This window comes from Pseudonocardia sp. 73-21 (assembly GCF_001899645.1).
GTDB lineage: Bacteria > Actinomycetota > Actinomycetes > Mycobacteriales > Pseudonocardiaceae > Pseudonocardia.
In genome coordinates, this window is sequence record NZ_MKVV01000045.1 from 1 (window position 1) to 56928 (window position 56928).

The 56928-nt window shown below is 72.9% G+C and carries 54 protein-coding genes and 3 pseudogenes (1 of these 57 only partly in view); 23 read left to right on the plus strand and 34 right to left on the minus strand.

Annotated elements, in window-relative coordinates; genetic code table 11:
* Positions 1 to 355 precede the first annotated feature (355 nt).
* Genes BGP03_RS13800 through BGP03_RS13815 form a run of 4 tightly spaced genes read left to right on the plus strand, consistent with a single transcriptional unit; the run spans position 356 to position 5801 of the window.
* Positions 356 to 1603: a glycosyltransferase family 2 protein gene (locus BGP03_RS13800; RefSeq protein WP_298797264.1), complete on the plus strand. Its 1248-nt coding sequence runs from the start codon at positions 356 to 358 to the stop codon at positions 1601 to 1603.
* Complete coding sequence (locus BGP03_RS13805) at positions 1590 to 3476, plus strand: right-handed parallel beta-helix repeat-containing protein (RefSeq protein ID WP_296375118.1); 1887 nt, start codon at positions 1590 to 1592, stop codon at positions 3474 to 3476. Before BGP03_RS13800 ends, BGP03_RS13805 begins: the two co-directional genes overlap by 14 nt.
* Positions 3473 to 4480, plus strand: coding sequence for a NosD domain-containing protein (locus BGP03_RS13810; RefSeq protein ID WP_296375120.1), 1008 nt, complete (start codon positions 3473 to 3475; stop codon positions 4478 to 4480). The genes BGP03_RS13805 and BGP03_RS13810 overlap by 4 nt, the downstream gene beginning before the upstream one ends.
* A 19-nt stretch (positions 4481 to 4499) precedes the next feature.
* A complete protein-coding gene (locus tag BGP03_RS13815; RefSeq protein ID WP_298797262.1) occupies positions 4500 to 5801 on the plus strand; it encodes a UDP-glucose/GDP-mannose dehydrogenase family protein in 1302 nt (433 codons plus the stop codon).
* A gap of 54 nt (positions 5802 to 5855) precedes the next feature.
* Here the strand turns inward: BGP03_RS13815 and BGP03_RS13820 are convergent, their stop codons facing one another.
* From BGP03_RS13820 to BGP03_RS13830, 3 genes are all read right to left on the minus strand, one after another.
* Complete coding sequence (locus tag BGP03_RS13820) at positions 5856 to 6272, minus strand: GtrA family protein (RefSeq protein WP_296375123.1); 417 nt, start codon at positions 6270 to 6272, stop codon at positions 5856 to 5858.
* A 77-nt stretch (positions 6273 to 6349) separates the two neighbouring features.
* On the minus strand, positions 6350 to 6628 hold the full coding sequence (locus tag BGP03_RS13825; RefSeq protein ID WP_296375125.1) for a hypothetical protein: 279 nt from the start codon (positions 6626 to 6628) through the stop codon (positions 6350 to 6352).
* 147 nt (positions 6629 to 6775) lie between these two features.
* Positions 6776 to 7372, minus strand: a complete 597-nt coding sequence (locus BGP03_RS13830) for a DUF1707 domain-containing protein (protein ID WP_298797259.1) — start codon at positions 7370 to 7372, stop codon at positions 6776 to 6778.
* A gap of 72 nt (positions 7373 to 7444) precedes the next feature.
* Between BGP03_RS13830 and BGP03_RS13835 the strand changes: the two genes are divergently transcribed.
* Genes BGP03_RS13835 through BGP03_RS13845 form a run of 3 tightly spaced genes read left to right on the plus strand, consistent with a single transcriptional unit; the run spans position 7445 to position 10043 of the window.
* On the plus strand, positions 7445 to 8797 hold the full coding sequence (locus tag BGP03_RS13835) for an FAD-binding oxidoreductase (protein ID WP_296375129.1): 1353 nt from the start codon (positions 7445 to 7447) through the stop codon (positions 8795 to 8797).
* A 58-nt stretch (positions 8798 to 8855) separates the two neighbouring features.
* Entirely contained in the window at positions 8856 to 9611 is a 756-nt protein-coding gene (locus BGP03_RS13840) for a decaprenylphospho-beta-D-erythro-pentofuranosid-2-ulose 2-reductase (protein ID WP_296375131.1), read from the plus strand.
* Between the two features lie 3 nt (positions 9612 to 9614).
* Positions 9615 to 10043 carry a VOC family protein gene (locus BGP03_RS13845; RefSeq protein ID WP_296375133.1) on the plus strand — a complete coding sequence of 143 codons (429 nt, stop codon included), beginning with the start codon at positions 9615 to 9617 and terminating at the stop codon, positions 10041 to 10043.
* On the opposite strand, the pseudogene BGP03_RS13850 reads toward BGP03_RS13845, so the two are convergent.
* A pseudogene (locus BGP03_RS13850) lies at positions 10033 to 11248 on the minus strand (cytochrome P450). The gene BGP03_RS13845 and the pseudogene BGP03_RS13850 overlap by 11 nt on opposite strands.
* Before the next feature lie 111 nt (positions 11249 to 11359).
* Between BGP03_RS13850 and BGP03_RS13855 the strand changes: the two are divergent.
* On the plus strand, positions 11360 to 12301 hold the full coding sequence (locus tag BGP03_RS13855) for an NADP-dependent oxidoreductase (RefSeq protein WP_296375136.1): 942 nt from the start codon (positions 11360 to 11362) through the stop codon (positions 12299 to 12301).
* A 6-nt stretch (positions 12302 to 12307) separates the two neighbouring features.
* On the opposite strand, the pseudogene BGP03_RS13860 reads toward BGP03_RS13855, so the two are convergent.
* Positions 12308 to 13401 (minus strand): annotated as a pseudogene (locus BGP03_RS13860) (cytochrome P450).
* 64 nt (positions 13402 to 13465) lie between these two features.
* On the opposite strand from BGP03_RS13860, the gene BGP03_RS13865 reads away from it, so the two are divergent.
* Entirely contained in the window at positions 13466 to 14050 is a 585-nt protein-coding gene (locus BGP03_RS13865; RefSeq protein ID WP_296375138.1) for a TetR family transcriptional regulator, read from the plus strand.
* On the opposite strand, the gene BGP03_RS13870 is transcribed toward BGP03_RS13865, so the two are convergent.
* From BGP03_RS13870 to BGP03_RS13885, 4 genes are all read right to left on the minus strand, one after another.
* Positions 14043 to 14171: a hypothetical protein gene (locus BGP03_RS13870; protein WP_298797255.1), complete on the minus strand. Its 129-nt coding sequence runs from the start codon at positions 14169 to 14171 to the stop codon at positions 14043 to 14045. The genes BGP03_RS13865 and BGP03_RS13870 overlap by 8 nt on opposite strands.
* A complete protein-coding gene (locus tag BGP03_RS13875; protein ID WP_298797253.1) occupies positions 14150 to 14386 on the minus strand; it encodes an alpha/beta fold hydrolase in 237 nt (78 codons plus the stop codon). Before BGP03_RS13875 ends, BGP03_RS13870 begins: the two co-directional genes overlap by 22 nt.
* Before the next feature lie 87 nt (positions 14387 to 14473).
* Positions 14474 to 15844 carry an acyltransferase gene (locus tag BGP03_RS13880; RefSeq protein WP_298797252.1) on the minus strand — a complete coding sequence of 457 codons (1371 nt, stop codon included), beginning with the start codon at positions 15842 to 15844 and terminating at the stop codon, positions 14474 to 14476.
* A 229-nt stretch (positions 15845 to 16073) separates the two neighbouring features.
* Entirely contained in the window at positions 16074 to 16718 is a 645-nt protein-coding gene (locus BGP03_RS13885; protein ID WP_296375143.1) for a nitroreductase family protein, read from the minus strand.
* A gap of 154 nt (positions 16719 to 16872) precedes the next feature.
* Between BGP03_RS13885 and BGP03_RS13890 the strand changes: the two genes are divergently transcribed.
* The 5 genes and pseudogenes from BGP03_RS13890 (at position 16873) to BGP03_RS13910 (ending at position 24919) form a co-directional block, all read left to right on the plus strand.
* Positions 16873 to 18330, plus strand: coding sequence for an ankyrin repeat domain-containing protein (locus tag BGP03_RS13890; RefSeq protein WP_298797249.1), 1458 nt, complete (start codon positions 16873 to 16875; stop codon positions 18328 to 18330).
* 138 nt (positions 18331 to 18468) lie between these two features.
* Positions 18469 to 21438: an arabinosyltransferase domain-containing protein gene (locus tag BGP03_RS13895; RefSeq protein ID WP_298797248.1), complete on the plus strand. Its 2970-nt coding sequence runs from the start codon at positions 18469 to 18471 to the stop codon at positions 21436 to 21438.
* Positions 21439 to 21507: 69 nt separating this feature from the next.
* The gene (locus BGP03_RS13900; RefSeq protein ID WP_298797246.1) at positions 21508 to 23415 is read left to right on the plus strand and encodes a glycosyltransferase; all 1908 of its coding nucleotides are present in this window, start codon (positions 21508 to 21510) and stop codon (positions 23413 to 23415) included.
* Positions 23416 to 23459: 44 nt separating this feature from the next.
* Positions 23460 to 24272 carry an SDR family NAD(P)-dependent oxidoreductase gene (locus BGP03_RS13905; RefSeq protein ID WP_296375152.1) on the plus strand — a complete coding sequence of 271 codons (813 nt, stop codon included), beginning with the start codon at positions 23460 to 23462 and terminating at the stop codon, positions 24270 to 24272.
* A gap of 12 nt (positions 24273 to 24284) precedes the next feature.
* Positions 24285 to 24919 (plus strand): annotated as a pseudogene (locus BGP03_RS13910) (histidine phosphatase family protein).
* Here BGP03_RS13910 and BGP03_RS13915 read toward each other — a convergent pair.
* The 5 genes from BGP03_RS13915 to glf form a co-directional block, all read right to left on the minus strand.
* Positions 24898 to 26928 carry a DUF6541 family protein gene (locus BGP03_RS13915; RefSeq protein WP_296375156.1) on the minus strand — a complete coding sequence of 677 codons (2031 nt, stop codon included), beginning with the start codon at positions 26926 to 26928 and terminating at the stop codon, positions 24898 to 24900. The pseudogene BGP03_RS13910 and the gene BGP03_RS13915 overlap by 22 nt on opposite strands.
* A 104-nt stretch (positions 26929 to 27032) precedes the next feature.
* Complete coding sequence (locus BGP03_RS13920) at positions 27033 to 29060, minus strand: glycosyltransferase (RefSeq protein WP_298797244.1); 2028 nt, start codon at positions 29058 to 29060, stop codon at positions 27033 to 27035.
* Between the two features lie 61 nt (positions 29061 to 29121).
* Positions 29122 to 30825 (minus strand): glycosyltransferase family 39 protein, encoded by a 1704-nt coding sequence (locus tag BGP03_RS13925; protein ID WP_298797243.1) that lies wholly within the window; start codon positions 30823 to 30825, stop codon positions 29122 to 29124.
* Positions 30797 to 32242, minus strand: a complete 1446-nt coding sequence (locus BGP03_RS13930) for a hypothetical protein (RefSeq protein WP_298797241.1) — start codon at positions 32240 to 32242, stop codon at positions 30797 to 30799. The genes BGP03_RS13925 and BGP03_RS13930 overlap by 29 nt, the downstream gene beginning before the upstream one ends.
* Positions 32243 to 32333: 91 nt before the next feature.
* Complete coding sequence (gene glf, locus BGP03_RS13935) at positions 32334 to 33530, minus strand: UDP-galactopyranose mutase (RefSeq protein ID WP_298797239.1); 1197 nt, start codon at positions 33528 to 33530, stop codon at positions 32334 to 32336.
* A 156-nt stretch (positions 33531 to 33686) separates the two neighbouring features.
* Between glf and BGP03_RS13940 the strand changes: the two genes are divergently transcribed.
* From BGP03_RS13940 to BGP03_RS13950, 3 genes are read left to right on the plus strand one after another with little or no spacing between them, the layout of a single operon-like run.
* On the plus strand, positions 33687 to 35675 hold the full coding sequence (locus tag BGP03_RS13940; RefSeq protein WP_296375165.1) for a DUF6541 family protein: 1989 nt from the start codon (positions 33687 to 33689) through the stop codon (positions 35673 to 35675).
* On the plus strand, positions 35672 to 36940 hold the full coding sequence (locus BGP03_RS13945; protein WP_296375167.1) for a hypothetical protein: 1269 nt from the start codon (positions 35672 to 35674) through the stop codon (positions 36938 to 36940). The genes BGP03_RS13940 and BGP03_RS13945 overlap by 4 nt, the downstream gene beginning before the upstream one ends.
* Positions 36937 to 37956: a glycosyltransferase family 2 protein gene (locus BGP03_RS13950; RefSeq protein WP_296375169.1), complete on the plus strand. Its 1020-nt coding sequence runs from the start codon at positions 36937 to 36939 to the stop codon at positions 37954 to 37956. The genes BGP03_RS13945 and BGP03_RS13950 overlap by 4 nt, the downstream gene beginning before the upstream one ends.
* 12 nt (positions 37957 to 37968) lie before the next feature.
* On the opposite strand, the gene BGP03_RS13955 is transcribed toward BGP03_RS13950, so the two are convergent.
* Genes BGP03_RS13955 through BGP03_RS13965 form a run of 3 tightly spaced genes read right to left on the minus strand, consistent with a single transcriptional unit; the run spans position 37969 to position 39733 of the window.
* Complete coding sequence (locus tag BGP03_RS13955; RefSeq protein WP_298797237.1) at positions 37969 to 38364, minus strand: DUF2304 domain-containing protein; 396 nt, start codon at positions 38362 to 38364, stop codon at positions 37969 to 37971.
* Positions 38364 to 39134 (minus strand): glycosyltransferase family 2 protein, encoded by a 771-nt coding sequence (locus tag BGP03_RS13960; RefSeq protein WP_298797235.1) that lies wholly within the window; start codon positions 39132 to 39134, stop codon positions 38364 to 38366. The genes BGP03_RS13955 and BGP03_RS13960 overlap by 1 nt, the downstream gene beginning before the upstream one ends.
* The gene (locus BGP03_RS13965; RefSeq protein ID WP_298797234.1) at positions 39131 to 39733 is read right to left on the minus strand and encodes a class I SAM-dependent methyltransferase; all 603 of its coding nucleotides are present in this window, start codon (positions 39731 to 39733) and stop codon (positions 39131 to 39133) included. The genes BGP03_RS13960 and BGP03_RS13965 overlap by 4 nt, the downstream gene beginning before the upstream one ends.
* A 51-nt stretch (positions 39734 to 39784) precedes the next feature.
* Between BGP03_RS13965 and rfbC the strand changes: the two genes are divergently transcribed.
* Positions 39785 to 40327: a dTDP-4-dehydrorhamnose 3,5-epimerase gene (rfbC, locus tag BGP03_RS13970; protein ID WP_298797232.1), complete on the plus strand. Its 543-nt coding sequence runs from the start codon at positions 39785 to 39787 to the stop codon at positions 40325 to 40327.
* Positions 40315 to 41157 (plus strand): NAD(P)-dependent oxidoreductase, encoded by an 843-nt coding sequence (locus BGP03_RS13975; protein ID WP_298797230.1) that lies wholly within the window; start codon positions 40315 to 40317, stop codon positions 41155 to 41157. Before rfbC ends, BGP03_RS13975 begins: the two co-directional genes overlap by 13 nt.
* A 57-nt stretch (positions 41158 to 41214) precedes the next feature.
* Here the strand turns inward: BGP03_RS13975 and rfbB are convergent, their stop codons facing one another.
* From rfbB to BGP03_RS14030, 11 genes are all read right to left on the minus strand, one after another.
* A complete protein-coding gene (rfbB, locus tag BGP03_RS13980; protein ID WP_296375183.1) occupies positions 41215 to 42177 on the minus strand; it encodes a dTDP-glucose 4,6-dehydratase in 963 nt (320 codons plus the stop codon).
* A 3-nt stretch (positions 42178 to 42180) separates the two neighbouring features.
* Complete coding sequence (gene rfbA / locus BGP03_RS13985; RefSeq protein ID WP_298797228.1) at positions 42181 to 43071, minus strand: glucose-1-phosphate thymidylyltransferase RfbA; 891 nt, start codon at positions 43069 to 43071, stop codon at positions 42181 to 42183.
* A gap of 1 nt (position 43072) precedes the next feature.
* Complete coding sequence (locus BGP03_RS13990) at positions 43073 to 43999, minus strand: decaprenyl-phosphate phosphoribosyltransferase (protein ID WP_296375187.1); 927 nt, start codon at positions 43997 to 43999, stop codon at positions 43073 to 43075.
* The gene (locus tag BGP03_RS13995) at positions 43996 to 44481 is read right to left on the minus strand and encodes a phosphatase PAP2 family protein (RefSeq protein ID WP_298797273.1); all 486 of its coding nucleotides are present in this window, start codon (positions 44479 to 44481) and stop codon (positions 43996 to 43998) included. The genes BGP03_RS13990 and BGP03_RS13995 overlap by 4 nt, the downstream gene beginning before the upstream one ends.
* Positions 44482 to 44700: 219 nt before the next feature.
* On the minus strand, positions 44701 to 45504 hold the full coding sequence (locus tag BGP03_RS14000; RefSeq protein WP_298797226.1) for an HAD family hydrolase: 804 nt from the start codon (positions 45502 to 45504) through the stop codon (positions 44701 to 44703).
* A gap of 96 nt (positions 45505 to 45600) precedes the next feature.
* The gene (locus tag BGP03_RS14005) at positions 45601 to 46656 is read right to left on the minus strand and encodes a MerR family transcriptional regulator (RefSeq protein ID WP_298797271.1); all 1056 of its coding nucleotides are present in this window, start codon (positions 46654 to 46656) and stop codon (positions 45601 to 45603) included.
* A gap of 51 nt (positions 46657 to 46707) precedes the next feature.
* Positions 46708 to 47112, minus strand: coding sequence for a type II toxin-antitoxin system VapC family toxin (locus BGP03_RS14010; protein WP_298797224.1), 405 nt, complete (start codon positions 47110 to 47112; stop codon positions 46708 to 46710).
* On the minus strand, positions 47109 to 47372 hold the full coding sequence (locus tag BGP03_RS14015; RefSeq protein WP_296375193.1) for a type II toxin-antitoxin system prevent-host-death family antitoxin: 264 nt from the start codon (positions 47370 to 47372) through the stop codon (positions 47109 to 47111). The genes BGP03_RS14010 and BGP03_RS14015 overlap by 4 nt, the downstream gene beginning before the upstream one ends.
* Positions 47373 to 47406: 34 nt before the next feature.
* A complete protein-coding gene (locus BGP03_RS14020; protein ID WP_296375195.1) occupies positions 47407 to 47859 on the minus strand; it encodes a DUF350 domain-containing protein in 453 nt (150 codons plus the stop codon).
* Positions 47860 to 47877: 18 nt separating this feature from the next.
* Positions 47878 to 49041 carry a glutathionylspermidine synthase family protein gene (locus BGP03_RS14025; RefSeq protein ID WP_296375197.1) on the minus strand — a complete coding sequence of 388 codons (1164 nt, stop codon included), beginning with the start codon at positions 49039 to 49041 and terminating at the stop codon, positions 47878 to 47880.
* The gene (locus BGP03_RS14030; protein WP_296375199.1) at positions 49042 to 49704 is read right to left on the minus strand and encodes a hypothetical protein; all 663 of its coding nucleotides are present in this window, start codon (positions 49702 to 49704) and stop codon (positions 49042 to 49044) included. It abuts the gene before it with no gap.
* 178 nt (positions 49705 to 49882) lie between these two features.
* Here BGP03_RS14030 and BGP03_RS14035 point away from each other — a divergent pair, with 178 nt between their 5' ends.
* Both BGP03_RS14035 and BGP03_RS14040 read left to right on the plus strand, forming a co-directional pair.
* Positions 49883 to 51049 carry a septum formation family protein gene (locus BGP03_RS14035; RefSeq protein ID WP_298797221.1) on the plus strand — a complete coding sequence of 389 codons (1167 nt, stop codon included), beginning with the start codon at positions 49883 to 49885 and terminating at the stop codon, positions 51047 to 51049.
* On the plus strand, positions 51046 to 51387 hold the full coding sequence (locus tag BGP03_RS14040) for a metallopeptidase family protein (RefSeq protein ID WP_296375202.1): 342 nt from the start codon (positions 51046 to 51048) through the stop codon (positions 51385 to 51387). The genes BGP03_RS14035 and BGP03_RS14040 overlap by 4 nt, the downstream gene beginning before the upstream one ends.
* 62 nt (positions 51388 to 51449) lie before the next feature.
* Here the strand turns inward: BGP03_RS14040 and BGP03_RS14045 are convergent, their stop codons facing one another.
* The 3 genes from BGP03_RS14045 to BGP03_RS14055 are packed head-to-tail and all read right to left on the minus strand — an operon-like array spanning position 51450 to position 53883.
* On the minus strand, positions 51450 to 52076 hold the full coding sequence (locus BGP03_RS14045; protein ID WP_296375204.1) for a histidine phosphatase family protein: 627 nt from the start codon (positions 52074 to 52076) through the stop codon (positions 51450 to 51452).
* Positions 52073 to 53008 (minus strand): prephenate dehydratase, encoded by a 936-nt coding sequence (gene pheA / locus BGP03_RS14050; protein WP_298797218.1) that lies wholly within the window; start codon positions 53006 to 53008, stop codon positions 52073 to 52075. The genes BGP03_RS14045 and pheA overlap by 4 nt, the downstream gene beginning before the upstream one ends.
* Complete coding sequence (locus BGP03_RS14055; protein WP_296375208.1) at positions 53008 to 53883, minus strand: hypothetical protein; 876 nt, start codon at positions 53881 to 53883, stop codon at positions 53008 to 53010. The genes pheA and BGP03_RS14055 overlap by 1 nt, the downstream gene beginning before the upstream one ends.
* An 84-nt stretch (positions 53884 to 53967) precedes the next feature.
* On the opposite strand from BGP03_RS14055, the gene BGP03_RS14060 reads away from it, so the two are divergent.
* A complete protein-coding gene (locus BGP03_RS14060) occupies positions 53968 to 54747 on the plus strand; it encodes a DUF2470 domain-containing protein (protein ID WP_296375210.1) in 780 nt (259 codons plus the stop codon).
* Position 54748: 1 nt separating this feature from the next.
* On the opposite strand, the gene BGP03_RS14065 is transcribed toward BGP03_RS14060, so the two are convergent.
* Complete coding sequence (locus BGP03_RS14065; RefSeq protein ID WP_296375212.1) at positions 54749 to 55072, minus strand: DUF3817 domain-containing protein; 324 nt, start codon at positions 55070 to 55072, stop codon at positions 54749 to 54751.
* A gap of 8 nt (positions 55073 to 55080) precedes the next feature.
* Positions 55081 to 55503: a hypothetical protein gene (locus BGP03_RS14070; RefSeq protein ID WP_298797216.1), complete on the minus strand. Its 423-nt coding sequence runs from the start codon at positions 55501 to 55503 to the stop codon at positions 55081 to 55083.
* Between the two features lie 97 nt (positions 55504 to 55600).
* On the opposite strand from BGP03_RS14070, the gene BGP03_RS14075 reads away from it, so the two are divergent.
* Entirely contained in the window at positions 55601 to 56356 is a 756-nt protein-coding gene (locus tag BGP03_RS14075) for a CPBP family intramembrane glutamic endopeptidase (RefSeq protein WP_298797269.1), read from the plus strand.
* A 7-nt stretch (positions 56357 to 56363) separates the two neighbouring features.
* On the opposite strand, the gene BGP03_RS14080 is transcribed toward BGP03_RS14075, so the two are convergent.
* Positions 56364 to 56928: the 3' portion of an SDR family NAD(P)-dependent oxidoreductase gene (locus BGP03_RS14080; RefSeq protein ID WP_296375217.1), read on the minus strand. 353 nt of this gene lie beyond the right edge of the window; the window shows 565 of its 918 coding nt (coding positions 354–918); the start codon falls outside the window, past its right edge; it ends in the stop codon at positions 56364 to 56366.

Sequence of the window (56928 nt, forward strand, 5' to 3'; positions counted from 1 at the left end):
CACGACCCCGCTCCCGCGGTCGATCACGCCCTCAGCCGCACTCCATTTCCGGAAGAGCCGCGTAACCGCGTCACCGGAACGCGACCGACCGTTACCTCATTCGAGTGTGATGTCAATCACAACAGCAAATCGTATCCTTTCCGGCGTGAGTCGTTAATGCGTTCGCGATCGAGGCACCAACACACCGAGTGACTGCCCCCGCCCGACCCACAGGGCTCTGAGCTGCGGTGATGCCCCGCTCGATCGGTAAAGGTTAATACGCGGTGAACAGTCGGTCGTACCTCCCCGTGATCAGCAGTCCCCGGCCCACTGCTAATTTCCATGCTCATCGGTGGAACGGCATTCGGGAGAGACGATGTGGGACTGGCACCGGCTGCTGGAGCACAGGCAGCTGTTCGTGCCGGTCGGAGTCATCGGTGGCATCTCGTGGTCGGTCTGGCTGATCCGCAAGATCATGTCCTCCCGCTACCGGCCGCTCGTCAACGACTTCCGCACCACGACGTCGGTGGTCGTGCCCTCGTTCCACGAGGACCCCGACATCATCGAGCGCTGCCTCGACACGTGGCTCGCCCAGGACCCCACCGAGATCGTCATCGTCCTGGACGTGGCCGACACCGAGGCACGTGACCGGCTGATGGCCCGCCGCGACCGCCGCATCCACGTGATGATGTTCAAGCACGAGGGCAAGCGCTCGGCCCTGGGCGTGGGGATCCGCGCGGCCAAGCACGAGATCGTCGTGCTGTGCGACTCCGACACCCTCTGGACGCCCGGCCTGCTCGACGCGGTGCAGATGCCCTTCGTCGACCCGAAGGTCGGCGGGGTCGGCACCCGGCAGAACGTCTACGAGTACCAGAGCAGCATCTGGCGCCGCGTGGCCGACTGGATCATCGACTCGCGCTACATCGACTACGTGCCCGCCACCGCGCGGGGCGGGGCCGTCGTGTGCCTGTCGGGCCGCACCGCCGCCTACCGGCGCTCCGCGATCATGCCGGTGCTGGCCAACCTGGAGAACGAGTTCTTCCTCGGCCGCCGCTGCGTCGCCGGTGACGACGGCCGGCTCACGTGGCTCGTCCTCGCCCAGGGCTACCGCACCGAGCACCAGGACTCGGCCCGCGCGCTGTCGATGTTCCCGGCCACGTTCAAGGCGTTCTGCAAGCAGCGCGTGCGCTGGAGCCGCAACTCCTACCGCTGCTACCTCACGGCCATCCACAAGGGCTGGCTGTGGCGGGTGCCGCTGATCTCGCAGCTCACCGTGTTCCAGATCCTCTTCACCCCGGTCACGATGTTCGCCACCGTCTACTACCTGATCGCGGCGTTCCTCGGCCCGCAGCGCACGCTCGCCATCATCCTGGGCCTCGCCTGGCTGCTCGTCGGGCGCGCCATCCGCAGCGTGGGCCACCTGCGCCAGCGGCCGTCGGACCTGCTGATCCTGCCCGTCGTCACCGTCGTGATCATGATGGTGGCCCTGCCGATCAAGACCTGGGCGCTGCTGACCATGAACAAGCAGGGCTGGCTCACCCGCAAGGCCGGGATGATCGGCGGCGAGGGCCAGGACGAAGCCAGTCTCACCACCTCGGCGGAGGACGCCCGTGGCGCAGCCTGAGACCCCCAGGACGGCCAGACCACGCACCGGCCTCCTCGCGGCGCTCGTCGGGCTGGCGCTCGTCACGAGCAGCGTCGTCGCCGTGGCCCAGCCCGCCTCGGTCGTGCACGCGGTCACCTCCGCGTTCACCGGTGACGCCGGGCCGCCACCGCCCGCCGCTCCCCCGCGCCCCGTCGCCGAGTCCGACGCGAGCGGCACCCTGACCACCAGCCCGGAGGCCGCGGAGAAGCAGGCCGCTCTCGTCGAGGCCGAGGACACCCGGATCACCGAGATCACCAGCGGGTCGCCGCCGTCCCAGGTGCCCTACGAGGTGGCAGGTGGGCCGCAGTCGCTGCCCACCACGGTGCTGACCGCCCGGTCCCGGCCCTACGACCTGCCGGCGCTGCAGCGCCTCGGCGCCGCCGAGCGGGCCGGGGACGGGGCCTGGGTGCTCATCCGCTCCATCGTCGTGGCCAAGGGCGCCAGGCTGAACCTCCAGGAGCCCGGGGCCACGCTGCGCATGACCAGCGGCCCGTCCGGCTTCGCCTCGATCGTCGCGTTCAAGGGCGGGCTGATGCTCGCCGGTGACGCCGATGCGCCGCTGACCATCACCAGCTGGGACCCCACGACGCAGGCCCCCGACACCGACAGCACCGACGGGCGCGCCTACATCCGGGCCATCGGCGCCAAGATGGACGTCAGCCGGGTCACCGTCACCCACCTGGGCTTCTGGAGCGGTCGCACCGGCGGCCTCGCCTGGACCGGCAGCTCGAGCGCCCCCACCACCGGGTCGATGGCCGACTCCGTCGTGAGCGGCGGCCACTACGGCGTGTTCAGCAGCCGCACCGCCGACCTCGTCCTCACCGACTCGACGTTGCAGGGCAACGACCTCGACGGCCTGCTCGTGCACCGCGAGAGCACCCGCCTCACGGCCCGCAACGTCACCAGCGTCGACAACGGCCGCGACGGCATCGCGATCGTGCGCGGCGCGGAGGTCATCACCGTCACCGCCTGCACCACCTCGCGCAACGCGGGCGACGGCATCCGTGTGGACGGCTCCCCCCTGGCCGTGACGGCCACCGCGGGCGGCGCCAGCACGGCCCGCGGCTCCGGTTACACCGTGGAGCGCTCCACCTCCACCGACAACGCCGGCACCGGCATCCTCACGATGTCCGCCGACAAGGTCGTGATCAGCGACAACACGGTGGGGGGCAGCGCCGACGGCATCGTCGTGCGCGGACCCGCTGCCGACGCCCGCATCGCGGGCAACACCGTCGACGCCGTCGGCTTCGCCATCGCGGTCCGGGGCGGCGTCACCGCGGCGAGCATGCGCGACAACACGGTGCGCTCCTCCGCGGTCGGCCTGCACGTCACCGACTCGGTGGCCGATCTCGGCGCGAACACCGTCACCGCGTCGCGCTACGGCGTCTCGCTCGTCGGCGACGTCAGCGGCACCTCGGTGGTCGCCAACACCCTGGCCGGAAGGGGCCTCGCCGCCGTCGACCTCAACCGGATCGACGTGGCCGCCACGGCCGACGTCACCGGCAACGACGACACCCGCTGGGTCGTCGACCGCGACGACGTGGCGTACTGGACCAACTACGCGCAGGACCACCCGCTGCTCCTGCTGTGGCTGCTGATCCTGCTCATCCCGATCGCCGCACGGATCTGGTTCAACCGCCGCAAGCACCGGGCCGTCGCCCACCCGTACCAGAACGTGGCCCCCGGCCCGGCCGGGTCCGAGGCACTGGCGCGCACCCCGCTGCGGCTCGTCCACTACGACGCGCCGGTCACGCCCGAGGCCACCGCGGCCCTGCCCGACGAGCTGGGCGCCACCGCCCTCCTGCCCGTCACCCGGGTCACCGTCGTGTCCGGCCAGGGGGCCCGCCGATGACGCGTGCCCGGCTCGGCGTCCTCGTGGCCGCAGGTCTGGTGCTCGCGGGGTGCGGCGGGGGCGGCCCACCGCCTCCCGCCCCGGTGCCGGCACCCACCGTCACCGCCGCCCCGGCCTGCACCGGCGCGTCGGCCATCCCGGTGCGGAACGCCGACGAGCTGACCGAGGCCCTCTCCGGGGCCACCCCCGGGGCCGTGATCACGATGGCCGCCGGGACCTACGCCGGGCACTTCGTGGCCACGGCGTCGGGCACGAGCGACAAGCCGATCACGCTGTGCGGCGGCCGCGACGCCGTGATCGACGGAGGCGACATCGCGAGGGACTACTCGCTGCACCTCGACGGCGCCTCGTTCTGGCAGCTGTCGGGCTTCACGATCCGCGGCGGCCAGAAGGGCCTCATCATCGACCGCGGCCAGGGCGACCTCGTGCAGGGGCTGCTCATCGAGAACACGGGCGACGAGGCCCTGCACCTGCGCCAGAACAGCACCGACAACGTGGTGCGGGGCAACGAGATCCGCGGCACGGGGCTCAAGTCGGAGAAGTTCGGCGAGGGCATCTACGTCGGCAGTGCCGAGAACAACTGGTGCGAGCAGTCCTCGTGCGGGCCCGACCGCAGCGACCGCAACACCATCGAGGGCAACACCATCTCGGACACCACCGCGGAGAACGTCGACATCAAGGAGGGCACCACCGGCGGTGTCCTGCGCGGCAACTCGTTCTCCGGAGCGGGCATGAAGGACGCCGACTCCTGGGTGGACGTCAAGGGCAACGGCTGGACCATCGCCGACAACACCGGCGTCGACGCCCCGCAGGACGGCTTCCAGGTGCACCAGGTCGTCGACGGCTGGGGCATGGGAAACACCTTCACGGGGAACAGCTCCACGGTCAACGGCGACGGATACGCCATCAACATCACCAAGCCGCGCGACGACAACCGCGTGATGTGCAGCAACACCGACTCGGGCGCGGCCAAGGGCCTCAGCAACGTCGACTGCGCACCCTGATCTCTAAGAGGAGCAACTCGTGTTCGCACGCCGCATCGCCGTCATCGGGACGGGCTACGTCGGGCTCACCACCGGAGCGTGTCTGGCCTCGCTGGGCCACCACGTCGTGTGCGCCGACATCGACGAGGCCAAGGTCACCCGCCTCAACGCGGGCCAGATCGACATCCTGGAGCCCGGGCTGCCCGAGCTCGTCGCCGAGGGTGTGGCCGCCGGCCGTCTCGAGTTCGTGCTCGGGGCCCGCAACGCGATCACCCAGCCGGACCAGCCGCCCGTCGAGGTCGTGTTCCTCTGCGTGCCCACGCCGATGGGCGAGGGCGGCGCCGCCGACCTCGCGGCCGTGCAGGCCGTGGCCAACGAGGTGCGCCACCTGCTGCCGACGAACTGCGTGATCGTCAACAAGTCGACGGTGCCGGTCGGCACGGCCGAGACCACGCGCAAGATGATCGGGCGCCGCGACGTGGCCGTCGTGTCCAACCCGGAGTTCCTGCGCGAGGGCAGCGCGGTGCACGACTTCCTGCACCCCGACCGCATCGTGGTCGGCAGCGACTCGCAGGAAGCCGCCGAGCGCGTCGCCGCCCTGTACTCACGGCTCGGCGCACCGACGCAGCTCACCGACGCCGCCAGCGCCGAGATGGTCAAGTACGCGGCCAACTGCTTCCTCGCCATGAAGCTGTCCTACGTCAACGCGCTGTCGGACTTGTGCGAGCGCCTCGGCGCCGACGTCGTCGAGGTCACCGAGGGCATGGGCTACGACCGGCGCATCGGGGCCAACTTCCTCTCGCCCGGCCCCGGCTGGGGCGGCTCGTGCTTCCCGAAGGACACCCACGCGCTGCTGGAGATCGCCAAGGCCGCCGGGATGGACTTCGAGCTCGTCGCCGCGAGCCTGTCCACCAACGCCACCACCCGGGCGCGCGTCGTCGACAAGGTGCGCGACGCCGCCGGCGGATCGCTCTCGGGCAAGCGCATCGGCCTGCTCGGCCTGACGTTCAAGGCCGGCACCGACGACCTGCGCGACTCCCCGTCGCTCGCCGTCGCGGAGCTGCTGCGCGCCGAGGGCGCCGAGCTGTACGGCTACGACCCGGCCTGCCCGGTGGACGTGCCCGCGACGGCCGGCATCACCGTCGTCGACGAGCCGCTGGACATGGCCAAGGACGCGGCCGCGCTCGTGGTGCTCACCGAGTGGCCGCAGTTCCGGGCCCTGGACTGGACGGCGCTCGCCGGCGTCGTCGAGGCCCCGGTCGTGATCGACACCCGCAACCTGCTCGACCCCGACGTCCTGCGCCGGGCGGGCTTCGCGTGGATCGGGCTGGGCCGCAGCTAGGAGAACCAGCCGTGAGCGGATATCGGTGCCCTGGCACCGATATCCGCTCACGGGTCAGTTCCTGAAGACGACCGTCCGCAGCATCACGAAGTTGATGACGGTGGCGACGCCCTGCGCGATCACCCAGGCCACGCTGGTGCGCAGCGGCATCACCGGGAGGACGGCGAGCATCAGGGCGTTGGTGCCGACGTTGAGGGCGAACGTGGTGGCGTAGAGCGCCACGAAGCCGGCGACGCGGCTCCGGCCCCCCTGCGCCGATGCGAACGTGAAGCGGCGGTTGAGCAGGTAGGCGGTGGTGGTGCCGCAGATGAAGCTGATGGCCTTCGAGCCGCTGGGGAACAGGCCCAGGGCGAGCAGGCCCTGGTAGACGCCGAAGTCGACCAGCGCGGACACCACACCGATGGCCACGAACCGGCTGAGCTGGGCGACCAGACCCAGCGGGGCGGCGGGCTCGGCCTGCGTTTCGGTCACGGTGGCAGGGTAGCGGGCGGCACCCGGTGGGAAATTGGGCCGCTGGATGGAGAGGCGCCAAGGAACTTGGAGCTGCGTCAGCTCCTGCGCAAGCTCCTGCTGAGCCTCGAAACCGCCCGACCCGGCCGACTGAGGAGCGTCGGCGCGTGGGGGGCGTGCAGGTCGGCGTCGTCGAACAGGACCCGGGCCGCGGCGGCGAGCTCCGGGTGCGCCAGGCCGTGGCGGGCGGCGGCGCGCCACAGGCCGTCCGTGGGAGGCAGGCGCGCCTCCAGCTCCCGGGCCGCGTCCGTGGTCAGGGCGGCCAGCGCGACGACGGTGGCGACATCGCGCAGGCGGGGCGGCAGCAGGTCCAGCATCCGCAGCTCCAGCCGGCCCGTGGGCGGACGGGCAGGAACAGCGTGGTCAGGTGGTAGCTCAGGTCCTCGGGCGTCGGCCAGCCCACGGGGTGGCCGTCGGCCGTCCAGGCGTAGCCGGGCGCGCAGGGCCGGCAGCGTCGCTGGACATCACGGCTGGCGGAAGTACCTGCCGATGTTGTAGCGGTGGCGGATGGTCACCGAGCCCATCGCGGTGCGGCCGTGCACCACGAAGTGCGGTGACCCCGGCCGGGGCCGGGACGGCACCCTGTTCTTGATCGACCCCATGCCGGGCACCAGGTCGTCGACGTTGGCGGTGGCGCCCTCCGGCACCAGCAGCTTGGCCGATCCGGCCCCCAGCTCCAGCTCGATCTCGACGACCGGGTGCGGGTTGTGGGCGTCGCAGAAGTCGAGGACCACCGAGCCCATGCCGCTGAGCACCCGCAGCCGGGGCGGCACGTCCCACACCCCGGTGCGCTTGATCGACGACATCCCGGCCTTGAGCACCAGGGCCGGGCCCGCCGGCGTGACGGGGACCGGTGCGGCGTGGGCGAGCGCGGGCAGATCGGCCAGCGGGGGGATGAGATCCCGCTCGTACCGGGCGCCGTAGACGACCGTCAGCCGCTCCTCCAGCTCCGCCATCGAGATGCGGCCCTCGGCCAGCGCCTTGTTGAGGCGGGTGGCCGCACGCTCGCGATCGGCGTCGGAGATCCGGATGCCGGGCGGGTCAGGGGGCTGGACGGTCACGTCGTCGAGAATAGTGGGAGCCGACCGGTGGACGCGCGAGCCGGATTCCGGACCCGGGTAGCCTGGTCGGCGATGTCAAACACCAGCCTGCGGGGGTGGGGCCGCACCGCCCCCACCACGGCCCGGGTGACCACTCCCCGGACCGTCGACGAGGTGGCCGCCGCGGTCACGTCCGCCGGGCCGCGCGGCGTCATCGCGCGTGGCCTCGGCCGTTCCTACGGCGACCCGGCCCAGAACGCGGGCGGCACCGTCCTGGACATGACCGGGATGGCCGCGATCCACTCGATCGACGCCGACTCCGGCCGCGTCGTCGTCGACGCCGGGGTCAGCCTCGACACCCTGATGCGCCGCGCCCTGCCGTTCGGGCTGTGGCTACCGGTGCTGCCGGGCACCCGCCAGGTCACCATCGGCGGCGCGATCGGCGCCGACATCCACGGCAAGGCCCACCACGTCGTCGGCAGCTTCGGCAACCACGTGCGCGCGCTCACGCTCGTCACCGCCGACGGCACCACCCACGAGCTCACCCCCGACGGCGAGGGGTCGGACCTGTTCTGGGCCACCGTCGGCGGCATGGGGCTCACCGGCGTGGTCGTGCGCGCGGAGTTGGCGCTGCACCACGTGGAGACGGCGTACTTCACCGTCGACACCGAGCAGATCGACAACCTGGCCGACCTCATGGAGCGCCAGACCCAGGACGACGAGCTCTACGCCGAGTCGGTCTCCTGGTTCGACGCCGTCACCACCGGCCCGCACTTCGGCCGCGGCATCCTCATGCGCGCCAACCACGCCACGCTCGCCGAGCTGCCGCCCAAGCTGCGCGCGAACCCGCTGAAGTTCGACGCCCCGCAGCTGCTCACGGTGCCCGACGTCTTCCCGCCCGGCCTGCTCAACAAGCTCACGGGCAAGCTGTTCAGCGAGGCCTGGTACCGCAAGTCGCCCACGAAGTTCGGCGCGATCCAGAACATCACGCAGTTCCTGCACCCGCTCGACATCATCGGCGAGTGGAACCGCGGCTACGGCCCGCGCGGGTTCCTGCAGTACCAGTTCGTGGTGCCGCTGGACCGCGGTGACGTGATCCGCACCGTGCTGGAGCGGATGACCGCCGCCGGCCAGGTCTCCGCGCTCAACGTGCTGAAGCGCTTCGGCGAGGGCAACCGCGCCCCCCTCTCGTTCCCCAAGCCGGGGTGGACGCTGTGCGTCGACATCCCGGTCGGGCCCGGTCTCAACGCGCTGTGCAACGAGCTCGACGTGATCGTCCTCGACGCCGGCGGGCGCCACTACCTCGCCAAGGAGTCGCGCACCACGCCCGAGGCCATCCGGCGGGGCTACCCGCGCCTCGACGAGTGGCGCAAGGTGCGCGACGCCGCCGACCCCCAGGGCGTGTTCGCGTCCGACATGTCCCGACGCCTGGAGCTCACAGCGTGACTCCGGCCGCCACCATCACGACATCCGTCCCTCCCCGGGCCGGCAGTAGGAGCTACCCGTGATCGATGCTGTTGGAAACCCGCAGAGCATCCTCCTCCTCGGGGGCACCTCCGAGATCGGGCTCGCCGTGGTCGAGGCGTTCGCCTCCGACCGCCCGCTGCGCGTGGTGCTGGCCGCCCGCCCGTCCTCCCGACTCGACGAGGCACAGGCGCGGCTGGAGAAGCTCGGCTGCGCCGTCGAGCAGCTCCCGTTCGACGCGCTGGCGCTCGACACCCACGCCGCCACCATCGGCAAGGCGTTCACCGGCGGTGACATCGACGTCGCGGTGGTCGCGTTCGGGCTGCTCGGCGACAACGAGCAGGCCTGGACCGACGTCGACACCGCGGTCGAGCTGGCGCAGGTCAACTACACCGCCGCCGTGTCGGTCGGCGTCGCGCTGGGCGAGAAGCTCACGGCCCAGGGCCACGGCTCGCTGGTGGCGTTCTCGTCGGTGGCGGGCGAGCGGGCGCGGCGCTCCAACTTCGTCTACGGCTCCACGAAGGCCGGCATGGACGCGTTCTACTCCGGCCTCACCGAGGCGCTGCGCCCGTCCGGCGTGCACGTCACGGTGGTGCGGCCCGGGTTCGTGCACACGAAGATGACCGAGGGTCTGAAGCCGGCGCCGCTGTCCACCACCCCCGACGCGGTGGCCGCCGTCGTCGTCGACGCGGTGCGCTCCCGCAAGGAGCTCGTGTGGGCCCCGGCCCCGCTGCGCGTGGTCATGAGCGTGCTGCGTCACGTGCCGCGGGTGATCTTCCGGCGCCTGCCCGTCTGAGCCGTGGCGTTCCCGCAGCTGCGCCAGACGGTGCTCGACTGCGTGGACGCGCGGGCGCTGGCCGAGTTCTACCGGCAGCTGCTCGGCCTGGTCTACCGCCCCGGTGACGAGCGGCCCGCCGACGGGCCCGACGCCCGGGCGGCCGACTGGCTCTCGCTACGGCACCCGGACGGCCGACCGGCGCTGGCGTTCCAACCCGTCGACGAGCTGCCCGGGGCCACGTGGCCGACCGGTGAGCACCCGCAGATGCTGCACCTGGACCTGACCGTGCCCACCGTCGAAGACCTGCTGGAGTGGCACGTCCGGGCGCTGGAGCTCGGGGCCCGGCTGCTGTTCGACCGCATCGAGGACCCGGAGGAGCCGCTGCGGGTCTACGCCGACCCGGCCGGCCACCCGTTCTGCCTCTTCGTCGCGACACCACTCACCAGGTGACCGGCAGGGCCGAGATGCCTCCGGTGACGTTGTCGGAGCGCATGTCCAGGTCGGCCACGGCCGCGGCCAGGGTCAGGCCGGGCAGCCGCTGGAACAGCGTGGTGAACACCGTCCGCAGCTCGGTGCGGGCCAGGCTCGCCCCGATGCAGAAGTGCATGCCGTGCCCGAACGACAGGTGCGGGTTGGGCCGCCGGGTGGGGTCGAACTCGGCGGCGTCGGTGAAGGTGTCGGTTGTCCCGGTTCGCCGACGGCGAGGACAGGATGACGGCGTCCCCGCGCGGGATGGTGACGCCGCCCACCTCGACGTCCTCATGGGCGTAGCGCACGAGACCCAGGCCGCCGGGCGCCGACAGCCGCAGGATCTCCTCGACCGTGGTGGCGGCCAGTCCGTCGGGGTCGGCGGCGAGCGCGTCGCGGTGCTCGGGGTGGGTGAGCAGCATGATCACGCCGAGGTCGATGCGGTTGACCGTCGTCTCGTGCCCGGCGAACAGCAGGCCGGCGGCGAGGGTGGCCAGGTCGGCGTCGGTGAAGGTGGGATCGGCGATCTGGCCGGCGACGAGGTCGGAGATGACGTCCTCTCCCGGCTCGATGCGCTTGGCCGCCGCGAGCTTCGCCGTGTAGCCGGCGAACTCCACCTGGGCCACGCGCGCGTCGTCACCTCCGGACATCCGGCTGATCCGGTCCGACAGGTCGCTGAAGTAGTCGCGGTCGGCGTACGGGACACCGAGGAGCTCGCAGATCACGGCGACCGGGAGCGGGAAGGACAGGTGCTCGTGCAGGTCCACGACGCCGTCGGCGGAGACGTCGTGCGCGGCCACCATCGCGTCGATGCAGCCGTCCACCAGCTTCTGGACGTGGTCGCCCAGCAGCCGCATGCGCTTCGCCGAGAACGCGGGCACGAGCAGCCTGCGCATGCGGGTGTGGTCGGCCTCCTCGGTCTCGTAACGACCGCTCGGGCCCCCCATCACCGCGGCGTCGGAGATCTTGGCGGCGTCCTCGGGGGCCGGGTGCGAGCGGCCGAGGCGGGGGTCACCCCATAGGTCACGGGCCTCGTCGTACCGGGTGACCAGCCAGGCCGGGTCCCCGGCGGGCGTGCGCACCGGCACGACCGGGCCCTCGCGACGCAGCACCTCGTAGAGCGGCGCGACCTGCAGGACGTCGGGCCGGTCGAACGGCATCCGGGGCGCGGTCTCGGTCGTGGTCATGGTGCCTCCCTGTCGGTCACGGTACAACTTCCTGCACAGGCTGTAACTTTTCGTCCGCTGTAGGTTCCAGCCTCCGGGAATCGTTGAGCGCTCATGCCTGTTGCGGCGGGCATGGCTACTGCGATCGTCGCCACCGCGTTCGGTGGTCCGGAGGTTCTGACGAGCGTCGAGGTGGAGACACCCGCGCCCGGAGCGCACGAGGTGACCGTCCAGGTACGGGCGGCCGCGATCAACCCGGTCGACTACAAGATCTTCGGCGGCGCGTTCGGTCCTCCCGACCCCTCGAAGCTGCCGCTGCGCGTCGGGCTGGAGGCCTCCGGCGTCGTCACGGCCGTCGGTGAGGGGGCCACGGCCGCCGTCGGTGACGAGGTGATCGTCTACGGCGGCGGGGCCGGTGGCCTGTTCGCCAGCGAGGTCACGGTGCCCGACTCGGCGATCACCCGGAAGCCCGCGGGCCTGGCGTGGGAACCTGCCGCGGGTCTCCTGCTGGCGGGCGTCACCGCCGCGCACACGGTCGAGGCCGTGGGCGTCGAGAACGGTGACACCGTGCTCGTGCACGGCGCCGCCGGCTCGGTCGGGCTGCTCGCGGCCCAGCTGGCCGTCGCGCGTGGCGCCCGGGTGATCGGCACCGCCGCCCCCGCCCGCCACGACGCCCTGCGCGGCTACGGCATCGAGCCGGTGGCCTACGGCGACGGTCTGGCCGACCGCGTCCGCGGGCTCGCCCCCGACGGCGTCAGCACCGCCATCGACACCGTGGGCACCGACGAGGCCGTCGACGTGTCGCTGGAACTGGTGGCCGACCGCTCCCGCATCGCCACGATCGCGGCGTTCGGCCGCGCCGGGGACGCCGGCATCAAGGCCCTCGGCGGTGGCCCCGGCGCCGACCCGGGCACCGAGCTGCGCGCCGCCGCGCGGCCCGAGCTGGCCCGCCTGGCCGGCGCGGGGAAGCTCGAGGTGGTGGTGGCCCGCACCTACCCGCTCGCCGAGGCGGCCGACGCGATCAGGTTCGTGGCCGAGGGCCACGCCGGCGGCAAGGTCGTACTGCTGCCCTGATGATCCTCACCAGGTGACGGGCAGGCCCGTGACGCCGCCCGTCACCCGGTCCGAGCGCACGTCCAGGTCGTCCACGTCCACCGCGAGGCGGAGCCCCGGGATGCGCTGGAACAGCGTCGTGAAGACCGTGCGCAGCTCCGTGCGGGCGAGGCTCGCGCCGATGCAGAAGTGCATGCCGTGCCCGAACGACAGGTGCGGGTTGGGCCGCCGGGTGGCGTCGAACTCCTCCGGCTCCGGGTAGGCGTCGGCGTCGCGGTTCGCGGCGTCGGTGGACAGCAGCACCGCGTCGCCGCGCGCGATCGTCACCCCGCCGATCTCCACGTCCTCGTGCGCGTAGCGCAGCAGCCCCAGCCCTCCGGGCGACGACAGGCGCAGGATCTCCTCGACCGTGGTGGTGACCTGACTCCGGGTCGGCGATCAGCGCGTCGCGGAACTCGGGGCGGGTGAGCAGAAACAGCACGCCGAGGTCGATGCGGACCACCGTGGTCTCGTGGCCGGCGAACAGCAGCCCGGCGCCGAGCCGCGCGAGCTCGGCGTCGGTGAAGGCCGGGTCCTGGGCCTGCCAGGCCACCATGTCGGAGAGGACGTCCTCGCCCGGGGTGGAGCGCTTCACCTCGGCGAGCCGGCCCATGTAGGCCTCGAAGTCCACCCGCGCCTGCTTCGCGGCGTCGCCGGTGCCCATCCGGGCCATGCCGTCCGACAGTTGGTGGAAGTACTCCCGGTCCTCGAACGGCGACCAGCTTCTGGACGTGGTCGCCGAGCCGCCGCATCCGCTTCGCCGAGAACGACGGCACGAGCATCCGGCGCAGCCGGGCGTGGTCGGCCTCCTCGGTGTCGTAGTCGCCCGAGGGCCCGTCCTGGATGGCCGCGTCGGAGATCGTCGCGGCGTTCCGGGGCGCCGGGTGGGAACGCCCGAGCCGCGTGTCGCCGAACAGCTCGCGGAGCTCGTCGTAGCGCGTCACGAGCCAGGCCGGATCACCGGCGGGGGTGCGCACGGGCACGATCGGCCCCTCGCGGCGCAGCACGTCGAGCAGCGGCGCCACCTCCAGCACGTTGGGACGGTCGAACGGGAGCTGGGGTGCGCGCTCAGCGGCGGTCATGACGCCACGGTACGATTTTTTGCATTGGCTGCAACTTTTCTGGCCCTGCATGTAGAGTGGGTCGATGGCGGGCTTGCGCGAACGGAAGAAGGCCACCACCCACGCGGCACTGCGCACGGCGGCGATCGAGCTGTCGCTGGAGCACGGGCCCGAGGCCGTCACGATCGAGGCGATCTGCGCCCGCGCGGAGGTCTCACCGCGCACGTTCTTCAACTACTTCCCCGGCAAGGACGAGGCGGTCGTCGGCTGGAGCGCCGCCGAGAGCGTCTGGTTCGCCGACACCGTCGAGGCCCGGCCGCCGTCGGAGGACCCGCTCACCGCCGTCGAGGCCGCTCTCGCCGACCTCATCGGCCTGACCACCACCAGCCCGATCTGGCACGCCCAACTGGAGCTGCTGCGCCTGCACCCCCGGCTGCTGGGCCTGCTCACCACGGCGTCGTCCCGGATGGCCGCGTCGGCCGCCGACGGGGTCGCCCGGCGCACCGGCCTCGGCGTCAACGACCCGCAGGTGCTGGTGCTCGCGGCGGCCGCGATCGCCGCGTTCCGCGTGGCGCTGGCCCGCTGGCTGGACAGTCCCGAGGGCACCGACGGTCGGGTGCTGCTCGCCGAGGCCATCGACATGCTGCGCGGCGGGCTGGAGATCAGCTGAGCGGAAGCGGCAGCGCGTGGTCCTCGGTCAGCCGGACGTAGGTGTGCGGGATCCGCCCCCACCTGGCGGGATCGACCCGGGTGGCCTGGTCGTCGATGCTCAGCGACTCGTCCGCATCCATCGTGTGGAGGTACGCGAGCAGCTCCTCGCGGTGCCGGTGCCGGCCATTCCGCTCGGCGCCGTCGGCGAGCGGGGGACGGTGGCCCCGAGGCCGTGCCCGGGCAGGTCGACGGCCACCGTGCGGTGCCCTCGCAGGGCCAGCTCGCGGGCCACCGGCGCCCAGCCGGCGGAGGTGCAGCCGGCCCCGTGGACCAGGACGGACGTGGTGACGGACACAGCAACAGGATAAATCGATCGTCCTCCCCGCACGGCGTGAGGGACACCGTGCGGGGAGGACGGGCTGCGCTCCCCAGCTCAGCCAGTTCAGGTGGCGCGGATGTTCTCCATGCGGTTCACCGCGGCGACGAGGTCCGCCCGGTGGGCCGGCCGCCTGCGCTGCGCATTCACCAGCGCGGCGGCGAGGGTGGGGCGCCGCGCCGCCGTCGCCGCGTGGCGGGGTTCCGGCGCGACGAACGCGGCGGCGACGTGGACGTCGCGGAAGGCGGCCACCAGCTCGGGCGCGGACACGGGCCGGGCCTGCTGCGGCACCGTCGCCCGCGGGGCGTCGGGGGCCGGGGCGGCGCTCGGGCGGCGGCGCGGGAGGTGCATGCGGCGCATCCGGCGGCGGGCGGGCTCCTCGACGAAGCGGAACGCCACCGAGGCCACCACCAGCGTCGAGAGGAGCACGAGCACCGCGGAGGCGTAGGCGAGGACCGCGTGCCGCTCGACCACGTGGAAGTGGGTCAGCAACGTCCAGTAGATCTCGAAGACCGGGATGTGGACGAGGTAGAGGCTGTAGGAGATCCGGCCGCCCTGCACCATCCACGGCCGGGCCAGGAACCCCGCCGGGCCGCGGTCGGCCAGCGCCAGCGCCCCGACGAGCACCGGGAACAGCACCAGCACGGCGCCACCGCGGCCGGACCCGGCCGCCTCGCCGACGATGAGGCCGGCCGCGATCACCAGCGGCGTGGCGGCGGCGAGCACCGAGGCCCGGCTGCGGACCTTCTCCGTCGACCGCATGCGCCGCACCACGAGGTGGGCGAGCACGCCGGCGCCGAAGCCGCACAGGACCCGCACGGCCCAGCTCCACGGGTAGTACGGGCTGCCCGTCGACAGGTAGGCTATCGCGATCGGCGTCATCAGGGCGAGCGAGCCGACGGCGAGCACCACGACCGGCAGGGTGCGCAGGCGGAAGAACACCAGCGCGCCCACCGGGAACAGCATGTAGGCCAGCCACTCGGCGCTCAGCGACCAGGTCGGGCCGACCCACGAGGCCCCGTCGAGGTACTGGTTGTTCCACATCTGCACCATGAGCAGCTGCTGCACCCACTGGCCGACGCTCACCACGGGCTGCACCGACTGGTAGGCGATGTTCCCACCACCGCCGAACACGATGCGGGCCACCAGCCAGAGGCCGAACAGGTTGAACACCAGCACGTACACCGGCCACATCCGGCTGGCCCGCGCCCACACGAACTTCGCGGTGGCCCCGACCCGCAACGCCGGGCCGAGCTTGTCGAGGTAGGTGTGGGCGATGACGAAGCCGCTCAGCACGAAGAACAGGTCGACGCCGAGCGCGCCCTGCGTGATCAGCGGGCCGAACCAGGCGGCGACGTGCGCGACACCCGGCAGGGGCGAGAAGTGGAAGTGGAACAGCACCACCCACACCGCCGCCACGATGCGCAGACCCGTCAAGGCCCGGAACTCACGCGCGGGTGCGGCTTGATCGCCGGATGGGGTGGCTTGCGGGCCTGCGGTCGTCACGTTCGAGGCAACGAGGGCCTTTCGATCCACGGTGCGAGTGACACCCGAGCAGTACCGGTATGTCGGTACCGATCACTTTCCGTACGCAGTGGGCTGCGCTGATCGGGTGCACGAACGCCCGGTCCGGCCCCGCCGCGGCGGAGCCGGACACCACGTAGGGCTACCAGGTGTCGACGTGCAGCACCGCGTCGAGCGGCTCCCTCTTCGCGGGCTTGAACGTCTCGCCCGTGAAGTAGGCGGTGGGCAGCAGCACGCCCTGGCGCACGTTCGGCGGGACGCCCAACAGCGCCGAGATCTCCTTCTCGTACTTGAGGTGCAGCGTGGTCCAGGCGCTGCCGAGCCCGCGAGCGCGCGCGGCGATCTGGTAGCTCCACGCCGCGGGGAGCAGCGACCCCCAGAGACCGGCCTGGTTGCCCCGCGGCAGCTCCTCTCCCGCCGTGATGCACGCGACGACGTGCACCGGCACGTCACCCATGCGCTCGGCCAGCCACTCCGCCGACGACGTGACGCGCGCCTGCACGGCCTGCCGCTCCGCGCTGCGCCCCTCGGCGTTGCCCGCGTAGGTCGGGGAGTTCCGGTACGCACCGAAGGCCTCGGCGTAGTAGTCGCCGATCTGCCTGCGCTTGTCCGCGTCGGTGACCACCAGCCAGTGCCAGCCCTGCTGGTTGCTGCCCGTGGGGGCCTGCAGCGCCACCTCGAGGCTCTCGCGCACCAGCTCCATCGGAACCGGCCTGTCCAGGTCGAGGCGCTTGCGCACGGAACGGGTGGTGGTGAGCAGTTCGTCCGGGGAAAGAGGCAGTGTCATGGCCCCGATCATGCGCTAACGTCGACGTCGGCGAGCAGGGCGCCACCGGTCCGCGGAGAGGGCAGAGCCCACCTGAGCACCACCGATGCAGTGCATCCACCCACCTTCTTCGCCCGGCGACGCGGACCGCCGGACAGCGCGAAGGAGGCTTCCCGTGCGTCGCTGGTCCCTGCCCGACAACCCCGACCTCGAGTGGCTGCGCAAGCAGGCCAAGCGGATCCGCGACGGGGTGGCCGCGCGCGATCCCGAGGCCCTCGGGCTGCTGGCCGAGTACGACCCGCCCGTCGCCGACGCCGTCTCGCTCGCCCGGGCGCAACGGGTGCTGGCGCGGGCGTTCGGGTTCGCCGACTGGGCGGCCCTGCGCGCACACCTGGCCACGATCGAGCGGTTGACCCGGACCTTCGACGAGCCGACCGACGCCGGAACCGACGCCGACCGCTTCCTGCGCCTGGCCTGCCTGGACTACGCGCGCCACGACCCGTCGGCTCCCGCTGCGGCTCGCGACCTCCTCGTCGGGCACCCGGAGATCGCGACGTCCGGCGTCGCGACGCTGGCCGTGTGCGGCCGGACGGCCGAGCTCGCCGCGGCGCTGGACGCCGACCCCGACACCGCGAACGCCGAGACCGGGCCCTACCGCTGGCCGCCGCTGCTCTACCTCGCCTACGCCCGGCTGCCCGATCCCGGTGACGTCCTCGGGAGCACCGCCACTCTGCTCGAGCACGGCGCCGACCCGGACGCGGGCTTCCTCTGGCACGGCCTGACCTCCCCCTTCACGGCGCTGACCGGAGTGTTCGGCGGGGGCGAGCGCGCGGAGCCACCCCATCCGGACGGCCCGGCGATCGCCCGCCTGTTGCTGCGGGCCGGAGCCGACCCCAACGACAACCAGACGCTCTACAACCGCATGTTCACCCCGGAGAACGACTTCCTGGAGGTGCTCTTCGCGTTCGGGCTCGGCACCGACCGGCCGAGCCCGTGGCGCGACCGCCTGGGCGCCGACGCCTACCCGACCCCGGCGCAGATGGTCGGCGAACAGCTGCGCTCGGCTGCGGAGCGCGGCTTCACCGAACGGGTCGCGCTGCTGCTGGCGCACGGGGTGGACCCCGACACCACCGGCTACCACCCGATCCACGGTGACCGGAACGCCTACGAGGTGGCGGTGCGGTCGGGGCAGACCGCGGCGGCCGACCTCCTCGCCGCCGCCGGTGGCACGAGCGAGCGGCTCGGGCCCGCCGACCGGCTCCTGTCCGCGGCGCTGGCCGCCGACGGGCCGGCCGTGCGGGCCCAGCTGGCCGCCGACCCGTCCCTCGCCGCCACCGCGCGCCGGGAGCGTCCCGGAGCGCTCGTCGAGGCCGTCCAGCTCGGTCACGACGACGCCGTCCCCCTGCTGCTGGAACTGGGGTTCCCGGTCGACGGGCAGGACCGGTTCGGCTCCACGGCGCTGCACGAGGCAGCTCACGCGGGCCGGGTGGACACGGTCGGGGTCCTGCTCGCCGCGGGGGCCGATCCCGCTGTCCGGGAGCGCCGGTTCGACGGCACCCCGGCCGACTGGGCCGCGCACGCCGGCCACACGGAGCTGGCCGACCGGCTCCGGCGACAGGGGCCGGCCTCGTGACGGACGTCGCGGCCGAACGGCACGCCATGATTCTCGACGGTTCTCGACAGCGGCCAGAGCTGCGCCGCCACACGGAGCGGGATCCGGCACGCGCGAGGGCCCGGTGATCGTCCGTGGCCACCGCACTAGGGTGACCGCGTGCTCTCGCCCGCACGGTCGGTGACCCCGCCGGAGCCGGACAGCTCCGAGACCCCGCGCCGTGGCGGCAACTCCCGCACCCGGGGGCGACTGGTGTTCGTCCTCGGGCTCATCGCTGCGCTCGCCGCGGTCGCCTTCCCCCTCGCCCCGGTGGTGCAGCCCCAGGTCACCTACTCCTGGACCGCCTCCGACGGCGCGGCGGCGATCCCGCTGATGCCCTACCAGCCGGTGCAGCTGACCGCCTCGATCGACTGCGAGGCGGCCCGCACCCCTGATGACCTGCTGCTCTCCACCACCCCGCCCCGGCCGGACGCCGCGGCCCAGCCGCTGTCGGGCCTGCGGGTCACCTCCACCGGCGACGCGCTGCGCGTCACCAGCGCGGGCGTCGAGCTGGGCACGGTGCCGCTCCCGGCAGGCCGCTGTGCGGTCGGCGTCGTCTCCGACCACACCCGCACCACCGTCTCCGTCGACGGCCGCCCGGTGCTCACCCGCGACGGCGACGTGCGCCCGGACGTGGCGGGGGCGTTCACCGACGTGGACGCCGGCGTGACGCTCTCCCTCACGGCCGACACGCGGTTCCAGACCACGATCTCCCCGGTCAAGGCCGCGCTCGCCGCGATCTGCGTGCTCGCGCTGCTCGGGATGTTCGTGGCGCTGGCCCGGATCGAGGTGCCCGCGGCCCGGCTGCTCCCCCGCCACTGGTGGCGGCCCCGGGCCGTGGACGTCGTGGTCATCGCGCTGCTGGCCGTCTGGTGGGTGATCGGCTCGATCACCGTCGACGACGGCTACATCGCCGGGATCATCCGCAGCCGCGGGGAGAACGGCTTCGTCGGCAACGTCTACCGCTGGCTGAACGCGCCCGAGGCGCCGTTCAGCTGGTTCTACGACCTGTTCTCCCTGTGGTCCCAGGCGGGTGGGAGCTCCACGCTCTGGATGCGCCTGCCGTCCACCCTGCTCGGCGTCGTGTGCTGGGTGCTGCTCTCCCGCTTCGCGGTGCCGCGGTTGGGCCGGTTCGCCGCCCGCCGCTCCACCCCCTGGCTGGCCGCGCTGGCGTTCGCCACCTGGTGGATCCCCTACAACCTGGGCCTGCGCCCCGAGCCGTGGGTGGCCGTCGGGGTGCTGGGGGCGTTCCTCGCCGTCGAGCGGACGATCGCGACGCGCCGGGTGCTGCCCCTGGCCGTCGGGCTGCTGGTGGCCGGCATGACCACGGCGCTGACGCCGGGCGGGCTGATCGCGTTCATGCCGGTGCTGGCCGGGCTGCTGCCGCTGCTGCGGGTGCTGCGTGCTCGTCGCGACCTGCACGGGTGGCCGATCCTCGCCGTGCTGGTGGCGTCGCCGGCGGCGGCGGTGCTGCTGATGGTCTCCGACCAGAGCCTCGCCGCCGTGCTGGAGTCCACACGCGTGCGGACGCTGATCGGCGGCGGGCAGCCGTGGTTCGAGGAGTACCAGCGCTACGCCAACCTGCTGGAGCCCGGCTCGTTCCAGGCGTCCATCGGCAAGCGCGCGGCCGTGCTGCTCACCGTGCTCGCGGCGGTGGGGCTGCTGTGGGCCCTGGGATACGGACGAGGGCGTCGGAGCCGAGCCGGCATCGCCACCGGGCCGGCCGGGCGCCTCGTGGCGACGTTCGGGCTCGGGCTCGTCGCCATGACGTTCACCCCCACCAAGTGGACGCAGCACTTCGGCGACGTGGCCGGGGTCGGTGCGGGCGTCCTGCTGCTCGGGCTGGTGGCCTTCGCCGGCTCCCCCCTGCGCGGGCGGGCCCACCCGTTCGTCACCGCGCTCGGCGCGGTCACCGGCGTCACCGCGCTGGTGCTCGCGGGCTACAACGTGTGGCCCTACGCCTCCAACTGGTTCACGCCCATGTTCAGCACCGTGCCGCCCGAGCTGGCCGGCAAGGGCGTCTCGACGTTCGTGCTGGCGCTGGGCGGGACGGGTGTCGCCGTGCTCGTCGGGCGCGAGGCGTGGCTGCGGGCCGGTGGCGCGACGGCCGTCGGGGTGCCGCGGCGCGTGCCCGCCCCGGCGCCGCTGGTGGCGATCGTGCTGGTGGCGGTGCTGCTGCTGCAGGTCGGCGGGCTCGCCCGGGTCGCCGCCGCCCACCGCGACTCCTACACGCTCGCCTCCGACGCACTGGCCACCGTGCGGGGCGAGCCGTGCGGGCTGGAGCGGCTGCTGTCGGTGGAGACCGACCCCGCCGCCGGGATGCTCCCCCCGCTGGGCGGGCCCGTCACCCGCACGGAGCGCACCGTCGACATCGGGGGCACCAGCGTGCCCGGCATCGCCGTCTCCGGCACGACCACCACCGGCTGGTTCGCCCTCGACCCCGCGCAGCGCTCGGGGCGCCTCCCCGTGGTCGTCACGACCGTCGGCACATCGCGGCCCGGCGACAACCTGACCATGGATTTCGGGAAGGCCGGAGCCGTGGTGGACCAGCGTCGGCTGACGTCCGGCGCCGACGCCCCACGCGACCTGCGGCAGATGGCCCCCGCCGGCGCCGAGGCCGTCCGCCTCGCCGTGGACGCGCCGACCACCGGTGACCAGCCCCCCGTCCTCGTCTCGCTCCCCCGCGTCCCGGAGCTGACGCCGATGGAGACGCTGCTCCCACCGGGCAGCTCCGCCGTGCTCGACTGGCCCGTCGCGTTCCTGTTCGGCTGCATCAGGCCCGCCGCGCTGCCGCTGGGCACCGCGGAGCTCCCGCAGTGGGAGGTGGGCACCCCGGCGGGCGACCCGTCGGCCGGGATCACCTACGCCCCGGCGTTCGGCGGGCCCTTCGCCGCACCACGGCTGCTGGTCACCGAGCAGCGCATGCCCACCTACCTCGCCGGTGACCCGACCCGGGACGCCGCTCAGCTCTACCGCTGGGTCCCGCTCACCGATCTGGCCCGTCCACGGCCTGTCGTCGCAGATCAGACGGTCATGGGCTGGCACGCTGACGGGCGCACCCGGGTACCCGGGCTCGACCCCGTCGGGTGACCGGCACGTGGCCGGCCGCACAATGGCGGCAACCCCGCGCAACCCCCGACCGGAGGACGACCGCTTCGCATGCTTCGCACAACGGACACCACGGACACGTCCCACGACGATGTGACGGCCGCGCCCGCCGACGTACGAGCGACCGGGCGGGTGCTGGCCCAGCGCGGGCTGTTCTTCGGCCCGTCGGGCCAGGCACCCGAGGACCTGTACTCGGTGGTCGAGCGCGGCGCGGCCCGCCGCCGTCGGCACCGCGTCGACCTCGCCCCCGGCTCGAAGGTGACCACCAACACCTACTTCGGCCGGTTCCACGCCGCCTACTGGCAGCGCTGGACCCCCGTCGCCGACGTCGAGGTCGAGGCCGTCGTCTCCGGCACCGGGCGCGTGCGGCTGCTGGCGTCGGACACCAACGGCGTGTGGCGCATCGTCGCCACCGAGGACGTCGAGAACGCCACCGAGCACGTGGTGCGGTTCGTCGGCCCGATCGACCGCTTCCTCGACGGCGGCGGCATGTACCTGGAGCTCTCCACGGAGCTGGCGGAGATGAAGGTCTCCGACGTGCGGTGGAGCGTGGCCACCACCCGTCCGGTGCCGCGCACCGACATCGTCATCTGCTCCTACAACCGGGTCGAGGAGTGCCTCGACACGCTGCAGGCGCTGGTCGACGACCCGGGCGCGCTCGCGCTCGTCGGCACCGTGCAGGTCGTCGACCAGGGCAGCGACCCGCTGGAGTCGCGCGAGCGCTTCCTCGAGGTCTCGGCCGCGCTCGGGGCGCAGCTGCGCTACACCCGCCAGCCCAACCTGGGCGGCGCGGGCGGCTTCACCCGCGGCCTGTTCGACGCCACGGCGGGTGCGCCGGAGGAGCAGTCCGACGTCTTCCTGATGGACGACGACGTGATGCTCGAGCCGGAGATCATCGTGCGCCTGACGGCCTTCGCCGCGAGCACCACGAAGCCCTCCATCGTCGGCGGGCAGATGCTCAACCTGCTGCACCCCGGCTACCTGCACGTCGCCGCGGAGCGGGCCGACTCCGAGAAGCTGATCAACGGCCTGCAGATCCCCGGCGCCCTGAAGGAGGCGGACCTCCTCGGCGCCGACGAGCGCGGCATGCCGATCAACCAGGAGCTGCGCGTCGACTCTGAGTACAACGGCTGGTGGTCGTGCCTCATCCCGGCCGCGATCGTGCGCGAGATCGACTACCCGCTGCCGCTGTTCTTCCAGTGGGACGACGTGGAGTACGGCTACCGTGCCCGCGCCCACGGCTTCCCGACGGTCACGCTGCCCGGCGCAGGCGTCTGGCACGCCGACTTCGGCTGGAAGGACTGGGACGAGTGGCACCGGTACTTCAACCTGCGCAACGGCCTGATCATGGCGGCGCTGCACACCGGCTTCTCGACGAAGCGGATCAACATCCGGGTCGGGCACCTGCTGTCCACCTACCTGATCGCCATGCACTACGGGCTCACCGCCACGCTGTGCCAGGCCATCGAGGACTTCCTCGACGGGCCGGAGATCATGGAGGACGGCTCGGTGGGCGCCGCGGCGGAGATCCGGCGGATCCGGGCCGCGTACCCGGAGACGGTCGTCCACCCCATCTCGGAGCTGCCCGACGACTTCCGTGAGCTGCAGGCCGTCCGCGCGTCCAACGAGCCGGGCAACCTGTGGCTGACGTTCGCCAAGCGGGCCGCCTACCACCTCACCGGCCGCCTGCCGTTCCGCACCGGCACCGTCGCGGCCGGCGACGCCCACTGGTGGCACGTCTCGCAGTTCGACCGCGCGGTCGTCACCGACATGGGTGAGATGGGCGTGCGCATCCGGCAACGCGACAACGACCAGGCCGTCACGCTCGCCAAGCGCGGCCTGGTGGCGATGAACCGGCTGCGCACCGAGGGCCCGGGCGTGGCGCAGCGCTGGCGCGACGCCGTGCCTGCGCTGACGAGCCGGGCGAACTGGGCGCGGCTCTACGGGGTCGACGAGTAACGTGACCCTACCGCCGGTAACTTACCTGCGGTAACCTCCCCCCCATGAAGGACTTCGCGGACAAGGTCGCCGTCATCACCGGAGCGGGATCGGGCATCGGGCGGGCGCTCGCGCTCGACCTGGCCGGACGGGGCGCCCGGCTCGCCCTGTCCGATGTCAACGCGGACGGCGTGGCCGCCACCGCCGCGTCCTGTCTCGCCGCCGGGGCCAAGGTGGAGCACCAGGTGCTCGACGTCTCCGACCGCGAGGCGTTCGGGACCTACGCCGAGCAGGTCGTGGACGGTCAGGGCCGCGTCGACCTCGTTGTCAACAACGCCGGCGTGACCATGACGGGTCCGGTGCTGGCCCTGGAGCTCGACGAGATCGAGTGGATCATGAGCATCAACTTCTGGGGCGTCGTCCACGGCACCAAGGCGTTCCTTCCGCACATGGTCAACGCGCGCTCGGGCCACGTCGTCAACATCTCGTCGATCTTCGGAATGATCGCGGTGCCCGGGCAGGCAGCGTACAACGCGTCGAAGTTCGCGGTGCGCGGCTTCACCGAGGCCCTGCGCCAGGAGATGCAGAACGCCCGCACGAACGTGTCCGTCAGCTGCGTGCACCCCGGTGGCATCAAGACCAACATCGCCCGCGGCGGCCGCTTCGCCGCCGGTGTGGACGGGAAGGCCACGAGCGACCTGTTCGACCGCATCGCCCGCACCACGCCCGAGGTCGCCGCCGCGACGATCCTGCGCGGCGTCGAGAAGGACAGCGCGCGCATCTTCGTCGGCCCCGACGCCTTCGCCATCGACGGTATGCAGCGCGTGCTCGGCTCGGCCTACCAGGGGATCGTGCGGCGGGTGGCCTCCCGGGGATGATCTGATGCGCGGGTGAGGGTCATCCTGCTGCGCCACGCCGAGTGCCTGGGCAACGTCGACAAGTCGGCGTACACCACCATCCCGGACCACTCCCTGCCGCTCACCGAGCACGGCGAGAAGCAGGCCCGCGACGCCGGGGCGCGCATCCGCGGGCTGGTCGGCGGCGGGCGGCTCGGGGTGTTCGTCAGCCCCTACCGGCGCACGCTGCACACCCTCGCGCTGCTGGATCTCGACCCGGTGTGGACGGTGCAGGAGCCCCGGCTGCGCGAGCAGGACTGGGGGAACCTGCAGGATCCCGAGGAGCAGGTGCGCCAGGAGGCCGAGCGCAACGTCTACGGCCACTTCTTCTACCGGTTGAGCCACGGCGAGTCCGGTGCGACGACCGGCTGGCGGCGTTCCTCACCGAGCTGCCGTCCCATACCGCCGACGTCGACGTGTACCTCGTCGTCACCCACGGCCTGACGATGCGCCTGCTCGCGCGCCGCGCCCTGGGCTGGTCGGTGGCCCTGTTCGAGGCCCTGTCCAACCCGGCCTGCTGCGAGGACCGCATCCTGACCTCCGGGCCGTCGGGCTGGACGCTGGACCGCCCGTTCGAGCAGTGGAGACCGGCGAGCGACGCGAGCGGTCAGATCCCGACCACACGGTAGGCCAGATCCGGGCGGTCGAGCGCCTTCAGCACCCCGTACCGGCTCTCGAACGGCACGACGGCCACGGTGTCGGGGCCGGTCGCGAGGATCCAGCGCACCTGGTCGGCCGCGCCGGCCGTGGGGTCGGCGAAGCGGATGCCGGCGGCGACGTAGTTGGCCTGCGTCGTCCACGTGTCGGTGAGCGAGAGATACCACTGGGCGGCGAGGATCGAGCTGATCGGGCGGTCCGGCCGCGCGTCGACGAAGAACGAGTGGGCGGGCAGGCCGCCGGCCGCCTCGGCCCGCATGACGCGGTCGGCGAGATCGGCCGTGCTCGGGGGCTGGCGCAGCACCCGCACCTGCTGGGCGAGGTTGGCGCTGCCCGGTGCCTCCGGGCCCAGCCCGACGTCGGCCAGATCGACGACGGTGAGGCCGAAGACCTGGGTGGCGGCGAGCGCGACCAGGACGGACCCGCCGAAGCCGCGGATCGATCCGAGGACGCTCCGGGGGCCGGCGACGCGCCTGCCCAGCAGGTGCGCCACCGGGATCGCCAGCAGCACCAGCAGCACGATCTCCGCGCCGAGCATGAACTTCAGCCCGTAGTAGGTGGCCTTGCCGTTGGCATCGATCTGCACCAGGACCAGGCCGATCGTCACACCCACGGCGACGAGCGGGACCAGGGCCAGTGCGGCCACCCGCGTCCGGATGGACCGGGTGGCGTCGGCGGCTCCACGGCGCACCATCAGGCACAGACCGGCCAGGCCGATCGCGGCGGCGGCGGCCAGCCCGAGGTTCACCGGGGGCACGCCACCGGTCAGGGTGAGCGGGCTCGCCGCCTGGACGCGGGAGATCACGACGACCGTGCGCCACAGGCAGCCGAGGACCGCCAGGACCACGACCAGCGACAGGACGATCCGAGGCCAGGACGCCGCCCAGCGCCGCCGCCCGAACGGCACGACGAGCGCCAGCACCGCCGGCGCGGCCAGCACCAGCAGCAGGACCCAACTCGACGCGATGCCGACGACCGCACCACCCAGCGCCGCGAGCGGCAGCGGTGCGAACACCCGCGCCTGCGGCACCGCGATGAGCGCGGCCGCCACCACCAGCGCACACGCCATGGTGAAGTTGCCGATCCCGCCCTGGATGGACGTCGCGCCCGGCCCGACGTAGAAGACGGCGGCCACGAACGCGGCGACCGGCACCGCGACGACGGGGCGGCGGCGCAGCGCGGGCAGCGCGCAGAACCCGGCGACGAGCATCGTGGTCAGGGCGATCACGAGCAGGGCCACGGCCTGCGAGTACGCGAGCAGCTCCGCCCCCAGGCCACCCCGGGTCGGGCCCACCATCACCTCGATCAGGGTGGCGACGACGGCGTGGAAGCCCTGCGGGTAGCTGTCGAACTGCCAGGTGCCCCCGCCCGGCGGCGCGGCGAGCACGTCGGTGGTGACGCCGTTGCGGCGGATCATGTTCACCATGCTGAAGTGGGCCGAGTTGTCCCAGCCGCTCATCAGCATGCCCAGTGTCTGGCGGGCGGTCTTGACCTGCAGCCACGTCTGCAGCTCGACGAGCCCGGCCCCGATGGTGACCGGCACCAGGAGGTCGATCGCGCGCGGTCGCGGCAGCAGCCGGGCCGCCCGCCGCAGCGGGCGCTCGCCCCAGCCGACCCAGGCGCCGAGCCCACCCGCGAGGAGCGCGAGCCCGATCGTGACCCGCCCGAGCCCGCCGACGGGCAGCGGCACCCACCACAGCAGCGGCACCCAGCCCAGCAGCAGGCAGCCGGCCAGCAGGATGCGCCGGCACAGGTCGCGCGAGGTGGGGACGAGCAGCACGAGCAGGACGGCGACGACCAGGGCCGCGCCGTTCTCGAGCACGCCGGTGGACCGGGCGACCAGCACCGCGCACGCCGCCACCACGCCGAGGACGACGGCCAGCAGGAACCTCGGGAACCGCGGCAGCGGTGCCGCCGGTGGCCGGGGCACCCGGGGTGGCAGCCGCTGCGCGGGCAGTCTGACCTGAACGGGGGCGGCCACGGTGCTCGCTCTCTCGGCGACGGGAGGAACGCTGTTCCTGCGACGTCGCGATCCTACGGGCCGTGAGGCCTCCGATCGGGTCCCGACATCACTCACCGCGCACGTCAGCGATCGAACACGTTGCGCGCCCACGCCTCACGGCTGGTCAGCTCCGGCTGGGCCGCCCGGTAGCGGCGACGCAGCTCGGGCCACTCCTTCGCGATCCGCCGCAGCTGCGACACCGAGGTGGCGAGCATGGCCTTGAACATCTGCGGGTCGCGACGGCGGAACGTGACGCCCCGGCCGTCGGGCGTGGAGACGGTGGCCGAGTCGAGGCGCGAGAGCACGAACCACTGCGCGTACCGGGACGGCAGGTTGCGCTGGGGCACCACGTGGTGGGCCGGGTCGGGCGCCCGCAGGTTGTGCACGACGCTGCGCGCGAGGCCCTTCGCGATGGCGACCTTGCCCTTGGGCGGCTCGGGGAACGCCTGCGCGGCCAGCGCGTCGAGGTTCGACAGCGGCACCTGGGTGGCCGAGTCGAGCGGGCGGCCGTCATCGTACTCGGCCCGCTTGGCCCGGATCTTGCCGAGGATCACCGGCAGCGACGGGAAGAGGTCCTCGGGTCCGGCCAGGAAGTCGCGCAGCGCCATCTCCTGCAGCGCCACGGCCGAGTACTCCATGAGTATCAGGTGCCGCAGGGTGCGCTTGACCGTGTCCAGCACGAGCGCGCGGGGGTTGTCCGGCCCGTGCAGCGCGGCCGCGACGAACCGGTTGCGGTAGTGGAAGTAGGCCTGCCAGTCGCTCGTGTCGTCCTTCTCCAGGAACGACATGTGCCAGATCGCGATGCCCGGCACCGTGGCCGTGCGGTAGCCCTTGGACGCGGCGCGCAGGCCGTACTCGGCGTCGTCCCACTTGATGAACAGCGGCAGCGGCATGCCGACGTCCTCGGCCACCGCGCGCGGGATGAGGCACATCCACCAGGCGTTGTAGTCGACGTCGGTGCGCCGGTGCAGCCACGGCGTCTGACGCAGCGTGCGGTCGGCCAGGTCGTGGTGCGGCTCGGTGCCCGGGGCGTTGCGCCACAGGAACGCGTTGCGGTCGACGACCTCGCCCATCGTGGAGAGCTGCGAGCGCGCCTGCAGCGACAGCATCTGCCCGCCGACGAGCATCGGCTCGCGCGAGTGCCGGGAGAACGCGACGGCCCGCAGGATCGAGTCGGGCTCCAGCAGGATGTCGTCGTCCATGTAGAGGATCTGCTCGCACTCGGTGTGCTCGAGCGCCTCGTACATGATCCGCGCGTAGCCGCCCGACCCGCCGAGGTTGGGCTGGTCGATGATCCGCAGGCGGTCGCCCAGCGCGGCCGCGGCCGCCTCGAAACCGGGCTCGTCGCGCACCTTCTTCGTGCCCTGGTCCGGCACGATCACCGCGACGACGGCCTCGAGCACGGCCGGGTCGGAGCCGATCGCGGTGAGCGTGGCGACGGCGTCGGCGGGGCGGTTGAACGTGGGCATGCCGATCGCGACGGCCGCACGGCCCGGGGCCTCGCCGACCGCGTACCAGCCGCCGGCGTGCAGCGTGAGCTCGCCGACGTCGGTGGTGAGGTCGAACCAGTACCAGCCGCCGTCCTCGAACGGGCGCAGGTCCAGCGGGATCTCGATCCAGCGGCGGCCCCGAGAACCGTTGGCGCCGCCGCCGATGACCTCGCCGTGCTCGTAGATGTGCGAGCCGTCGTACTTGGTGCGGTAGACGTCGACGCGGCCGTCGCCCTCGACCTCCAGGCGCAGGCGCACCTCCGTCAACGCGCTCCAGCGGCGCCAGTAGCTGGCCGCGAACGCGTTGAAGTAGGCGCCGAAGGAGACCTCGCTCTGCTCCTTGACCACCGCGGACGTGCGCGAGGTGGCCGTCAGGCTGCGGGCGCCGAGCGACGATCCCGCGAGGTTGAGGATCTTCCTGACCGGCTCGCCGGGCATCGACGGCATCGTGGTGAGCCGGATGCCGGTGCGCTCGTCCATGTAGAGGGAGCGGACGCTCATCGGGTCGCCCGCCCGCGGCAGGATCACGCGCTGCAGCAGACTGCCCGGCTGCCCACCCGGCGACGGCACGGGCCCGGTGGAGGGCGCGGCGGCGGGCGGCGTGGCGGCGGTGGTCGTCAAAGCGCAGTCCTGTCGTGTCGCGGGTGTCCCACCGAGGGTAGCGACGTGGGCGGCGCCACTGTTACGCCCGGGTAGCACCGGGTGTCAGCCGGTCACCGCACGAGGCCAGCGGAGTGGCGCGCTGGGCCGCGTCCGCGGCGAGGGCCTGCCGCGCCCAGTCCTGCAGCCGGGCCATCGTGGCCGGGTCCCGTACGAGGTCGCGGCGTACCCAGTTGCCGCCCTTGTTGGGCGTCTCGCCGATGAGCACGTAGTCGCGGACGAAGCGGGGGTCGGTGTCGAAGGCCATCTGCGTGCGGAACTGGCCGTGGGCCTTGAGGAACGACGGTCTGACGTCGTCGAGCACGTAGTCGCGCACCCCGGCCCAGTCCTTCGCCGCCCAGAGCTTCGCGATGGTGGGCTCGGCGAGCCCGGCGCCGTCGGTGAGCAGTGAGGTGCCGGTGAGCGCGTCGCCGCCGATCTCGGGGGCGAACAGCGTGGGGTTCGTCAGACCCAGGATGTCCACGTAGCCGTTGAACTCGCGGCCGGAGTTCACGACGATCAGGCACATCGGCGCCACCGGTTCGGCCCGGAACACCGCCGCCTGCGCGATCCACTGCGCGCCGGAGATCACCGCCGCCCCGGCCAGCACGACGGCCAGCACCGCCAGCCCGCGCCACCGCAGCCCGCTAACGACCTCCACGGCCGCCAGCCCCACCACCAACGCGCCCAGCGCCCAGACGGGCGTGGCGAACCGGTACTGCGTCATCCAGTCCGGCCGCAGCACGCCGTAGGCGACCAGCGCGAGGCCCAGCGGCACGAGTACCAGCACCACGGCGTGGCGGACGGACGAGCTGCGGGCTGCGGCCGCCCCGACCACGAGCACGCCGAGCAGCACCGCCAGCCAGCCGCCGTAGGCCACCAGGTCGCTGACCTTGGCGAACCCGGCCGCGGTCGGCAGACCCTGCGACTTCGCGACGGCGGTGGTGGGCAGCCAGGCGTGGAAGGTGGACCAGCGCCAGGCCAGGTAGGCGCCGTAGGGGACGAGGAACGCCACCACTGAGACGGCCACCGCCACCAGGCTCCGCACACACCGGGGCCACCGCAGCATGATCAGCACGGCCAGCGGGTAGGCGGCGGCGTAGATCGCCCCCTCGGGGCGGGTCAGCGCGGCCAGCGCGGCGAGCAGCCCGCACGCGAGCGCCGGGCCCCACGAGGCGAGCCGGCCGCGCGCGTGCGCCCGGACCATCACCGTCGCGATCGCCACCACGGCCAGTGCGAACAGCGAGTTCTCCAGCCCGGACACGCACCAGATCACGAACGACGGGATCGCGGCACAGACCGCCCCGGCCAGGACCGTGACGACCGCGGGACGGCGCGAGACCGCCGACGCCGCCGCGTAGAAGCAGCCGAACATGCCCGTGACCAGCACGAGCGCCAGCACCTTGGGGTAGGCGACGTAGTCCGGCACGCCGAACCAGGTGCCGTGGTCGAACAGCCCGAGCCGGCGGCCGACGACCAGCAGCGCGAGCCACGCCGGGTCGGAGAAGCCCTCGACGGGCGGCAGGCCGGGCTGCAGCACCGGACCTGCGCCGATGGCCACCGAGCGGGCGTAGGAGAACGTGATGGCCGCGTCGTCGACCTCCCAGCGCCCGTACTGCGCGGCGTGCCACGCGAACAGCGCGGCCGGCGCCAGCACGGCAGGCCCGGCGCCCCACGGCACCCGACGCCGGTCCACCGGCGGCCACCCGACCTGGGGCTCAGCCGGCTCGACGAGCGTGTCGGTCATGCGGGGCAGTGTCCCAGGTGCCGCTCCGCCTCCGGGAGAGCAGTGCCGCGGCCGCGGCCAGGACGAGGGCGGCGGCGGCGACCTCGAGCAGGTAGGCGGCGAGCCAGACGTGCTTGGCGATCTCGAAGTAGCCGTCGCCGAGCACGGCGACGACGACCAGCCCGACCGCGGACGCCCCGCCGAGCGCGGCGATCCGGGTGAACGCGGTGCGCCCGATCAGGCCGGCCACGACGCCGACCAGCGCCACCACCGCCGGCAGCCACGGCACGGGAAGCGAGTCGAGCCAGGCCAGCAGCCGGCCCCGGTCGGCCCCCTGCTCCCCCACGGACGAGCCGAGCACCGGCGGCACGGTCGTGGCCGTCAGGGGCTGCGACGGCAGGTAGTCCAGCCGGGCGCCGAGCGTCGCCTCCAGCCCGGTGCCGAACGCCCGCAGGGCGGCACCGGGATGGGTCAGCAGTTCGCGGTAGGCGGCCGAGCGCACCTCGCCGGGCCGGGCGGCCACCACCTCGGACCCCGGGTAGCCGTCGGCGCCCTCGGGGAAGTAGGCGCGGCCGGCGAACGGCGCGGCCGCCGCCGGCAGCCCCAGCGGGACCAGGGCGTCGTCGCCGACCTCGGGCAGCACCACCGTGAACACGAGGTTGTGGGCGTTGACGACCGCGTAGTTGCGCTGCTGCCACCCCACGCCCGCCAGCACCGGGGCAACGGCGAGCAGCAGAGCGACGACCGCGACGACCGGCCCGGCCACCCGCTTGCGTCCGGCCGTGCGGACGGCGGTGGCCGCGCAGATCAGCACCGCCATGCCGAGCAGCGGCACGTAGGCGGTCTTGGCCGTCGCGGCGAGGAGACCGCCGCCGGCCACCAGCACCAGCCCGATGATCCGTTCCGGGACGAGCCTCCGGTCGGTCACCGCGAGCACGCCGGCCCCCAGACACAGCACGCAGGCCCCGAGCAGCCCGGCGGGCTCCCCGAACGTCGACACGAAGAAGCGCGAGAACGTCGGGCCGGCCAGCGGCACCACCGCGGGGACGAGCACCAGCATCCGCACCCCGGGGCCGACGGCCCACGCCGCCACGGCCGCCGCCACGGCGATCGCGAGGGCGTAGAGGAACCCGAGCCTGCTCAGCGACCACACCGGGCCCGCGCCGGTGGTCGCCAGGCGCAGGATCGGCAGTGCGGAGGACGCGATCGGATCGGAACAGGGCGCCGACCCGGAGGTGAAGTCGAGGACCACCCCGCCCTCCCAGTTGGACCGTCCGTCGGGTGTGGCCGGCGCGAGCCCCGCGCCGCAGTAGAGCCGGTAGCCGTCGCCGTTGTCCCCGGCGCCGGCCGGCGCGGAGGGCAGCCCGAGCGAGATGACGACGACGAGGCCTGCGACCAGCCCCGCCGCCATCGCGACCACCGGTCGCCGCCACCCCATCGGTCCATTAGACCCTGCGGGGGTTTTCCGTCGTCGGTGGCTCGGTGTCGGAGAGAGGCTCGTCGCCGCGTGACCCGGCCGGAGCCCGATGTCAGTCCTCGGCGCTCTCCGAGCCGGCCAGGGGCTTGGCCTCGCGGAAGTAGGGCGCGATGCGGTTGTCGAACATCGTCAGCGCCGAGCCGATGGCCATGTGCATGTCGAGGTACTTGTAGGTGCCCAGGCGGCCGCCGAACAGGACGTTCGAGTTGGCGGTCTCCTTGCGCGCGAGCTCGCGGTAGCGGGTGAGCTTCGCGCGGTCCTCGGGGGTGCCCACCGGGTAGTACGGCTCGTCACCGGGCTCGGCGAACCGCGAGAACTCCCGGACGATCACCGTCTTGTCCGTCGGATAGTCGCGCTCGGGGTGGAAGTGCCGGAACTCGTGGATGCGCGTGAAGGGGACGTCCTGGTCGTTGTAGTTCATGACCGGGGTGCCCTGGTAGTCACCGGTGTCGGTGAGCACCTCCTGCTCGAAGTCCAGCGTGCGCCACGACAGCTTGCCCTCGGAGTCGTCGAAGTAGCGGTCGAGCGGCCCGGTGTAGACCGTGGGCGTGCCCGCGGGGATCTCGCCGCGCACGTCGAAGTAGTCGACGTCGGTACGGATCTCGATGTTCGGGTGGTCGGCCATCCGCTCCAGCCACGCCGTGTAGCCCTCACGGGGCAGGCCCTCGAACCGGTCGTTGAAGTACCGGTTGTCGAACGTGTAGCGGACGGGGAGCCGGGCGATGATCGACGGGTCGAGCTGCGTGGGGTCGGTCTGCCACTGCTTGGCCGTGTAGCCCTTGACGAACGCCTCGTAGAGCGGCCGGCCGACCAGCGAGATGCCCTTCTCCTCGAGGTTCTTCGCGTCCTTCGTCGCGATCTCACCGGACTGCTCGGCGATGAGCGCACGCGCCTCGTCGGGGGTGTGCGACTTCCCGAAGAACTGGTTGATCAGCGCCAGGTTCATCGGGAACGCGTAGACCTGCTCACCCACGCGCGCGAACACCCGGTGCTGGTAGCCGGTGAACTCCGTGAAGCGGTTGCAGTACTCCCACACCCGCTCGTTGGAGGTGTGGAACAGGTGCGCGCCGTAACGGTGGATCTCGATGCCGGTCTCCGGCTCGATCTCCGAGTACGCGTTGCCGCCGATGTGCGAGCGGCGCTCGAGCACCAGCACGCGCCTGTCCAGCTCGACGGCGGCCCGCTCGGCGATGGTCAGCCCGAAGAAGCCCGATCCGACGACGACGAGGTCGTATCCCGTGTAACCCACGGTGCCCGAGGGTAGTGGCGGCCCGATACAGCGGGTACACGGGCTGCGACGCCGGGCCGTGCGGGGCCCCGCCCCAGCGTGCCGACACGGTCCGTAACCTGATCGGCGACCAGCATTTCGCGCGGACATCGGCGACCGGTTATCGAAGGAGGCGTCATGTCGATCCCCGACGTGACGCCTGCGGACGTCGGCGTGATCGCCACCTACGTCGTGGCCCTGCTGCTCCCGGGCGGCCTGCTCGGCGTGCTGAGCGGGCTGCGCGGCTGGACGCTCGTCGCCACCGCGCCGCTGTTCACCTACGCGATCGCGGGCCTCGCCGGACCCTTCTCCAGCGAGCTGGGCGTGAAGTGGTCACCCCTGACGTTCGCGCTGGCCACGCTGGTGCTGTGCGTCGTGGTGGGCGGGGTGCGGTTCCTGCTGCGCCGCCGCCGCGGAGAGCCCGCGGAGCCCGTCGTCCCGGCCTGGGCGCGCACCGCGCAGCTCGGCGTCGTGGTCAGCGTCGTCGTGGCCGTCGGGGTCGGGGTCGCCGCGGTGCTGGGCGGCATCAGGCAGCTCGGCGCGATCCCGCAGGACTGGGACGCCGCGTTCCACGCCAACGGCATCCGGCTGATCGCCGACACCGGCGACGGCGGCCTGTACGCGATGGGCACCACCAACTGGTACGAGAACGACGTCACCGTCTTCTACCCCAACGCCTACCACCTGGTGGCCGCCGCGGTGTACCAGCTGACGGGGGCGAGCATCCCCACCGTCCTCAACGCCCACACCGTGCTGATCCCCGGCCTGCTCGCGCTGTCGCTGGCCGCGATGGTGCGGCGCTTCGGCGGCCGTCCGCTGCTCGCCGCGGCCACGGCGCTGGCGTCGGTGTCGATCACCTCGATCTACGACAACCTCTGGCGGGGGCCGCTGCTGCCGTTCGCCACCGGGGTGGCGCTCACGCCGCTGCTGCTCGTGCTCGTCCTCGACGTCCTCGATGCGCGGGGCCTCCGCGCCACCGTGCGCCCGGCGCTGCTGTTCGCCGCCGGGCTGGCGGCTCTGCTGTGCCTGCACCCGGCCATCCTCATCGGCGCGGTGCTGTTCAGCCTCCCCGCGCTGGTGCAGCGCTGGTGGACCCGCCCGTCGGCGGTCCCGCGCGAGGTGGCGGTGCTGGTGGTGCCGGGCGTCCTCGCCGCGGCCGTCTGCTTCCTGCAGGTCGCCGGCACGCTCAGCAGCGGCGCCAGCATCACCACCGTCACCTGGCCCGCCGACCTCACGATGCCCGAGGCGCTCGGCCAGATCCTGACGTTCAGCCACAACGCCCCGACCGCGCAGATCCGGTTGTCGCTGGTGCTGGTCGTCGGGCTGATCGGCTACCGGCGGCTGGGGAACCTGCGCTGGGTGGCCGCCACCGCCGCGATCTTCGGCGTGCTGTTCGTGCTCGCCGCGTCGAACGACGCCCACTGGGTCAAGACGATCACGAGCCTGTGGTGGAACGACCGCTACCGCCTCATCGCGCTCACGGCCGTGCCGCTCTGCGTGATCATCGGGCACGGGGTGGCGGAGGCGCAGCGGTGGCTGGCCGCGCTGCTGGTCCGGATCACCGCGCGACGCCTCGTCTTCGCGACCGCGCTCGTCACGTCGGTGGCCGCGATCCTCGCTTTCGGCTACGTCACCCGCGGGCTCTACATCGGCCGCGACCAGCTGCAGATGACGAAGAACTCCGGCGACGGCCCGGCCGTGTCGCCACTGGAGATCCAGGGCATGCAGGCGATCGCGAAGATCGTGCCTCCGGGCGAGCGCGTACTGAACGACCGCGGCGACGGCTCCGTCTGGCTCTACGCCCTCACCGGGGTGAAGCCCGTGGCCGCGCACTACGACGCCACCCGCACCGGCCCCGACGCGAACCTGCTGGCCGACCGCTTCAACCAGTACCCGACCGACCCCGCGGTGCAGGCGGCCGTGGCCCAGCTCGACATCCGCTACGTCATGCTCGACGCGGGCTTCCTGCGCAGCTACGCCTCCCGCGAGCCGGGGCTGGTCAGCCTGGCGGGTCAGCCGTGGCTGACGAAGGTCTACAGCAACCCCGACGTGGTGCTCTACGAGATCAACGACGCACCCGCGCCCGCAGGCCCGGCGCAGCCCGCGCTGGCCGAGGGCAACCGGTGACGCGGGCAGCGGCCGTGCTCCGCCAGGGCGGGTCGGCGGTGCAGGTGGCCGGCAGCCAGCTCGGCCTCGCCCTGTCCAACTACGCGGTGCTGGCGGTGGCCGCCCGGCACCTCGACGCGGCCGGTTTCGTCGCGATCAGCTCCTACTACCTACTGGTCAACACCGTCGGCCGCGGGTTGTTCGCGGCGGTCGAGCTGGAGGCCACCCGCGCGGTCGCCGAGGCCGGGGCGGCCGGGCTCGACGACGGTCCGGCCCGCCGCGCGGCCCTGCGCCACACCGGGTTGCTGCTGGTCGGGGCCTTCGTGCTGCTCGGGGTCAGCAGCCCGCTCATCAGCGGGATCATGGGTTCGGGCTTCTCCGTGATCGCGCTGCTCGCCCTGGGGGCGGCCGGGATGGCCTCGTCGTACCTGCTGCGCGGGCCGCTGGCCGGGCAGCGCCGCTACGGCCTCTACGCCGCCACGTTCTGGATCGAGGCGGGCATCGGGATCGTCGGGGCGCTGGTGCTCGTGCTCCTCGGCGACAGCACCGCCACGATGTGGATCGCCGTGGTGGCGCTGGCGCCGCTGGTCGCCGCGGCGGTCGTGGCGCGCCCCGCCCTGAGCGGCGGCCCGGCGGGCGCCCCGGCACCGGTCCCCGGATCCGCTCGACCCGGGTCCACCACCCGGGCCGTCGTCTGGTCGGCCGCGCTGCTGCTGGCCGGGCAGGGCCTGTGGAACCTGGCGCCCGTCGCCGTCACCTCGCGGCTCACCGACGCCCCGGCGGTGGCCGCGGGCTTCTTCGCCGCCGCGGTGATCATCCGGGCGCCCGTGCTGTTCTTCCCGTCCGTGCAGGCCCTGCTGCTGCCGATGTTCACGGCGATGGCCACCACCGGCGACGCCACGGGCGTCCGCCGCACCACCCGCCTGCTCGGCGCGTTCATGCTGGTCGCGGGCACGGTGTGGGTCGCGGCCGCGGTGTTCGTCGTGCCGCTGGTCGGGGAGCTGGTCTTCAAGGCCGGCACCCCGCCGCCCACGTGGGTGCTCGTCCTCCTCGCCGCGTCCACGGTGATCGGGGCGGTCGCGCAGATCGGGCAGACCCACCTCATCGCCCTGCGCCGCCCCGCCGCCGCCGCGCTGGCGTGGATCGCGGGCCTGGTCGTGCTGCTGGCCGTCGCACTGCTGGCCGTGCCGCCGCTGACCGCCGCCGCGGAGGGGCAGCTGATCGGCGCGGGCGTCGTACTGGTAGTCCTGACGCTCGTGCGCCGCCGACACCGAGCCCAGACGTGACCGCCCCGACCGTCGGGGTGGTGGTGCTGGCCTGGCAGGAGCAGCCCTACCTCGCCGAGTGCATCGCCTCGATCCTCGCCTCCGCCGACGTCGACGTCCGGATCGCGCTGGTCGACAACGGCTGCGCCCCCGACGACCTCGCCGCCGTGCCCGACGACGAGCGCGTCGAGCACGTCGCCCCGGGCCGCAACACCGGGTTCGCGGGCGGCTGCAACCTCGGCGTCGAGCACCTCGGCACCGAGTTCGTCGCGCTGGTGAACTCCGACTGCATCCTGCGCCCGGACACGCTCGCGCTGCTCGTCGCCGAGGCGTCCCGGCCCGGGGTCGGTCCGGTGATGGCCGGCATCCGGCTGGCCGAGCCGCCGCACCTGATCAACAGCGCGGGCAACCCCGTGCACCTGATCGGCCTGTCGTGGGCCGGCGACATGGACCGCCCGGAGACGCGGACGGAGCCCTACGACGTCACCGGCGCCAGCGGCGCGTGCGTGCTGATGCTCGGCTCGGTCTGGAAGACGCTCGGCGGTTTCGACGAGGAGTACTTCGCCTACCTCGAGGACACCGAGATGAGCCTGCGCGCCTGGCGCCTCGGGCTCACCGTCCGCTGCGTGCCCGCGGCGATCGCGCTGCACCACTACGAGTTCTCCCGCAACGGGTTCAAGATGTACCTGCTGGAGCGCAACCGCCTGATGATGATCTCCACGCTGTGGAGCCGGCGCGCACTGGTGGCGCTGGCCCCGGTGCTGGTGGTCTCCGAGGTGATGCTGGCCGCCTACGCCGTCGCCGCAGGGTGGGGCGGGGGCAAGGTCCGCGGCTGGGTGTGGCTGTGGCGCCACCGCGGCCACATCGCGGAGCGCCGCAGGCTCGTGCAGGCCGAGGCCCGCGTCCCCGACGCGGAGTGGATGCAGCGCCTGACCCCCGACTTCGACCCGTCGGCGATCGGCCCGGCCCCGGTGACGCGCGTGGCCAACGCGGTGATCCGCACGTACTGGCGGGCGGCGAAGCGCGCCCTGCGCTGACCCCCGTGGGGGCTACTCGGCCCCGTCGGGGACCGTGACCGGCGGCTGCTCCGCCTTCTCCTGCTCGAGGGCATCCATGCGCAGCTTCAGACCGCCGACCTCCTCGGCCAGGCGGCGGGACTGCTCCTCCAGCAACCCCACCTCGCGGGAGAGCTGCAGGGACACCGCGAACAGGATGATCAGCGAGGTGAAGAAGAGCAGGTTGCTGGGGGTCTGGATGCCCACCAACGCCGCGACCCAGCCCAGCAGCGGCGGGAACAGGGCGACGACCAGCGTGCCGATCGAGATGACCACCCAGATCACCGCGTACTTCTCGCGGAGCCGGCGCCGGCGCAGCAGCTCGAACACCAGCACCAGCGCGGCGATGGCGACGATCACCGAGACGATCGTGAGGCGGGGGCCGGCCATCAGAAGTCCCGGCCGTCCCTGGGGGCGCGGCGGATCAGGGCCAGCCCCACCGCCACCACCACCCGCATCAGGTAGACGCCCGAGCGGAACGGGTTGGTGCTGGCCGTGCCGGTCTCGCGGGCCCGCATCACCACCGGGACCTGCGTGATCCGTAGGCCCGCGCGATGGGCGATGACGAGCGCCTCGACGGTGTCGCCGAGGTACTCCTCGGGGTAGTGCTCGGCGAACAGCGCGATCGCGCGGCGGTTGACCAGCCGGAACCCCGACGTCGGATCCTTCACGCTGGTGCCGCAGATGCTGCTCAGCGCGGCCGAGAGCAGCCGCATGGCCCAGCGGCGGGGGCCACGGACCGCGTAGTCGCCGCGGCCGGCGAACCGGGAGCCGATCACCACGTCGGCGTCGACGTCGACCACGGCGAGCAGGTTCGCGATCTCGGACGCGTCGTGCTGCCCGTCGGCGTCCACCTGCACGACGAACGAGAAGTCGTTCTCGCGGGCGTAGCGGTAGGCCGCGCGCATGGCCCCGCCGACGCCGAGGTTGAACGGCAGCCGCATCACGAGCGCGCCCGCGCGGGACGCCCGGGCGGCGGTGGAGTCGGTGGAGCCGTCGTCGACGACGAGCACGGTGGCGAACGGCTGCGCGGCCCGCACCTCGGCGACGACGCGCGCGACGCTGTCCTGCTCGTTGAGCGCCGGCAGCACCACGAGCAGCTCACCGGTGGTGGCGGCGGAGGGTGTCGTCATCGGCGCCCGGACGTCCTCGGTGGTCATCGCGCGGCGACCGTCACGAACTCGTTGTAGGTGAACACCTTGCCCGTGAAGCGCGGCAGCGGGAACGAGTACTGCTTCTCGACGCGCAGACCCAGGTCGCGGGCGATGCCGCCGAGACGGGTCTGGTCGGTGAACACGGTGTGGGTGGGGTCGGAGGCGAAGCCGCGCTCCTGCGGGCAGATGAGCACGATCTTCGCGTCGTGCGCGAGGTAGGGCAGGTACGGCGCGATCACGTCGACCGCGCCGTCGGCCGGGAGGTGCTCGACGACGTGGGCGGCGAGCAGTCCGCCGAAGCCACCGTGCTCCGCGGGGTCCTGCGCGAGGAACTCGTCCGACGTCATCGCGGACAGCCCGGCCTCACGGCACTGCTGCACCGAGGTGGCGTTGTGGTCCACGCCGAGGCTGCCGGCCGGGAGGTTGTACAGGTTGCGGCCGATGCCGCACCCGACGTCGAGGGTGCGTCGCTCACCGAGGATGCGCCGCAGGTTCCACCGGTACGGCGCCTGCACGTCCAGAAGCTGCTTCCAGCGGGCCCCGGAACGCCGCGTGAGCCGCTCGGTGTACGCCGCGGACGCCGTGTCTCCATCTTGTCCCGCCACGGACCGCACCCTACCGGCCCCCGTCTCACCGCGGCTGCGAGACTCGCGACCGTGGCGCTCCAGATCGCGGAAACCAGCATCCCCGGACTGCTCCGGATCGACCTCGACCTGCACTCCGACGGGCGCGGCTGGTTCAAGGAGGGCTTCCAGCGCGCCAAGCTGGAGGCGCTGGGCTTCCCGCCGTTCGAGATCGTGCAGAACAACGTCTCGTTCAACGCCGAGGTGGGCGTCACTCGCGGGATCCACGCCGAGCCGTGGGACAAGTACATCTCGCTGGCCAACGGACGCGCGTTCGCCGCGATCGTCGACCTGCGCGACGGCGAGAGCCGCGGCCGGGTCGAGACGTTCGAGCTGCACCCGGGCAACGCCCTCTTCGTGCCCCGGGGGTGCGGCAACAGCTACCAGACGCTCACGCCGGACGTCGCGTACACGTACCTCGTCAACGAGCACTGGTCGCCGGACGCGGAGTACACGCTGATCCAGGCGTTCGACCCGGCCCTGGGCATCGACTGGCCCGTCGTCGAGGCCGACGCGATCCGCTCCGACAAGGACCGCGGCCACCCGACGCTGGCGGAGCTCACGTGCGCGCGCTGATCCTCGGGGCGGGAGGTCAGGTGGGCCGCGCCCTGGCCGCCGCGCTGCCCGACGCCACCGCGCTGACCCGCGCGGAGTTCGACATCGCCGACCCCGCCGACCTGGACTGGCCGGCCTTCGACGTGGTCGTCAACGCGGGCGCGTTCACCGACGTCGACGGGGCCGAGACGGCCGACGGGCGCGCCGCCGCGTGGCGGGCCAACGCCACCGGGCCCGGAGCGCTCGCGGCGGTCGCGCGGCGGCAGCGCGGGATCCTCGTGCACCTGTCGAGCGAGTACGTGTTCGACGGCACCGCCGACCGTCCGTACGTCGAGGAGGACCCGGTGGCGCCGCTCTCGGCCTACGGCGCGTCCAAGGCGGCCGGGGACCTCGTCGTGCAGTCGGTCGAACGGCACTACCTGCTGCGTCCCACGTGGGTGGTCGGCGAGGGCCGCAACTTCGTGCGCACGATGCTGGCGCTGGCCGGACGCGGGATCTCCCCGACGGTGGTGGACGACCAGATCGGTCGCCCGACCTTCGCCCCGGACCTCGCGGCGGCGATCGTCCACCTGGTCACCACGCAGGCCCCGTTCGGCACCTACCACGTGACGGGCGGCGGCGAGCCCGCGTCGTGGGCGGAGGTGGCGCGCGAGACCTACGCGCTGGCCGGCCACGCCGACCTGACGGTCACCGGCACCACCACGGCGGCCTACTTCGCCGACAGGCCCGCAGCGGCGAAGCGCCCCCTGAACAGCGTGCTGGACACGGCGAAGGCGGAGGCGGCCGGCGTGGACCTCCCGGACTGGCGCGCCCGGCTGGCCGAGTACGTCGGGTCCTCGCAGACCGCGTGAGCTCCTCGCAGGGTCCCTGGGTCCTGCGAGGAGGACACCAGGTCTGCGAGGACGGGCTCACGCCGGCTTGAGGGGTTCCCACCAGGTGCGGTTGTCGCGGTACCACGCCACCGTCTTCGCCAGGCCGTCGGCGAAGTCCACCCGGGGGGCGTAGCCGAGCTCGCCCGCGATCTTGCTCCAGTCGACCGAGTATCGGCGGTCGTGGCCCTTGCGGTCGGCCACCGGCTCGATCATCTCCTCCCCGGCGCCCACCGCCTCGAGCAGGCGGTAGGTCAGGTCGCGGTTGGTGAGCTCGGTACCGCCGCCGATGTTGTAGACCTCGCCGTCGCGCCCCTTCTCGGCCACCAGCTGGATGCCGAGGCAGTGGTCGTCGACGTGCAGCCAGTCGCGCACGTTCTGGCCGTCGCCGTAGAGCGGCACCTTCTTCCCGTCGAGCAGGTTGGAGACGAACAGCGGGATGACCTTCTCCGGGAACTGGTGCGGCCCGTAGTTGTTGGAGCAGCGCGTGATGCACACCGGCAGGCCGTGGGTGCGGTGGTAGGAGCGCGCGAGCAGGTCCGAGCTCGCCTTCGACGCCGAGTACGGCGAGTTGGGCTCCAGCGGGTGGGTCTCGGGCCAGGAACCCTCGTCGATCGAGCCGTACACCTCGTCGGTGGAGACGTGCACGAACCGGTCGACGCCTTCCTCCAGAGCCGCCTGCAGCAGCACCTGGGTGCCGACGACGTTGGTGGAGACGAAGTCGGCCGCGCCGGTGATCGAGCGGTCCACGTGCGACTCGGCCGCGAAGTGCACCACCACGTCGGTGCCCGCCATGACCTGCGCGACGACCTCCGGGTCGCGGATGTCGCCCTGGACGAACCGCGGGCTGCAGCCCTCGAGGTTGGTCAGGGTGCCGGCGTAGGTGAGCAGGTCGAGCACCACGACCTCGGCGCCGGCGAAGGCGGGGTAGTCACCGCGGAGCAGCGACCGGACGTAGTTCGACCCGATGAAACCGGCGCCGCCGGTGACCAGAACCTGCACGATTCACTCCTCGCGGAACGCGGATGCGACGTCCATGACGTACTCGCCGTAGCCCGACTTGGCCTGCGCCTCGCCGAGCGCGTACGCGGCATCGGCGTCGATGAAGCCCTTGCGCATCGCGATCTCCTCGAGGCAGGCGATCCGGATGCCCTGGCGCGTCTCCAGCACCCGGACGTACTCGCCCGCCTCCAGCAGCGACTCGTGGGTGCCGGTGTCGAGCCACGCGAAACCGCGGCCGAGGTCGCGCAGCATCGCCGTGCCGCGCTCCATGTAGGCCCGGTTGACGTCGGTGATCTCGAGCTCGCCCCGCGGCGACGGCGACAGCCCGGCGGCGATCCCGAGCACGTCGTTGTCGTAGAAGTACAGCCCGGTGACCGCCCGGTTGGACCGCGGTCTCTCCGGCTTCTCCTCGATCGACAGCAGCCGCCCGTCGGCGTCGGCCTCGGCCACGCCGTAGCGCTGGGGGTCGCGCACCTGGTAGCCGAACAGCACGCAGCCGGCGCGCTTCGCCTCGATGTCGGCGATGGCGCCCTGCAGCATCGCGGAGAAGCCGGGGCCGTGGAAGATGTTGTCGCCCAGCACCAGCGCGGCGGCGTCGTCGCCCACGTGGTCGGCGCCGATGACGAACGCCTCGGCGAGCCCGTTGGGGGCGGCCTGCTCGGCATAGGTGATGACCAGGCCGACCTCCGCGCCGTCGCCGAGGAGACGGCGGAACTGCGGGAGGTCGTGCGGGGTGGAGATCACCAGGATCTCCCGGATGCCGGCCAGCATCAGCACCGACAGCGGGTAGTAGATCATCGGCTTGTCGTAGACGGGCAGCAGCTGCTTCGACACCGCGCGGGTGATCGGGTGCAACCGGGTGCCGGAGCCACCGGCCAGGATGATGCCCTTCACATCACAGGTAGACGGCGAGCGTGAGGGTCGCGACCCAGACCAGGGCCAGTACCTGCAGCGCCCGGTCGGCCAGCGCGATCTCGTCGGGGGCGCCGCCGTTGCCGGAGTCGACGTCCACGGAGTACCGCAGCACCGCCACCACGAACGGGACGATGGAGATCACCGACCACACCGAGTTGTGGTGCGCCTCGCGGATCTCGAACGCCCACAGGCAGTACGTCACGGTCAGCACGGTGGCCGACAGGGCCCACACGAACCGCAGGTAGGACGCGGAGTAGGCCTCCAGCGACTTGCGGATCTTGGCCCCGGTGCGCTCGGCCAGCATCATCTCGGCGTAGCGCTTGCCCGCCACCATGAACAGCGAGCCGAACCCGGCGGTGAGCAGGAACCACTGCGACAGCGGGATGCCGGTGGCCGCGCCGCCCGCGATGGCGCGCAGCAGGAACCCCGACGCGACGATGCAGATGTCCAGGACCGGCTGGTGCTTGAGCCAGAAGCAGTACGCCAGCTGCACCGCGACGTAGACGGCCAGCACGACCAGCAGCTGGGTGCTGGCCAGCCAGGCCAGCGCGAGCGCCCCCAGGAGCAGCACCACCGCGACGCCGAGCGCGAGCCCGGCCGGCACGATCCCCGCCGCGATGGGCCGGTTGCGCTTGGTGGGGTGCGCGCGGTCGGCCTCGACGTCGTTGGCGTCGTTCACCAGGTAGACGCCGGACGCGGCGAGCGAGAACGCCACGAACGCGATGACGAGGTGCAGCACGATGCCGGTGGTGAACAGCGTGCCGGCCACGAACGGCGCGGCCAGGACGAGGACGTTCTTCACCCACTGCTTGGGGCGCATCGTCCGCAGCACACCGCGGGCGACGCCCACGGGGGTGCGCGGCGGCGGCGACGGCGCCTCGGTGGTGGGCACGTCGGTGCTGGTCATCTGGTCCCCCTCTGGGCGAGGCGTCGTGTGGCGACCGCGACCGCGGCCCCCAGCACGGAACCCGCGACGACGTCGCTGGGGTAGTGCACGCCGAGTACCAGCCGCGAGAGTGCCATCGGCGGCACCAGCAGCGGCACGAGCGGCTTGTGGATCAGTGCGCCGAACAGGACGGCGGCGGCGGTGGTGGACGTGGCGTGCGCCGACGGGAAGCTGAGCCGGCTCGGCGTGCCCACCAGCACCTGGACGCGCGGATCGTGCGGGCGCGGCCTGCGCACCATGCGCTTGACCCCGATGGATGCGCCGTGCGCGAGCGCGACCCCGGCGGCGGCGGTGAGCCACTCCCGGCGGCGCGGGGCGTCGACCAGGGCGCCGACGGCCCCGATGGTCAGCCAGCCCGCGGCGTGCTCGCCGAACAGCGACATCGCGCGCGCGGCCCTCACCACGGCCGTACCTGCGGCTGCGCCCTGCACGGCCTGCAGCACCTGGACCTCGGTCCCGGCGGGGTCGGCGGCACGCTGCGGGGCGTCGTCGAGGAGCTGGGCCACGGTGCGGGGGCCTCCATCACGGGCGTCGAGAAGTACGCGGACGGTGGCCGATGCTACGCGTGGTCACCGACCCCCCTGCCCAACCCCTCCGGCGGCCGCCGCACGGCCCCGCGAGTTCGCCGGACCGCCACGTCGCGTTCGCCGTCGCGGCCCGGCTCAGAACCAGCGTTCGAGCACCAGTGCCAAGCCGTCGTCGGCGTTGCTGGCGGTGACCTCGTCGGCCACGGCGTGCAGGTCGCCGTGGGCGTTGCCCATCGCGACGCCGTGCCCGGCCCAGCGCAGCATCTCCAGGTCGTTGGGCATGTCCCCGAACGCGACGACGTCGGCCGCGGTGAACCCGAGCCGGTCGCAGACCTCGGCCAGGCCGGTGGCCTTGGTGACCCCGGCCGGCGATATCTCGACGAGCCCGCGGGGGTGGGAGAACGTGAGATCCGCGGCGTCCCCGATGACCGGGGCGAGCGCGGCCACCATCGCGTCGCTGCGCATCTGCGGGTCGCGGATCAGCATCTTCACGGCGGGCCGGGTGAGCAGGTCGGTGCGCGGGGCGGTGTGGTTGTCACCGTCGGCCCAGGCGTGGATGTAGTCGGGCTCGGCGACGAAGTGGTCCCCCGCCGCCACCTCCCCGACGCCCTCGACGGCCAGCCGGCAGCCCGGCAGCGTCGCCGTGATCACCGTCGCCAGCTCGGCCAGCGTGGCCGGGTCGATGGTGCGCGACCAGACGACGCGGTCCTCGACGGCGTCGTAGAGCACGCCCCCGTTGGCGCACACGGCGAAGCGGGTCATGGGCAGCTGGGCCACCACCGGCGGGATCCAGCGCGGCGGACGCCCGGTGACCAGCACGAACGTCACACCTCCGGCCACGAGCCGCTCGATCACGGCCGACGTCCGCGGCGTCACCTCGTCGAAGGGGTTGAGCAGGGTGCCGTCGACGTCCGTGGCGACCAACCGGGGAGCTTGCACGTGACCAGCCTACGGCCGCACCGGCGCTGACCACGGGCACGCGGTCGTCCGGGAAGATCGACGGGCGACCACCCGCCCGTGATCACGGGGGTTCACCTACAGCCGCACCGGCATCAGCAGCGACGTGGACCGCTCCGAGCGCAGCACCAGCGGCGCCACCGGGCCGTCGAGGGAGAGCATCAGCTGACCGCCCCCGCCGGCGTCGACGGCCTCCAGCAGGAACTCGCGGTTCACCCCGACCCCGCCCGGCGCGACGGTCACGGCCCCGCCGGGCCCGACCGCCAGCTCCGTGACCGGGAACTCGACGCCGTCCTGCTCCCGGACCGACGTCCGCTCCGGCGCGCCGGCGACGGCCGCGCGGAGGGCCTCCGCGTCGACGGTCGCCGTGCCCGTGGGGGTCCACCGGTCCCAGGGCATGCCGCGGTGGTCGGGGTAGGCGTCGTCGCGCAGCGTGCCGCTGACCTCGGCTCCGTCCGTCCGGACCGTGATGGTCGCGCCCTCGACGGTGATCGTGACGGTGTCCGTGTCGGGGTCGGCGTCGGGGTCGGGATCGGCGTCGGTGTCGGCGCCGAGGACGGCCGCGATCTCGTCGGCCACCGCCACGGGCACGACCGCGGAGAACCCGGAGCCCTCCGACGCGGGCACCGTCGCCAGGGCCAGGCGGTAGCGGTCGGTCGCGACGAGGCTCAGCACGCCGTCGGCCAGGTCGAACAGGACGCTCGCCAGCACGGGCAGCCCGGGATCGGACCCCGCCGCGAACCGGACGGCGCGCAGGGCGGCGGCGAGGTCGGGGGCGGGCACGGTGACGGACACGGGGTTCTCCAGGGGTTCGAGCAGCAACGGCACCGCGGAGAGCGCACGGCGGGCGTCGGCCAGCCCCGCCTCGAGGGCACGGACGTGCCCGGCCAGCAGCGCGTCGACGTGCGCGGGGTCGGCGCGGTGCTCCAGCACCTCCCGGATGCCGGCCAGCGGCATCCCGACCCGGCGCAGCACGGCCACCAGCCGCGCCACCGCGACCTGCTCGGGCGCGTAGAAGCGGTAGCCGCTCTGCGGGTCCACGTGGGCCGGGCTCAGCAGCCCGACGCCGTCGTAGAACCGCAGGGCGCTCACCGTCAGCCCCGACTCCCGGGACATCCGGCCGATCCCGCGCATGCTCTCCACGACACCGACCCTCCCGCCTCGACCTGGTCGAGGGTCAACCCGTCAGACCCGGATGATCTCCAGGCCGCCGACCCCGACGACGGCGTCGAAGTCGTCGTCCTGCGTGACGACCGGAAGACCACGCGACGCGGCACTGGCGGCGATCCACAGATCGTTCACGTTCACGCGCCGACCTGCCTGCGCGAGATGCACCCTCATCCTCGCCCACATCAGCGCCGCGGCCTCGTCGACTTCGATCAGCTCCACGTCGGCGACGGCGTCGAGCGTGGTCATCCTGCGGGCCCGGGTTTCGACATCGGCCGCCACCAGGACCCCCGCCTGGAGCTCGGCCAGCGTGACGACGGAGATGGCCGCCTCGTCGGGGACCCGCTCCTCGTTCAGCGGGCGACCGCTCTCGGCGGCGATGAAGACACTCGTGTCGAGGAGACCTCTCGTCGGAGACGTCACCGGATCGGCGGCAGATCGTCGGTGGTGTCGCCGGCGAGAAGGGCGAGGTCGGCCCGCAGACCGGGATCGGCCTGCGCCCGCCGCAGCCGCGCCACGATCACGTCGCGGCTGGTCCAGCTCCGTCGGGACCGCTGGGCGGGCACGAGATCGGCCACGTGCCGGCCGTTGACCGTCACCGCGAGACTCTCGCCGGCCTGGACGCGTCGGAGTACCCCCGCCGTGTCGTTCCGCAGCTCGCGCGACGCGATCTCGTCCCTCATGCGACGAGTGTAGGCCATCGGCCTACGGCCTGGCTCAGATGATCGCGACCGCCACCACGAGGCCCAGGGCGATGTGCACGGCCGCCACCAGATAGACCTGCGGCACCGTCGTCTCGCCGGCGAGCACGGCGCGCATGTCGATGCCCGTGATCCACTCCAGCAGCCGGGCGCCCAGCACCTGGGCGACGACGCCGACCACGCCGAAGATCAGGGTCGTGAGCAGGCCGTCGAGCAGCGCACCGGACGACACGTAGATCGACACCACCACGATGAACGCGATGCCGACCATGCCCGCGGCCGTGATGATCACGGCGTTGGGCCTGCCCTCCCGGACCTGCCTGTTGAGCGGGCCGGGCGTGGTGAGGTCCACGGCGAAGAAGCCCAGCAGCATCAGCAGCACGCCGAGCACCGCGTAGAGCAGGATCGCGCCGATGCCGGTACCGATCACGGCACCGTCGAGAGCTGCCAGATGGACATCAGGGGTCACGTCAAACCTCCAGAAACGTCATTCGGGGATGCGGTGGGGGACGAACGCCGCGCCGTCGTCGGTCACGAGGCCGACCGTCTCGCGGATGCCCAGCCCGGCCGAGGTGTCGCCGACCACCCACGCGCCGAGCGCGGGGCGGAAGCCGTCGAACTCGGGCAGCGGCGCGAAGAGCTGGTAGACGTAGCCCTCCTCGCCGTAGACGCCGGAGGTCTCGGTCTCGGATCCGGGCGAGACGATGGAGATGTTGGCGCCCTCACGGCCGAGCCGGGGCTTGCGCACGTACTCGGTGAGCATCCCGGGCTGGTCGAGGTAGGCGGGCAGCAGGTTGGGGTGGCCGGGGTACATCTCCCACATGACGGCCAGCAGTGCCTTGTTGGACAGGATCGTCTTCCACAGCGGCTCGACCCACAGCGTCTCGGGGAGGCTGCGCAGCACGTGCTTGCCGAAGTCGTCGGTGAGCACCCACTCCCACGGGTAGAGCTTGAACACCGCGGCCATCGGCGCCTCGGCGAGATCCACGAACCGGTCGAGCGACGCGTCCCAGCCGATGTCCTCGATGGCCAGGCCGATCGTGTTCAGGCCAGCCTCGGCGGCGGTCTCCTGCAGGTACCCGACGGTGACGTGGTCCTCGCCGCTGGTGTCGCCGCCCGACCACGTGAAGTAGACGTCGTCACCGGGCAGCGTGGCCTTGACCTGCCCCCAGCGCTCCACGAGCTTCTCGTGGATGGAGTTCCACTGGTCGTCGGACCCGTGGGTGTCCTTGAGCCAGTTCCACTGCAGGATCGACGCCTCGAGCAGCGTGGTGGGGGTGTCGGCGTTGTACTCCAGGAGCTTGCACGGGCCGTCGCCGCCGTAGCGCAGGTCGAACCGGCCGTAGACGTGCGGGTCGCTGCGCTTCCACGACGCCGCCACGCCCTCCCACGCGTACTCGGGGATGGCGAAGTCGCGGAACCGCTCCGTGGTGACGACGTGGTCGACGGCCTCCAGGCACATCGAGTGCAGCACCTCGACGTCGGCCTCCAGGGAGAGGACCTCGTCCATCGAGAACGTGTAGTGCACCGACTCGTCCCAGTAGGGCCGGTCGACGCCGCCCTGGCCCCGGCCGGGTGCGCCGTAGACCATCCCCTGCTCCGCGACGGTCTTCTCCCAGCCCGGGCGGGGGGTGCCGGTGTGGCGTTCCATCTAGGAGCCGCTGCTCGAGCTGCCGCTCGAGCTGCCGAGGCCGCCGCGGGTCACCGAGCTGCTGCCGCCGTCGGAGGCCGAGCCGCCGCCCGACGAGCTCGACACCTTGCCGCCCGAGAGCGTCTTGCCCGACGACGTCGAGACGCGCGTGGAGCTCTTCGGGACGGTGGTGGTGCCGCCGGAGACGCGCTGGCCGATGTCACCGCTGCCGCCGTAGTTGTAGTAGTACTGCCGACCGCCGCTGCCGATGAAGATCGGGTAGAAGCCGCCGCCGGAGTGGTAGGTGGTGGTGGACGCGGGCGTCACGCAGTTGGAGTCGTCGACCACGACGCCGTCCTCGCCGACGCACTTGGCCTGCACGGTCTCGTCGCCGCCGGCCTGCGAGATGCCGTAGCCGACGGCGATCACCGCGACCACGCCCACGGTGACGCCGGCGCCGACGAGGATGCGCTTGCGCTTCACCCGCGCCTTCTCGGCGTCCTCCGCCTCCTGCGCGGCCGCCGCCTGACGACGGCGTTCGGCCTGCTCACGGGCCTTCTGCTCGGCCAGCGTCGGCGGGCGGGGCGTGGTGGAGGACGGGTCCTGATAGGACATCGAGCCGGGCGCCGGGCGGGGGACCCCGCCGGGATCGGTCGGGTCGTCGTCGTTCGTACCGTTCGCCACTCGAGCCCCCTCGGCTGTGCCGTCGCGCCGTTCACAGTTGATCCCCGCGCGGGCGAACCGTACCGGTTGTGCGATTTCGGGCCAACGCTGACGCTCGCAGCACACCAGCTACCGATGACCGAGCCGCGCCGCCCCACCCCCGACCGGGCGACGAGGTCACGGCATGATGACGGTCGACATGAGCCGTTCACTCCTGAGCGCGGCCAGGCCCTCCTCCCCGGGGTCCCCGCGCAGCGCTGCCGACACTCCCCCGGCCCACCCCGGCGACCCCCAGAGCCGCACCGTGCGCCGCGTGGTCGCGGCGGTCGTGGTCGGGGCGCTGACGATGTTCGGCGTCGCCACCCTGGACACGTTCGCCGGCGCCACCGTGCCCGTGCTCGGCACGTTCGCCTCGCTGCCCGCCCCGGACGACCAGCCGGAGACCATCGAGGTCCCGGCGCCGCCGTCGCAGCCGGGCACGTGCCTGAACTGGACGCGCGCCGACGCCGCCGACGCGCAGGTCGTCGACTGCGCCAAGCCGCACCTGTTCGAGCAGGCCGGTTCCGTCACTCTCGCCGACCAGGCCACGCTGCCGTCCGACCAGCAGTGGCGCGACCTCGTCAAGACCCGCTGCACGCCCGTGGTGCTCAAGTACCTGAACAACACGTTCGACCCGAACGGCCGCTACCGGGTGGGCGCGCTCAAGCCGTCCGCCGCGAAGTGGGCCCAGGGCGACCGCGAGCTGCGGTGCGGCCTGCAGAGCGCGTCGCAGTCCGGGGCCCTGTACCCGCTCGCGGGCAAGGTGGCCGGCGGCGACCAGGCCGACGTCCAGCAGCCCGGCACCTGCCTCGCCATCAACGGCAAGCAGATCGGCGACCCCATCGACTGCGCCAAGCCGCACGCCGTCGAGACCGCCGGCATCGTCGACGTGTCGAAGAAGTTCACCGGCGGGTTCCCCGCGGTGGCCGACCAGGACGCGTTCCTGCAGCCCGAGTGCGACAAGGTCGCCGACGCCTACGCGGGCAACCCCGACGTGATCGCCCAGAAGAAGCTCACCGTCTACTGGGACAACATCACCGAGGCCTCGTGGAAGGCCGGCACCCGCAAGGTCAACTGCAACCTGGGTGCACTGTTGCCCGACCGCAGCGGCTTCGCCCCCGTCACGGGCTCGGTCAAGGGTTCCGTCGCCGTCGGGAGCACGCCGGCCCCGCCCGCGTCGGACACCCCGGACCCGGGCGTCCCCGCGCCGCCCACCACCGACCCGGCGGCGCCGGCCTCCGACCAGCCGACGGCCACGCCCGGCCCGTCCGCCGCCCTGCCCGCACCCGCCAACCCGGTCGTCCCGCTGCCTGCTCCCCGGGGATGAACCGGACGGAGTTCGAGGAGCTCGTCGGCGACGCGCTCGACACCATCCCGGCCGAGCTCCTGGCGGCGATGGACAACGTCGTGGTGCTCGTCGACGGGCGGCACCCCGACGAGCCGGACCTGCTGGGCCTCTACGAGGGCATCGCCCTGACCGAGCGCACCAGCGACTACGGCGGCGTCCTGCCCGACCGGATCACGATCTTCCAGGACGCGATCCTGGACTTCTGCGGTGACGATCGCGACGAGGTGGTGCGCGAGGTGGCCATCACGGTGGTGCACGAGGTGGCCCACCACTTCGGCATCGACGAGGACACCCTGCACGAGCTGGGCTGGGGATAGCGCCTGCGGCGCCCGTGCGCGGATAACGGTGTTCCCGCACTGATTTCCGCGCACGACCTCCGTCAGGCCGGGGACCCGCCCGCCGTCACGTCGCCCCGGACCGGCGAGGCCTCGTCCCAGTGCTCCAGGGCCCAGCCCGACGTGGTGCGCTGCAGGATCACCAGGCCCGTGTTGGGGACGTACTTCGTCTCCGCCGTGTCGCCCAGCAGGGCCGCCGCCGCCAGCCGGATCGCCGCCCCGTGGCTCACCAGCACCACCGTGTCGGAGGCGCCGTCGGTGATCGCCTCGACCACCGGGACGTAGCGCGCCCGCAGGTCCAGCGCCGACTCGCCGCCGGGCAGGTGCGCGTCGAGGTCGCCGTTCCACCAGGCGTGGTAGCAGCGGTCGAACTGCGCGCGGGCGTCCTCGTCGGAGCGGCCCTCGAGATCGCCGCAGTACACCTCGTGCACGCCCTCGACGATCTGCACGTCGAACCCGTGCGCCGCGGCGACCGGGGTCGCGGTCTGCTGGGCTCGCGTGGCCGTCGAGGCGTGGACGACCGAGAGACGCTCACCCGCCAGCCGCTGTCCGAGCGCCGCGGCCTGGCTCAGCCCGAGCTCGTTGAGCGGGCGCCCGGGCGGGCGGGAGTCGAGCTCCTTCGTCACGTTGGCGGCGGTCTGGCCGTGGCGGGCCAGGATGAGGCGGGTCACCAGCTCGTCCCCGATCGCAGGGCCGCCAGCCACCTCTCGGCCGCGGCGAATCCGTCCGTGCCGCCGAGCGGACCCGCGGGACCGGTCGGGCGGGGTGCGGCGCCATTGCCGGCCCGCGGGTAGGAGCCGAGGAACCGGACGCGGTCGCACCGGCGGTGCAGCGCTGCGAGCGCCTCCCCCATCGCCGGCTCGGCGACGTGACCGAGGCAGTCGAGGTGGAACCAGTACTCGGCGTGCCGGTCCTTGATCGGGCGCGACTCGATGCGCGTGAGGTCGATGCCCCGCACCGCCAGCTCGGTGAGCAGCCCGAGCAGCGTGCCCGGCCGGTTCTCGGTGGTGGCGGCGATGCTGGTGCGGTCGTTACCGGTGGGGGCGGGCGGCGGCCCCGGCCTGGCCACCAGCGCGAACCGCGTGACGGCGCCCGCGTTGTCGGCGACGTCGCCTGCCAGCACCTCCAGACCGTTCAGCTCGGCGGCCAGCGGCGACGCCACGGCCGCGTCGAACTCACCGCGCGCCACCTGCGCCGCGGCCTCGGACGTGGACGTCGAGAGCAGCACCTCGGCGTCGGGGAGGTGCTGGGCGATCCAGCCGCGGGTCTGCGCGATGCCGTGCGTGTGGGAGGCGACGGTGCGGACGTCCTCGCGGCGGGTGCCCGGGCGCACCATGAGGTCGAAGCTCACGGACACCAGCGCCTCGCGGACGATCACCAGCGGCGGGTCGGCCACCAGCCCGTCGAGCACGGCGGGCACGGCTCCTTCGACGGAGTTCTCGATCGGCACGCAGCCGGCGTCGGCGGACCCGTCCCGGACGGCGGCGAGGACCGCGAGGCTGCCGCCGCACGGCACGAGCTCGGCGCCGTCGGACTCGGGCAGCGAGCGCAGCGCCTGCTCGGTGAACGTGCCGCTCGGGCCCAGGAAGGCGAGACGTGCCATCAGGCCAGCAGGCCCAGGCCCGCGAGCTGCGCGGCCGGCACCGGCTCGAGATCGACGCCGCAGTGCGACAGGATGCCCCGCACGCCCTTGACGGCCTCCTCGGACAGCCCCTCGATCTCGGCGGCCAGCGCCGTGCCGTCGGTGCTCTCCAGCGCCTCGGCCACGTTCTCGCCACCCAGGGCCCGGGACACGGCGACCAGGACGTTGAGCACGCCGTGGCGCGGCGGCCCGTCGACCGGGCGGACGATGTCGCGCAGCCCGAGCACGGTGAACGAGCGCCCCGTGCCGGCGACGACCTCCACGAACCGCTCGATGTCGCCGGCGGCGGGCACGTCGGCCGCGCGGGGGCCGCCGCAGCGCAGCTTGGGGGCACACCCGTGTTCGGCCACGCGGCGCACCGCCTCGAGCCAGGCCGTGGTGCCGGGCACGTCACCGGCCTGCGGACGGCGGGGCTCGACGACGGCCATGACGTCCTCGGGCACGAACTCCGAGACGCGCTCGAGCCAGACGGCGTCGACGTCCGGCGGGGCCGACGTCTCGACGGTGCGCGGGGTGAGCAGGCTCGACCGCGAGAACACCGTGGACAGCGCCTTGGGCACCGCGCCGAGCCCGGTGTCCACCACGAGCGCGACGTCGACGGGCCGGGCCGGCACCGAGCGCGCGAGCTCGGTGACCACGGCCGACAGTCGCGACACGGGGCAGACGAGCTGCCCGACCAGCCCGCCGTAGCGGCCGTCGCGGGAGCTGAGGTACCGCGCGACCACGGCGTCGACACCGGGGGCCGTGGCCCGGGGCTGCAGCAGGCTGGTGTCGTCGACGAGCCGGGCGAACAGCGGAGGAATGGCCCAGGAGTCGGTACCGGCCGCCGTCGTCACGATCCCAGACGCTAACGAATGGGGCCGCTGGACTCCGCGCCCCCCTCGATATAGCTTAGGCTTACCTAAGCAGGAGGTGCTTCGTTGGGAACCACCCAGGTTCGTCGTCCGCCCGCTCCGTCCGACGCCGAACGCGCCCGGAGTGTCGTCGCGCGGACCAACATCACGGCACCCGTCCCGGCACTCGGCGGCACCGCCTCCCTGGTCGGCACCGGATGCCCACCGAGCACTCCGGTCGCGCACCACGTGTGGGCCGACGGTTCGGCCGCGCTGCTCCTGGCCGACGACGACCCGCTGCTCCCGTGGGCGGCGTCCGGCGTCCCGGTGATGCTGGAGATGCGCGACCACGCGCCCGTGGACCTGCGGGAGCCCGTCCGGGCGCTGCTGTGGGTCACCGGGCTGCTCACCGTGCCCGCACCGGACGCCGCCCGCCGGATCGCCGCCACCGTCGCCGAGCACCGACCGGACCCCGCCCTGCTCGACCTCGGCCACGGCACCACGCTGGTGCGCCTGGCTCCCGGGTCGGTGGTGCTGTCGGACGCCGAGGGCACCGCGGCGCTGGCCCCCGTCACGCTCGCGGCCGCCCGGCCGGACCCGTTCTGCCACTACGAGCAGAAGTGGCTCGCCCACCTGGAGCAGGCGCACCCCGAGGTGTTCCGGGCGCTGGGGCGGCACCTGCCGCAGGCCCTGCGCAGCGCGACCGTCCGTCCGCTCGGCGTGGACCGCTGCGGGCTGCGGCTGCGGATCGAGACCGGCCACCGCGACCACGACGTGCGGCTGTGCTGGGAGCAGACCATCACCACGGTGGAGGAGCTGCGCGCCCAGCTGCAACTGCTCGTCGGGTGCCCCTACCGGGCGGGCTGACTCAAGCCGAGGCGAGCGGCGAGCGACGCTCGCGGACGCGGGCGGTGACCCGGCGCTCGGCGAAGAACGACGCGAACGGGACGGTACCGGCGATCAGGATGACCAGCGCGTCCACGGGCTTCCACCGGCAGCGCTCGGCGAGCAGCAGCGTGCACACGATGTAGATCATGTAGAGGAAGCCGTGGGTGACGCCCACGATCGAGACCAGCGTGGGCTGGCCGAAGAAGTACTTCAGCGGCATCGCGACCAGCACCAGCAGGAGCAGCCCGATGCCGGTGATCCACGCGATGACGCGGTAGTTCCGCAGGGCGGTTTCGATCGACACGGGGATCCTCAATCGTTGTCGCGGGCGGCCAGCTCGGCCAGCATGCGGTTGTAGGCCGCCATCTCCGGGTCCTCGTCGGCCTGGACGGGCCGGGCCCGCACCGGTCGCGGCCCGAAGGGCGAGGGACCGGTGGCGACGGCGGGGGCGGCCACCACGGGCTCGGGCTCCGGTTCCGGATCGGCGTCCCACGGGTGCTCGGGGAGCTCGCCCCGGATGCGCCTGATCTCCATGCCCAGCATCCGCCACCACATGTAGCCGAAGAAGAGGGCGAACACGGGCCACTGCAGGCCGTAGCCGACGTTGAGTGCGCTGCCCATCGACGACCCCGCACGGTGCCACTGCCACGCCGCCAGGAGGCCGCACGTGACCATCGCGCCGATCGTGAGCAGGTGCCACATGATCCAGCGTGGGGAGAGGACGAGCTGTCGCACCCCGTCAGAGTACGCCGACCGGTAGCGTCCGATCGTGTCCCGGCTCCGCGTCACACCTCTCCGCGCCTGGTTGTCCCCCGCATCGCCGGACGAGCCCGTGATCACCGATCCGGGCGTTCGCCGCCTCGTCGTCACCGAGATCCTGGTCGTCCTGACCGTCACCCTCGGGCTCTCGGCCCTGCGCAGCGCCCTGAGCCTGCTCGACGCCCTGCTGCGGCCCGTCCCGCTCAGCCAGCAGCAGGTGGCGCTCAACGCGCCCGCGGCGAACGCCGACCTCGTCGACCTCGCGCTGCAGCTGGTGCGGGTGCTGCAGCTCGTCGGCTGGGGCGCGCTCGGGGCGTACCTGCTGATCCGCGCCGGCTTCGCGCTGCGACACGTGGGCCTGGACGCCGGCCGCCCCGGCCGGGACGCGCTCGGCGCCGCCGGCCTGGCCGCGTTGATCGGCGTCCCGGGGCTGGGCCTCTACCTGGTGGCGCGCGCGCTCGGCGTGAGCCTGGACATCGCCCCCACCACCCTGGGCGACACGTGGTGGCGCGTGCCGGTGCTGATCGCCTCGGCGGCGGCGAACGCCTGGGCCGAGGAGCTGGTGATGATCGGGTACCTGCTGACGCGGCTGCGCCAGGTGGGGTGGTCGGAAAACCGTGCGGTGGTCGCGTCGGCCCTGCTGCGCGGCAGCTACCACCTCTACCAGGGCCTCGGCGGGTTCGTCGGCAACGTGGTGATGGGGTGCGTGTTCGGGCGCGTGTGGCAGCGCACGAACAGGCTGTGGGCGCTGATCGGCGCCCACACCCTGATCGACGTGGTGGCCTTCGTGGGCTACGCGGCGCTCGCCGGGAAGGTGGGCTGGCTCTGAATGTCAGCTAGTGCTCGGCCAGGATCTGGTAGCGCATCTTCGCCATCATGTTCTCCGCCCCGGCCGGGATGCCCGAGGCCGAGAAGAGCTCGTCGATGCGGCCGGGGATGTCCTCGGGGTCCCACTTCTTCCCGCCGTTGGTCACCTCGGCCACCGACGTGAACGGCTGGAAGATCTCGATGCTGTCGCCCTGGACGCCGAAGACCTTGCCGCTGATGTGCGCCGAGGCGTCCGAGCAGAGGAACGCCACGAGCGGCGCGATGTTCTCCGGGGCGAAGAAGTCGAACTCGCCGGCCGCCACCGACGCGTCGTGCTTGTCGCGGAACTCCTGCGGCATGAGGTCGAGCGTCATGCGCGTCAGGGCGGTGGGGGCGATCGCGTTGCTCGTGATGCCGCCGCGGGCACCCTCCATCGCGACGATCGTGGAGAACGCGGCGATGCCGGCCTTGGCGGCGCCGTAGTTGGTCTGGCCGAAGTTGCCCAGCAGCCCCGACGTGGACGCGGTGCTCACCACGTGCCCCGGGCGCTTGGCGTCCTTCCAGTACTGGACGGCCGCGCGCGTCGGCAGGAAG

What these genes read in the sequence shown, in the direction of transcription:
- BGP03_RS13800 (WP_298797264.1), top strand. Translation starts at nt 356, where the DNA reads ATGTGGGACTGGCACCGGCTGCTGGAGCACAGGCAGCTGTTCGTGCCG.
- BGP03_RS13810 (WP_296375120.1), top strand. Translation starts at nt 3,473, where the DNA reads ATGACGCGTGCCCGGCTCGGCGTCCTCGTGGCCGCAGGTCTGGTGCTC.
- BGP03_RS13825 (WP_296375125.1), bottom strand. Translation starts at nt 6,628, where the DNA reads ATGCTGGACCTGCTGCCGCCCCGCCTGCGCGATGTCGCCACCGTCGTC.
- BGP03_RS13835 (WP_296375129.1), top strand. Translation starts at nt 7,445, where the DNA reads ATGTCAAACACCAGCCTGCGGGGGTGGGGCCGCACCGCCCCCACCACG.
- BGP03_RS13855 (WP_296375136.1), top strand. Translation starts at nt 11,360, where the DNA reads ATGGCTACTGCGATCGTCGCCACCGCGTTCGGTGGTCCGGAGGTTCTG.
- BGP03_RS13865 (WP_296375138.1), top strand. Translation starts at nt 13,466, where the DNA reads ATGGCGGGCTTGCGCGAACGGAAGAAGGCCACCACCCACGCGGCACTG.
- BGP03_RS13870 (WP_298797255.1), bottom strand. Translation starts at nt 14,171, where the DNA reads ATGGATGCGGACGAGTCGCTGAGCATCGACGACCAGGCCACCCGGGTC.
- BGP03_RS13885 (WP_296375143.1), bottom strand. Translation starts at nt 16,718, where the DNA reads ATGACACTGCCTCTTTCCCCGGACGAACTGCTCACCACCACCCGTTCC.
- BGP03_RS13900 (WP_298797246.1), top strand. Translation starts at nt 21,508, where the DNA reads ATGCTTCGCACAACGGACACCACGGACACGTCCCACGACGATGTGACG.
- BGP03_RS13905 (WP_296375152.1), top strand. Translation starts at nt 23,460, where the DNA reads ATGAAGGACTTCGCGGACAAGGTCGCCGTCATCACCGGAGCGGGATCG.
- BGP03_RS13925 (WP_298797243.1), bottom strand. Translation starts at nt 30,825, where the DNA reads ATGACCGACACGCTCGTCGAGCCGGCTGAGCCCCAGGTCGGGTGGCCG.
- BGP03_RS13930 (WP_298797241.1), bottom strand. Translation starts at nt 32,242, where the DNA reads ATGGGGTGGCGGCGACCGGTGGTCGCGATGGCGGCGGGGCTGGTCGCA.
- BGP03_RS13940 (WP_296375165.1), top strand. Translation starts at nt 33,687, where the DNA reads ATGTCGATCCCCGACGTGACGCCTGCGGACGTCGGCGTGATCGCCACC.
- BGP03_RS13955 (WP_298797237.1), bottom strand. Translation starts at nt 38,364, where the DNA reads ATGGCCGGCCCCCGCCTCACGATCGTCTCGGTGATCGTCGCCATCGCC.
- BGP03_RS13960 (WP_298797235.1), bottom strand. Translation starts at nt 39,134, where the DNA reads ATGACCACCGAGGACGTCCGGGCGCCGATGACGACACCCTCCGCCGCC.
- BGP03_RS13990 (WP_296375187.1), bottom strand. Translation starts at nt 43,999, where the DNA reads ATGACCAGCACCGACGTGCCCACCACCGAGGCGCCGTCGCCGCCGCCG.
- BGP03_RS14005 (WP_298797271.1), bottom strand. Translation starts at nt 46,656, where the DNA reads ATGCGCGGGATCGGCCGGATGTCCCGGGAGTCGGGGCTGACGGTGAGC.
- BGP03_RS14015 (WP_296375193.1), bottom strand. Translation starts at nt 47,372, where the DNA reads ATGAGGGACGAGATCGCGTCGCGCGAGCTGCGGAACGACACGGCGGGG.
- BGP03_RS14025 (WP_296375197.1), bottom strand. Translation starts at nt 49,041, where the DNA reads ATGGAACGCCACACCGGCACCCCCCGCCCGGGCTGGGAGAAGACCGTC.
- BGP03_RS14035 (WP_298797221.1), top strand. Translation starts at nt 49,883, where the DNA reads ATGAGCCGTTCACTCCTGAGCGCGGCCAGGCCCTCCTCCCCGGGGTCC.
- BGP03_RS14040 (WP_296375202.1), top strand. Translation starts at nt 51,046, where the DNA reads ATGAACCGGACGGAGTTCGAGGAGCTCGTCGGCGACGCGCTCGACACC.
- pheA (WP_298797218.1), bottom strand. Translation starts at nt 53,008, where the DNA reads ATGGCACGTCTCGCCTTCCTGGGCCCGAGCGGCACGTTCACCGAGCAG.